This window comes from Bradyrhizobium agreste (assembly GCF_016031625.1).
GTDB lineage: Bacteria > Pseudomonadota > Alphaproteobacteria > Rhizobiales > Xanthobacteraceae > Bradyrhizobium > Bradyrhizobium agreste.
Window position 1 is genome coordinate 54,998 of record NZ_JACCHP010000025.1, and the last position, 55,209, is coordinate 110,206.

Sequence of the window (55,209 nt, forward strand, 5' to 3'; positions counted from 1 at the left end):
TGCGCGCGGAGGCGAGGGCGGAAGCCGCCAAGGTGAAGGCGCGGGCCGAGCGCAAGGCCAAGAAGGCGGGCGCGAAAAGCACGGCGAAAAAGAAGAAGCTGAACGGCAAGCATTTTGCAGGCAAGGTGGGCCGCGTGAAGGCGTAGTCCCCGCATCGGTCGTCGCGCGCGCTGCTGCCGCGCGAGCTGACAGGCTTCGCGCAAGGGCCAAAGCCGTCCACTAGGCTCGCCCTCAGCCCGAGCACGACGTTCTCGCCTCATCTTCGTCATTGCGAGCGAAAGCGACTTGTCCGCCGAAGCCTTGGCGAAGGCGGAAGCATCCAGATTCTCGCCGCGGAGGAACGCGGGGTTGCTTCCGCTTCGCTGAGACTTCGGCGCCAAATCGCAGCGCCTGCAATTGACTGTATGGCGCCGCGACGGAATTGGCTCGGCGGCGAAGGGATCAGATCTCCAGCACAAGCGGATTGGCCTTCAGCGTTTTCACCTTGAGCTTGCCGCCACTCTCGGCCTTCGCTTCTGCCAGCGCCTTCTCGACCAGCTCGAGGTGCTCGAGCGATTTCTCCAGCTTCGTGGTCGACTTGCCAGCTTTCTCCTTGGCTTCGATCTGCTTCTTGAGATATTGGCTCGAGCAATTGAGCCACACCGTAAAGGACTGGTCGGCCTCGGGATTGGGCGAGAGCTCGTGGTCCTCGCCGAGGCGGGACTTCAACAGCACCTCGATGATCCGCAGATCGGGGTTCTCGTGCTCCCCATTGGCGCAGAAAACGTAATGATCGGCGGTGATGCGCTTGACGAAATCTCGGTCCAGGTTGTGCTCCGAGCCGTGATGCTGGATCTTGAGCAGGTCCACGTGAAGTCCCTTGCCGTCTGCGAGAAGACCATGATGCTGCAGCCCGGCCAGGATGTCCTCGTGGTGACCGTCGCCGGTCATGATGGCGCGCGTGACGCCGCCGCCGGCTTTGGTTTCCTCCAGCAGCAACATGAGCGAGGCGAGATTCGGCTCCGTGACCTTCGCGCGCCGGCCGATCTCGTCATCGATTGACAGGCCGATCGTCCCGGCGGGAAGACCCGCGCGGTTAGTTTCAAGCCACTCCTTCAGGCTTCTTACCGCATTGGCGTTCTTCACGTCCTTGAGCCATGCATTCCAATAATCCCGGAGTATCTCCAAATCTTTCTCGAATGGCCCGATGACGCGGATCGACAGCTTGCTTCCAGGTTTGAGCTTAATGGCGTTCTTGCCGCGCACCATGGCTAGCAGGTGGTTGAACTCGCCGTTCAAGGGAATGTCGAGCTGATCGGCCGCAATGCGCCGCGAAACCTTGATCGCCTCCGGAATGGAGTTGGCGATGTTGCTGTAGGCGGCCGCGAGCTTGATCGCCGCGGGATTGCCCGAACTCGACAGAGTGTTGGCTCGCGCCGCCAGCATGGTGCCGATTTCGCCTGCGTTCTCCGGAACCAGCGCCTTGAAGGAATTGTGCCAGATGCGCTTGACGACCGGCGGCTCGTCAAACTTGGGCTTGGTCGAGGGCCGATTGTTCGCGACCTTGTGCTTGTGCACGCGCCACTGGACCATGTCTTCGAGGAGCTGCAGGACGCCGGCGATGTGATCCTGGTCGACATGCGAGACGTACACGAGATCGAGCTCGCCACCGGCCGCAGCGAAGCGTCCGAGAAAGGGCCGCACCTCGGCCGCGTAAGAGCCGGGCATGCCGCCATCCGCGAGGATCGCGACGTCGCCGGATTCGATCAGTAAGCAATCGCCCTTCTCCGAGGGCAGCAACGTGATCTTCATGACAAGCGCCCCTTGAAACGATCCTTCGCATCGAGCCGGGCCGTGACGTGTCCCGCCTCCCTGAGGCAGGCCTCCGGCATGATCACCCCGAAGCCGCAATCGTTCACCCATTCGAACGTGCCGCCCGGCAACGGTTGCGCGGTCGCTTTCAGGATGCCGAGGATCTGCGCCGCCGTGAGGGTCTTCTCGACTGCGAGCATCAATCCGATCACGCCCGCCACATACGGGCTCACCATGCTGGTGCCAGTCATGGGTATCCACGGCTCAGCCGGATCGCCGAAACCGTTTGCGGCGACGATGTCTGTGCCGGGTGCCACGATGTCGGGCTTGGGCCGGCCGTCGCGGGTCGGCCCCTGGCTCGATGTGATATGCGCGCTGCGGCGCGCCTCGTGGAGATTCGCCACCGAGACGATGCGCTGGCCGCAAGCAAGCGCGCTCACTGAGGAGGCATCGACGTTCGATCGCGCCGAAAAGAACGAAGGCCAGAAGTGCGCGCCGTCGCCGATATCGACCGGATCGTCGCGTTCGATCCAGGCGTGGAAGCGGCCGTCGCGGACGACAAGACCGTGGAGCTTCACGAGCCAGGTTCCTGCCTTCACGCCGACCACGACGTCGCCCATGAAGGGCGTCAAGTAGACTGCGATGTAGTTGGCGCCGTTCGCGGGATGATGCAGCTCGTTGTAAATGCTCAGCATGGTGCGGTCGGCGAGCTGGAAGTTCTCCAGAAATTCGCCCGGCGCGATCGGTCCGATCCATTGCCCATCCGGCGGACGGATGCTGATCGCGAAGCGGTCCTGCGGTTCGTACCAAAGCTCCATCTCGTTTTCGGAAGCGTCCTTGATGCGGTCTCCGACCACTTCCCATTCAAGCTCGTGATCGAGCCCCTGCGCCGCGATGCGCGAGCCGGCGTGAATGCGGCCCAGCATGTATCCGAGATCGTCCGGAGCTTCGGGTCGTTCCTGGCCCGCATTGCCGGCCGCAATGCAGATCGATCGGCCGGGTTCGGCGAGCAGGACATCGAGCCATCGATCGAGTGCGCTTGAGCCGTCATGCGCATGTCCGTTGGTTCCGAGGCTGATATTGATCGAGATCGGTCGGCCGGCGGCGAGATCAAGCAGGTAGATCACGGCATCGAGCAGCCGCGTCGAATCGTAGAATGAGGTTCTGCGCTCGAGGTCTTCGGCCGGAAGCGAAATTAGGACTGCTGCGATGTCGGCCTTGCTGCAAACGCCGCTATTGCCGGCCGCAATGCTGGCCACATGCGTCCCGTGCGAGCCGACGACCATCTGCGACTGCGGCTCGAGATCATGCGGCGACACATGCACCTGCTTGGCCTCGGTAACCGCCTGAGCCATGTCGGCAGAAGTAATGACGCGGCCGTAATCGAACCCAGCCGGTCGCGTGCCGTCTTTCGCGCCCTGATCCCAGATGCTGACGAATCTCGATTTGCCGGCCTGGTCCAGGAAATCGGGATGGGCCCAATCGAATCCCTCGACGTCGATGACCCCGATGATGACGCCGACACCGTCACCATGCTTCTTGCGTTCGTTGGCGACCACGCGAGCCGTCGGGGTACTGGTCGTCGCGCTGCCCTTGAGCGGCCGCGGCGGCTTTAAAGTCTCAGCCGGCTCTATGATGACGATATTGGCATCGCCGGCGAGGTTCTCGATCTCCTCAAGCCCGAGCCGCATTGCGGCGAGCCGGCCTTGAGCGCGATCATGCGGTCCGAGCCTTACCGGCTCGGTCGACCGGACGAAAACATTCACTTCGACATTTTCGCGCCGGTCGGCGGTATTGAGGTCTTTGACCGCGGTTTTACCTTTGGAAATCTGCCCGGGTGCAACTGCGGCTCCGAGGCTCGGAGCCTGTGCGGCGAGGGTGGAGGTCACCTTGAGACAGCCCTGTATTTCAGCTTTGGCAGCGTTCACTCGCGCATCGCTGTTTGCCAAGACACGAAGCTTCGGATGCATCCGCCGTCGCGCAAGCGACTCGTATCTGTCGGTCATGGTTGTTACCTCCCATTAACAACCATGGCACGAAAGTTTTGCAGTTTCTACCATATGGAACCAACTGCGTCCTTTTGCCGGGGGGCGTGTAAAGCTGCTCGGTACGGTCTTAGTGACGGTAGAAGCAACTGCCTCTCCGGACGAAGTTGCGACGATACCGATCATGAGATGGAGATAGCTCCCGTAAGGATTGGTATTCTGCCGCTACTCGGTTGCTTCGTCGCGGGGCTCGTCCCAATAACGGAACGGCGAGGCGTCGGGCAAAACACCCAAATCCAGTCAATCCCACCGCGCAAAAAAATATCACTTTTCCGAATTTCGGATTTGTGGCATACGACGCCCATCCCGGCCCTGCCAGAGGGGCGCTTCGCGATCGTCACGAGATGCGGGCCGGGGTGCGGTGGACGCGGTAGCGCCGGCGCGGTTTGCGTGATGACAGGGCGGGCAACCGTGAGTCGCACGCGACGCGGTACGACACGGCGCGGTCACAGCGGTTTGGTCGATGGTCTGGGGTGCGCACACTAAGCCCCGGGCGCCGAGGCCAAGCCGTCCGCGGACGGAGAAGTCGTGTGGTCCCGACGCCCGGGGTTCTGGCGTCAAGGCTCGCGGTGATGGGCGGCTCAACCGGGCGCACATCGCGGCCGCGAGGCGACGGGGGCAATAGTGCAACGCTCCCCGAGGAGAGCACGAAGGACACCGTTAAAACCATCCGCGCAGGGAAGGCCGGGCGACCGGCAACACCTGTAGTCCACCCCGTGTGCATTCCCATTGCGCACGGACTCGGGTGCCGCCGGCGCCCGGCCTTCCCTGCGCCCTCCGGCAACGAAAGGCGCAAGACGGCAGCAAAGCTCGGGCGAAATGCGCCGCGAGAACGCGAGGTCATGCATGCATCCGGGTAAGATCCGATATGACGAAGCCTTCGCGTTCCCCGGTCTGCGCCGCGGAGCTGGCACGAAGCCATCACGCCGCGACCGCGCGCTCGCTCTTCTTCAAGCCCACATATTGCAGCTCGGCGAACACGCCGGTGGCGATGGCTTGCGCGACGACCATGAGCGCGCCGGCGAGGTTCGGCGACACCGCGCCCGAGAGCAGCAGCGCGATGCTGCCGACCGTCCAGGCCGTGTTGCCGATCACGACCAGCAGGACGAGCGGCTTCGCCAGCGTGGTCCGCGAGGCGAGCCAGCCGACCAGGGCGGTGTAGGCGATCAGGAACAGGCCGGTCTCGCGCAGCAACGCTTCGGGCAGGTTGAACAGCGCTGCGAACGCGCTCGCGCCGAAGGTGAAGCCGAGCGCGGCGACGCCGCTGAAGATGGCGTCGGCGAAGAGGGCGCGGCGCAGGAAGGTGGATGCATCGATCATCTCAGGTCTCCTTGGTTGGGCTGGGTGGAACTCAACGCCGACCGCGCCACCAGGCGCGGAGCAGGCGGGCGAGACGGAACGGGCAGAGGCTCCTGCCGACGCCGTGCTCGAAGGCGATGACCTGCGCGACGACATAGTCGCCGGTCGAATGCACCAGGGGCTCCGGCAGGTTGAGGCTGCGCGCCAGCATCCGCGTTGCGAAGGCCATGGCCCAGGGCAAGACGTGGTCTGCGATGGTCCGGTAGAGCAGCAGCGCGATCATGGTCATCTCCTGTTGCGACCCAAGATGCGCGCGGTCGTCCCCCAATTCGATTACCTCGGTGGTAATGGAAGCGCCTAAATCCGCGTGCTAGTTTTCGACCATGAACGCACATGCATCCACCGCACGCACCGAACGCAGCCAGCCGGTCCATATCGGCGATCATTTGCGCGAATGGCGGCAGCGCCGCCGCATGAGCCAGCTCGATCTCGCCGGCGAAGCCGAGATCTCGGCGCGGCATTTGAGTTTCGTCGAGACCGGCCGCGCCGCGCCCTCGCGCGACATGGTGCTCAGGCTCGCCGAGCGGCTCGACGTGCCCTTGCGCGAACGCAACGTGCTGCTGGTCGCGGCCGGTTTCGCGCCGGCGTTTCCGCAGCGCCCGCTGGAGGATCCCGCCTTGAAGTCAGCCCGTCAGGCGATCGACCTCGTCTTGAAAGCGCATGAGCCCAATCCGGCGCTTGCGGTGGACCGGCACTGGAACCTGGTCTCCGCCAACCGCATGGTGGCGCCGCTGCTCGATGGCATCCCGCAGCATCTGCTCGGCCAGCCCGTCAACGTGCTCAGGCTGGCCTTCCATCCCGAGGCGCTGGCGCCGCGCACGGTCAATCTCGCCGAATGGTGCGGGCATCTCCTGGAGCGGCTGCACCGGCAGTGCGAGGCGACAGCCGATCCGGAGCTGATCAAGCTCTACAATGATCTGAAGAGCTATCCCATGCCGGCGCGCTCGGCGCCACTGTCGAGCGACAACGTCGCGATCCCCTTCAAGCTGCGGCATGGCGGAGAGATCCTCAGCTTCTTCTCCACCACCATGGTGTTCGGCACGCCGGTCGACATCACCCTGTCGGAGCTGGCGCTGGAGACGTTCTTTCCGGCGGACGAGCGCACCGCCGAGCGGTTGAAGCAGATGGCCGCCCGCCTGCGCTAGCGCCGTTTACAGGACGGAGCAGCGCTCGCATAATCGGCGGATGGACACACGCGCGTTCCGGCGATTGCGGCCGGCCAATCCCGTCGGCGATCTCCTGCGCGGCTGGCGCAGCCGCCGCGCATTGAGCCAGGCGGAGCTGGCGTTCGAGGCCGGCATCTCGGTCAAGCATCTGAGCTATGTCGAGACCGGGAAGGCGGCGGCCAGCCGGGACATCCTGCTGCAGCTCGCGTCCGCGCTCGATCTGACGTTGCGCGACCACAACGCGCTGCTCGAAGCCGGCGGCTTCGCACGGCAATATGGCGAGCGCGATCTGTCGGCGCCGGAGCTTGCCGAGGCGCGGCGCGCCGTCGATCTTCTGCTTCTCCGCCACGAGCCGTTCCCGGCGATCGTCACCGACCGGCGCTGGAACGTGATGCAGGCCAATCGCGCCGCCTCGCGCCTGATGACCATGCTGCTTGGCCCTGCGCGCATGCAGCGGCCGCTCAACCACATGCGCATGTTCCTCGCTCCCGACGAGCTCAAGCCGTTCGTCGAGAACTGGCCGATGGTTGCAGCCGCGCTGCTGGCGCGGGCACGGCATGAGGCCATGGCCGCGCCGCTTGACGAAGCCCTGCAATCGACCTGGCGCGAATTGATGCGGCTGCCGCAGCTTCCTGCGGCGACCGAGGATAATTTCGTGCCAGGGCCGCTCTGCGAGGTGCGCCTGCGCAAGGGCGATGTCGGCATTGGTCTGATCGGTGCAGTGCTGACCCTCGGCACCCCGCAGGACGTGACGCTGCAGGAGCTTCGCGTCGAGATGTTCATGCCTGTTGATGCCGCCTCCGAGGCCGCCCTGACTGCGCTTGCGGCTCAGGACGCCTGAGACTGCGCTTCGCGCCGTTCGAAGCTCATGGCCTGCATGACCTCCGCGAACGGACCGTTGCGATCACTCAGTGTCGCCGTGGTGAGGCCCGCGCCATGGGCGCCGACGCGCGTCGCGGCGCGGATCAATATCCATTCGCCCTCCGGCGGACGGAAGAAATAGAGGCTGATCTCCGGGTTGATGAAGGTCCATTGGCGCATGTCGACGATCTGCGCGACGCCGCTGGAGAAGTCGGCGGCCTGCACCGCCTGGAGCAGCGGCGTGTTCGTCTCGCCCTCGACCAGCGGCGCATCGAGCCGCATCCAGGCCGCGGCCGGGCCGGGCTTCTCCAGCGCACCCTCGATGAGACGCACCGACACATGCTGGAAATAGCGGCTCCATTTCTGCGCGAAGGCGGGCGGCGGGCTGCCGGCCTCCGGCCCCTTGTCGGGAGCCACGGGCCTCGCGAACGGATCGATGGGCGACTCGCCGCTCGGCGCCGTCAGCAGCGCCGTGCAGCGACCGATCTCGGTGTCGCCGTCCATCAGCCGCACCTGCAACGTCTTGGCCTTGCGACCGTCGCGCAGCAGCTCGCTGGCGCTTCTAAACAGGCGCAGGCCTGCCGGGCGCCAGAGATCAAAGGTCAGGCGCCGCACCGCAAAGCCGGATTTGGCGGCGAGGCGCTCGACCTCGCGGGTCATCAGCGCGGTGGTGGCGCTTCCCTGCAGCATGTCCGGCGACCACGGACCGCCGGCACGCTCGGTGGCGCGGAACAGATCACCTTCCGGCTTGAAAATGGCGCTCATCGCGGTCTCCCCTGGGGCTTGATCGTGGCCGTAAGTATCGGGGCGGGGAGAACCGGTCACAATAACCGCAGAGGTGAAGTCGTGAGCCATGCAGGACGGGTGCCTTGCGCCGCCCCCGGTTCGGCTTATGTTCGGGGCGGACCCTCGAAGTGCCCGAAGGAGGCGCCTGACATGAGCACGCTGAAACCGCTCCAGATCGACGTCGTCTCCGACGTGGTCTGCCCCTGGTGCTATATCGGCAAGCATCGCATCGAGAGCGCGCTGGCACTGGTGCCCGACGTTCCGGTCAAGCTCAATTTCCGTCCCTTCTTCCTCAATCCCTGGGTGCCGCGCGAGGGCATCAGCCGCGAGGCGTATCTGACCCAGAAGTTCGGCTCGGTCGAAGCCTATAAGGGCATTGCGGGACGCGTCGTCGCGGCCGCGAGCGAGGAGGGCCTCGTCTACAAGCCGGAGCTCGTGGCGCGCCAGCCCAACACGACCGACTGCCACCGCCTGATTCTCTGGGCAGAAGCGATCGGCAAGGCGCCCGAGATGAAGCAGCGCCTGATGGAGCTGTATTTCCGCGACGGCGGCGATCTCACCGATGTGAACGTGCTGGTGCAGGCGGCCGCCGACATCGGCCTCGACGCCGACGACGTGCGCAAGCGCCTCGCCACCGACGAGGACGTCGCGCGCGTCTCGGCGGATGCGCAGGAAGCCGCCGACAAGGGCATCTCCGGCGTGCCGACCTATGTCTTCGCGCAAAAGTACGCCGTCTCCGGCGCGCAGGATCCGAACCTGCTCGCGCGCGCCATACGCCAGGTCTCCGCCGAGATCAACGCACAGGCGGCGGAGTAGGCGCTTCGAGATAGAAATAGGCACGCAATAGCGAGGGTGCGTTTGAGGCGGTGAATTCCTGTCGCGCAGCTTGCTCCAGAAAAGCGACGAGGATCACCCCTGTTCCGAAGGCAGACTGAACTGAAACACGGCCCCCCGTGGTTCATTCGGACCAGTCCAAAGTCGTCCTCCATGCGCTTCGATGATTGATTGGCTAATCGACAGGCCCATGCCGGTCCCGTCCGGCTTGGTGGTGTAGAAGGGCTCGAACAGGCGGTCGACGATTGCCGCGTCAAGCCCGGGTCCGGTATCCCGTACGGCGACAACAACGAGATTTGAGGCATCTGCAGCCGTGCTGATCCGCAGCTCCCGTCCGCCAACGTCGAGGCAGTCCATTGCCTCGATCGCGTTGAGGATCAAATTGAGGACCACCTGTTGCAGCTGAACGCGATAGCCCTTCACGAGCGGCAAGCCCGGAGCGAGGTCGGTCTGGATCGAGACATCATGTTTGAGAAGCTCGCTACGGGCCATGGTGATCACGTCCAGGATTGCACCATTGACATCGACGCTCTCCTTCGGCGCCGGAGCTTTCTTGATCAAGGAACGGACCCAGCTGATGATCTCGCTGCCTCGCCTGGCTTCTGCGACAATGGATGCGAGCGCCTGCCGTGCCTTTTCCAGATTTGGAGATTGTGTTCCTAGCCAGTTCAGTGCGGCCTCTGCGTTGCAGAGCGTCGCGGTGATTGGTTGGCTCAATTCGTGTGTCACCGAAGCCGTGACCTGGCCCATTGCCGCCGCGCGATTCGCGTGGGTTAGTTCAGCCTGCATCTCGCGGAGCGTCTCGGCGGTTCGCTTGCGTTCGCTGATGTCGCGGCTCAGACAAATGATTCGTGACTGGCCGCTTTCGCAGAATTCCCGCATGCGGACTTCGACGGGAAACACAGTGCCATGCTTTCGGCAATAGCGCCTCTCGAGCGTAGCGATGCCGCCGGCCTTGAGGCGCTCGCGGTTGCTACGCCAGGTCACTTCATCCATCTCCAGATCGAACAAGGTCGCAGTTGCCCCAACCAGTTCGGCTCGGCTGTAGCCGAGGCTTTCGCAGGCATTCCGATTCACATCGAGAACGCGACCATCTTCATTGTGGAGCATGAACATATCGGTCGCGTGGTCCACGAAGGTACGGAAACGGGCCTCGCTCTCGATCAGCGCCTGTTCCGCGCGCTTGCGCTCGGTGATGTGGCGTCCCACACCCCGGTAACCCACGAAGTTCCCGGTCTTGTCGAAGATGGGCAGCCCAGAGACGGAAATATAGCGCTTGCCGCCGTCGGGCGTCGGCCGCGCCAGCTCGAAATCGCGAAACGGGAGGTGAGCGTCGAGTATCTCCCGGTGCTTGCGCCAGCCATCTGCGTCAGGCTCTAGATACGGGACCTCCCATCGTGTCCTGCCGATCTCGGAGACCGGCGGCTCGGGAAGTGTGTCAGCGAACTCCTGGCGGATGAAGCGATGCTGCGCGTCCGTTTCCCAGTACACATCGAAGGAGAATTGCACCAACGTGCGAAAGCGCTCCTCGCTCTCGCGCAGTGCCTCCTCGGGGCGCTTGCGCTCATTCGAATCGAGCGCGACCGAGGGCGCTTGAATCGGATGCTGCATGATCATCTCTTGCTCACGCGCGATGGATCAATCGCCAGATTTCTCGTGCCGGATTGCGGGCCCGTGTCTCTCCCCGAAGTCGCCCAAGATGGATCAGGAACAGGCCCTCTGACACTATACTCCCGTATACAGGGCTTCTCTATAGCGATCTGGCTGTGCCGAAAACAACGCGAGCTGGAATCCCGGGTTCGTCAACGCATGCGTGTGAGGCGGACCCTATTTCTTGTGTCGCGGGCACCGAACAATGTCCGTCGATAGTGGCCCACGCCCGCTTGCAAAGTAAGGTGCGGCCTCAATCGTGAGGACAAGGCCTAGACTGTTTTGCGCGTTCGGCGCATCAAATGAACCACGCTCCGCGCCGTATCGTGGGCGAAGCGAAGCGTGGTCAGCGCCGCATGGACCAGCCCCACGACCGGATCGTGCCGCCGCAGCGGGATCAGGACGTCACCGACTGCAAAACGCCCGCGCCAGATTGGGTTGATCATGGGATGGTCGGCATTTGCCGTCGAGTCCGCGCTGGCGATGGCGGGATCGGCGCAGAGATGGCGGGTGAGGTCGAGCGTGAGCTGCACGCCCGGCGAATATCTAGCATAGCGCTCGTCGATGCCGAGCTTGAAGAAGAAGGCGCGGTCCTGATGCCGCAGCACGATGCCGGCTGCGACCGGAATCGTGCCGGCGCGAAGTGTGACGATCTCGCACTGAGCAGTCTCGGCCAGCGCCGGAACTGCGCGGCGGATGAAGGTCGCGTCGCCGGCGTGCTGGACCAGTGCGGTGCCGCGCTTGCCCTTCCAGCCGCTGGCTTCGAGCTGCAGGAAGGTTTCGAGCGCACGTCCGATCTCGTCGGAGCCGCGCGCAATCTCGAACGCGACGGGGCCGTGCTCCTCGAGACGATGACGCTGGCGCCGCAGCTCCTTGAGCTTCTTGGCGCCGAGCGCCTCCCGCAACAGCGCTTCTCCATCCTGCGTCGCATCGAGGCTGGCACGGATATAGGAGCTGAGGATTCTCGGCTTCAGGCCGTCGCGCTTCAGCACCTGCTCCAGCGATGCCATGGCGGTGCCATCAAGCGCGACGTCGGTCAGCACCAGCGCATGCGCGCCGGCCTCGCGGGCCTGCTGCAACAGAAGCGCGGCCGCCTCGAGCGGAGCATCGCGGTCGAGCAGCGGGCTGCACAGCGTGCCATAGGGATGCGCGCTCATCAGGGCGGGCAGGGGAATCTTGAGGGCGCGCCAGAGTGAGATCACCGGCATCAGGCCGATCAGCCGGGCCGAAGAGCCGTCAAATGCGGGCAGCGCCGAGGCATCCGTGCGACCGCGTGCGCTTGCGCTGACGGCGAGTTCCCAGGCGGGCAGGTAATATCCGTTCGGCTCGACCGCACGCTGCGCCAGGGCGCGCCATTGACCGGGGTCGACGGCGCTAAGCGGGACAGGCGCGTCCGCCGTCGCGACATCCCTTGCCGATGCCGGATTGATCGCCGCCTGATGCGCGATGTCAACCACGTCCCGTCGTCCCCGTTCACGCGAGCTGAGCCCGTGCTACCGGCCATGCTTAGCGCAAAGATTGGAAAATACCGTTGGGACGCCGCTGCAATTCGAGCGGTAGCGTTAACACTCCATTCAGCATCTAGTCTCCCGGCACGAAATGATCGCGGGTGCTTGCGCGGCCGCCACCGGTGGTGTCGGTGATGGTGATCTCGACGTCGCGCGAGCTCTTCGGCAGGTCGCCAGGCCCGACCAGCACCGACAGCCTGACCTCGCGGGTTTGATCCTGCCCGACCTCGATGATGGGCTTGCCGCCGGGGCCGGCCTCGATGCCCGCGACGCGAATGGTCGCGCCCGGCAGACCGGAGACTTGAAGCGCAAACGATCGCTGTGCGCCCTTGTTGAGGATGCGCACGGTGTAGTCGTTGCGCACGCCGCCGTCCGCAAGCTGGACGAAGAGGGGATTACGCTCGTGCAGCACGTTGACGTCAATCGTCGCGCGGGTCGCGAGCGTGTAGAGCATGATGCTGCCGACGATGGCGATGGCGGCGGCATAGATCAGCGTGCGCGGACGGATGATGCGGTAGATCGGCGGCTTGCCTTCGCGCCGGCGCTGCATGTTGATTTCGGTGTCGTAGCCGATCAGGCCCTGGGGCCGGCCGATCTCGCGCATGACGTTGTCGCAGGCGTCGATGCACAGGCCGCACTGGATGCAGCCGAGCTGGATGCCGTGGCGGATGTCGACGCCGGTCGGGCACACATTGATGCATTGATGGCAGTCGACGCAGTCGCCGGAGGGTTCGCCGTGGGCGCGGGCAGCATTCGCCTTCTTCACCGACATGCGCGGCTCGCCGCGGTCACGCCGATAGGTGACGTTGAGCGCCCATTCGTCGGTCAGCGCCGCCTGGATCCGCGGCCACGGGCACATGTAGATGCACATCTGCTCGCGGGCATGACCGGCAAAGACATAGGTCGTGGCGGTGAGAATGCCGATCCAGAGATAGGCGATGAACGGTGCCTGGAAGGTCGCGAGCTCCTTCACCAGCGTCGGTGCGTCGGAAAAGTAGAGCACCCAGGCGCCGCCGGTCCACCAGGCGATCATGATCCAGAGAAAGTGTTTCAGCGCGACCTTCCGGATGTGGTCGAACGTCCAGTAACGCTTGTCACCCTGCATACGCTCGCGCCGGTCGCCCTCGACCCAACGCTCCACCGCGTAGAACAGGTCGGTCCACACCGTCTGCGGGCACATGTAACCGCACCACAGCCGGCCGGCGACCGCGTTCATCAGGAACAGAATCATTGCCGCGATGATGAGGAGACCAGTGAAATAATAGACCTCCTGCGGCCACAGCTCGATGAAGAAGAAGTAGAAGCGCCGGTGCGGGAAGTCGATCAGCACGGCCTGGTCGGGCAGGCCGGGTCCGCGATTCCAGCGCACGAACGGCAGCAGATAATAGGTCCCGAGCGTGACGCACAGGATCGCCCATTTGATGCGGCGGAAGGGGCCATGGACCGACTGCGGATAGACTTTCTTCCGCTTTTCGTAGAGAGGTCCCTCGATGAAGGTGTCGTCGGTCATCCCATGCTCCCCGCGTCTTGCGAAGGCGAGAGTCCTACTTGCCGGCGCAGAAGAGACGGTACAGAACCTCCAGCACTGCGTGGGCTTCCGGGCTCGCGATGCTGTAATATATCGTTTGGCCGTCCCGCCTCGGTTTGACCAGGCTCAATGCGCGCATCTTTCCGAGTGCTGGCATAGTGCGGCCACGGTATTTGCGCCCTGCGCAAGGGTGCTCGCGCTCAGGGGAGGCTCATGGTCTTGACTTCTTTTACACCGATCGCTTCGCTCGTTGGCGGCGCGATGATCGGGCTTGCCGCCGTTCTGCTGATGTGGGCAACGGGGCGGATTGCCGGCGTCAGCGGCATCGCCGCGCGGCTGTTTCCGCCCTATGAGGACCGCGAATTCGCCGGGCGCCTCGCCTTCGTCGCAGGTCTCGCCGCCGCGCCGGTGCTGGTTCGGCTCGTCGCCGGAGGTCTGCCGGAGCAGACGATCGCTGCGGGGCCGGCCGTCCTGATCGTCGGCGGATTGCTGACGGGTTTCGGTTCGGTGTGGGGCAGCGGCTGCACCTCGGGCCATGGCGTTTGCGGCTTGTCGCGGCTGTCGGTGCGCTCGCTGATCGCGACAATGACCTTCATGGCCGCCGGCATGGCCACCGTCTTCGTGATGCGGCACTGGAGCTGATTGCCATGGCAATTCTCGTTCAATTCGCGATCGGGCTGATCTTCGGCCTCGGCCTCATCGTCTCCGGCATGTCGAACCCGGCCAAGGTGCTGAACTTCCTCGACATCGGCGGCATTGCGGCGGGGACATGGGACGCAAGCCTCGCCTTCGTCATGGCGGGCGCGGTGGCGGTGACATTCGTCGGCTTCGGCCGTGTCCTGAAGCGCGCGCGTCCGTTCTTCGCCGATCGGTTCTATCTGCCGACGCGGCGCGACATCGATGCCAGGATCGTCGCTGGTCCCGCGATTTTCGGCGTCGGCTGGGGGCTGGTGGGCTTCTGTCCGGGGCCGGCGCTGACGGCGCTCGGATTTGGCTCGCTCTCCGCCGTCATCTTCGTCGTGGCGATGTGCGCCGGCATGGTGCTCGCCCGCTTCATCGCTCACCTGCCGTCATTGGCACGCTACGTCACGCCGGCCGATCCGCTCGAAACCTGAAGTCACGTCGCGAGTCGACATGGACGACCGCAAGTTCGGTCACACCAGCGGGACCGGGCGAATAGCCTCGCCCGGTCCCGACCATCAAGCTTTCATCGCTCACCAGCGGTCGTCGACACCGACGCCCACGCTGACGCCAGGCGCGCGAATGCCGACGCCGGCGCGCGGGCCGTCATCCCAATCGCGATGATAGGTCCGGCGCTCGTAATAGCGCTCGCGCGGCATGTAATTGTAGGAATCGCGCACGATCACGCGCGAACCGCCGCGCGTACGATAGCAGCGGCCGGAATCGTCGCAGACAAGTCGCACCTGCTGCACGAGATCCGGATTGGTGTATTCGCTGCTTGTATAGATATCGGAAGCCTTCGCCCCCGAGGCCGCGGCCAAGGCACCCACGCCAGCCAACAGCGCAATAGTCAACGTCCTCATCATGTCCTCCTCGAAACTGCCCTCGGCGGTAACAAGAAGGGGAGGCGGTGATCGTTCCCGGCTGATCTACAGGTTTTTCCCGGAACCTTGTGGTCAGGACGGATCGCTAGATCGGCTCGTAGGTCTCCGTCCCGCAGATGTCGTCGGCGTCGGCGCGCCGGCGGTCCACGACCTTGCCGCCGTTGATCGTCACGATGTAGGTCTGGGCGCCGAGCGACGTGCCGGTCGCCGAGGTGAGCTGCGCGCGGACGCACGCGGTCCAGCCCGGTCCTCGCACCTCACGATGCGGCGGGGCGACGTGAACCTCGCGCGGATACGACGTCGCAAGAAAGACGACGTCGATCTGCTCCCGCACCACGCGCTTGACGTCCGGCGGCGCTTCCGGCGGCGGCTGCTCGGCCTCCTTCATGCGCATGAACTCCGGCACCGGTGCGCGGCTGTCGGCAAAGCCGCAGGCATCGAGTGCAAGCGCGCCAACGAGCAGCGCCGCATGAGCAATGATCCGCAACATCCGTGAAGGTCCCCTGCGGGCCAACAGATAGGCACGATTGCGATCCGACGAAGTCTCGGCCGATCAAGATTTGCTGAAGTCCTGGAACCCGCGACATTGCTATTCCGCGATTGCAGGTTGGTTTGTACCCCACGGGCGGGGGATTGCCATAATGACGATCTTGGTCGTCGCGGCCGCCGTGCTGGCTCTGAGGGCCGCCTCGGCGCAAGCAGACGAGACCGCCCACAAGGCTGCGCTCGAGCGCATTCGATCGCGAGCCTGCGCCGGCGTCGCCGTTTCTAGCAATTCATGATCGTGTTGTGCATGCGATGCGAACCTTCGTTCACATCGCGACCGCTATTGCACGAAAGCGAGGCCCACGCGCTTGTTGCTGCGCCAAACTGTGCGACAATGCCTTACGAAATGGTCGCACGCGATCGAGAGCGTGACCGATTGCGGCAACATGACGGGAGTGTCGAGGTCGATCGCCGCGCCGCCCGCCGACATGTTTCGCACCGTGCAAGGAATGCCATTGTTTTCAAAGGTGATCTTTCCGCCCTTGAAAACACGGTGACGTTGCGATGTGCGCTTCTCAATCATCCGCGTCAGTCCTGCCGATGCGTATGAAGTAGTGCATAGAAATTACGTTGAACTAAACTCAATACTGGCGCTACTTGCACGGCGTTTCAGACTTTGTTTACGACGTTGGAGCGGCGAGCCGCTCCAACGACCGCGGCTCTCCTGGTTTCAGGGCGCGCTCACCCCGGCAGCATCGCGAACGCGCTCGACACCATCGCGGCCGGCTTGCCGTCGGCGGCCGAGAGCAGCGTAACGCGGCCAAAGCTCATGGTGCGCCCGAGCCGCACCACGCGGGCATCCGCCAGCACGTCGGACGCGGAGATCGCGCGCATGAAATGCGTGGTCTGATCGACCGTGGTCATGGGGCGGTATCCGCGATTTGCCGCGAGGATCGCGATCACCATCGCAGTATCGGCGAGCGCCATCAGGGCCTGGCCGCAGACCACGCCGCCGTTGCGGCACAGCCGCTCCGAAAACGGCATGCGCAGCAGCGCGCCGGGCTGCCAGTCCGGGACGTCCGCGGGCGGCGCATGCTCGATGCGCTCGACCGCGAGGTTGAGATCCTGGACCCAGGGCGCAAAGACCTCGCCGAGGATGCGCCTGGCGTCGGCGGGGCCGAACTCGGCTTCTGGCTGCGTTTGCATTGCTGTCGCGCTCTCCTGTGTTGCCGGATGTTTCATCGCATTGTGCGCGCATCGGCGAGGCAAAGTCATCCGGTCTCGCGCCGGCCACGTCGGCTTGAAAATGCCTGACTTGGCCCGATATGATGCCTCGCTTGGGGTAGGGGTGGATGATGTTGCGTCGCTGTGTCCTCGTCTTTTGCATGGGCCTGCTCGGTCTCGCGTTGAGCGGGTGCACCAAATGCGGCCCGATCTGGGACGATTGGCTGCATGCGCCCAAATCATGCAGATCGGATCGGCTCTAGCGGGCCCGCGGCGTCCGGGTCGTGACCGGGCTGACAAGGACGACACGGCGCGGGGCGATCAGCGCCTCATGGACGACTTAAGGAGTGAATGATGAAGCTTTTCCGTTTGGCCGCGGTGCTGGCCGTGCTGGCGGGACCTGCCTCCGCGCAAATGCCCAACATTAATTTGATGCAGGATGCCCCAAGCAAGTCCCCGGAGGAGAAGGCCGCCGAGGCCGAACGCGAGAAGGCCTACAAGGAGACGCTGAAGAAGATTCCGGATTCCAAGGCCTCCAGCGATCCCTGGGGCGGCATGCGCGCCGAACAGCCGAAGCAGCCGGCGGCGCCGAAGGCGTCGGCTGCAACCAGTGCGCCGAAGAAGACCAAGAGCGGGACGGCTGCCAACTGACCCGTTCCGGGGCGGCACAACGCTTCCTGGAAGGACTCCTCTTCATCCGGCCGGCGCCCTACATTGTGTGCAGTGTAGTTGCGTAGAGGAAGGCAAGACATGGCCGATCGTCCGCGGGATCTCGCCGAGCGGATGGCGCGCCGGAAGGCGGCCGGCAAGCCCGGCCAGTCCGCCGGCGACGGCTTTCTGCGCGAGACCTTCACGCTGCCGCGGGCGGCGGCGCGGGAGCGGGCGCAGGCCTTCTTCGCCCGCTACCCCAAGGCCGGCTATATGAGCGAGGTCGAGACCTGGCGCGAATTGCCCGGCGGCGACATCGAGTTCACCATGCGGCGGCTGCCCAGCGCGGACTGACGCCGAACTATGGCGCGCTGAGCCTCCGTGGTTCTCCGACCATGAACAAAGTTCCTGGGCTCCGGCCGAGGCTGACCGGCAGCGTGGTTCCACGCCTGGAGACCAACGGCATGTGCCTTGCTTGCCTGATCGCCGACAAGCAACCATGGGCGCCTCATGCTCGGCATTCCCCGCCGCTACTCGCATTTCGTCTTCGGCATCATCCAGTCCGGCCTGACCTCGCTGATCGCGGCGGGAGTAGCCAGCTTTCCCGCAGGCAGCCCGGTGCTCTTCGTTCGGCACTGGATGGTGTCCTGGCTGATCGCATGGGCCGCGATGCTGCCGGTGGTGCTATTGGCGGCGCCCGCGATCCGCGCCTTCTCGCTGCGCCTGACCCTGGAGGAGCGGGAGCCTCGCGCCGGCCGGCAGGCATGAAAAAGCCCCGCCTGGGCAAAGCCAGGCAGGGCTGAGAGTTGTTGGAGGCTGGGTGCTGGGCTGCAACACCAGAGCCCGGCGACCCTAGCCGGCTCAGCTTACGATAGCCTGACAGTCGGACCGCCGGCAGGTGCGCGATCGCAAGGCCGCAGACTGGCCCCGCACCGGTCCCAATTTCGACATCCGTCCGCACCACTGCGGACACACCCGTCGGCAAGATTTCATCCGTTCGGCCGCAGCCATGGGGGAAACGTGGCGCGCCGACAGCGGGGTGGCATCATGGATAACGTAGAGCGGTCATTCGCCGCCGCGACGGCGGCTGGCTTCGTGGTGCTGGTGATAGGCTTGATTCTGCTGGCGCTGCTGTAACGGGCGCTGCCGTCCACACAACGGACGTGCCGGGCCTCCCCACCGAGGGCGCCGGCGCGCCTTGTCTGTCAAAAGTCGCAAAACAACCCCATGCACCGTAGGGTGCCTGAGAATTTCCTCGACCCGTCAACGGGTTACGGGTAGTATTTAGATACCTCGTGGACCCGTTCCCGCTGCTGCGGTGGCAGGGCTAGCGATAACGATCGGGAATCCACCTAACGATGGGGGCGCGGAACGGGCCTTCGACCCGCTCCGGAAGCCGGGCCTGCGGCCTAGTGAACCTTGATTTCGTTCAGCGGAAGATGGAGCTCGGCGGCGCGCTCTTCACGATCCTTCTTGCGGAACTCATTCTCCTTGCGCTCGAACTTCACCATCTCCTCGTGCGCCGCCTCCAGCAGCGGCTTTCGCCTGATCGTATAGTGGTGCGTGTCGTTGTCCGTCATGACTGAAGGTCCCCAAAAGTTGCGGTCCCATCCCCACAGAAGGCCGGAGACCGCGAAAAGGTTCGGTGCCGCAGGATTACGGAAATATGACGGCGCGCCGGCAGCGCGTCGTTGATGCCGGTCATGTTCGCTTCGAGGAACCCGGCAGAGGCCCCGGTTATTTCGGCGGCTGCAGCCCCGGCGACTTGACCCAATCGTTCAGATGATTCGCAACGTCGGCCTGACGGGCCTTCCTGAGCAGCGCGTCCCGCTCCACCCCCGGCGGAAGCTTGGACGCCTGCTCGCGGACCTGCTTCGCCGATGCCGACAGCCGGTCTTGCAGGGTCAGTTGCTGCTTGAAACGTCGCCGCTTGAACATGACGCGCTCTTTCCGTGCGAGGAGGCGAGAGCGCAAGGTGAGCGTTCTCATCACCGATAATGGCCACGGTCAGCGCGGTGATGATGCATTAGGATCTGGAAATGGATCCGCGTCTGTTCAGTTGTGCACGCAGGCAAAGCCGGCAGCCTGACGATCGAGCATAGCCGGTCTGTCGCTGTCGACTTCATCGACCAAAGGGCCGCCGTCCAGGCGGCGTCCGGTCATCCCAGGAACTTGTCAAAAGCCACCAAGGCCCCGAACGCGGTTGCGGTGACGGCGAGGAAGGCCGCGAAATACCACAGGCGATGCATGCCCGGATAACCCGGGCGCACCGCTATGGTTCATGGGGCCGGTTCGATCGGCTCTGTTGGCTGATGGGCGAGACAATCGCAAAAGAACATATTGCGAACCTGGAACAAATAGGGTACATTGCTTTTATCGCCGAGCTGCCTCGCAACCGTTTGTCCCTCACGCGAATCCTCGCCATAAGGAGCACGACCCAATGTCCGCAACTGCCCTGCGTATCGTCGAAGGATCTTCCATGGACAAGAGTAAAGCTCTGGCCGCCGCGCTCTCCCAGATCGAGCGGCAGTTCGGCAAGGGCTCGGTGATGAAGCTCGGCAAGAACGACCGCTCCATGGACATCGAGGCGGTGTCCTCCGGCTCGCTCGGGCTCGATATCGCGCTCGGCATTGGCGGCCTGCCCAAGGGACGCATCGTCGAGATTTACGGGCCGGAATCCTCCGGCAAGACCACGCTGGCACTGCATACGGTGGCGGAAGCGCAGAAGAAGGGCGGCATCTGCGCATTCATCGACGCCGAGCACGCGCTCGATCCGGTCTATGCCCGCAAGCTCGGCGTCAACATCGACGAGCTCCTGATCTCGCAGCCCGACACCGGCGAGCAGGCGCTGGAGATCTGCGACACCCTGGTGCGCTCGGGCGCGGTGGATGTGTTGGTCGTCGATTCGGTCGCGGCCTTGGTGCCGAAGGCCGAGCTCGAAGGCGAGATGGGCGATGCGCTGCCGGGCCTTCAGGCGCGGTTGATGAGCCAGGCGCTGCGCAAGCTGACGGCCTCGATCAACAAGTCCAACACCATGGTGATCTTCATCAATCAGATCCGCATGAAGATCGGCGTGATGTATGGCTCGCCGGAAACCACCACCGGCGGCAATGCGCTGAAATTCTACGCCTCCGTCCGCCTCGACATCCGCCGCATCGGTGCGATCAAGGAGCGCGACGAGGTGGTCGGCAACACCACCCGTGTCAAGGTGGTCAAGAACAAGCTGGCGCCGCCCTTCAAGCAGGTCGAGTTCGACATCATGTACGGCGAGGGCGTCTCCAAGATGGGCGAGATCCTCGATCTCGGCGTCAAGGCCGGCATCGTCGAGAAGTCCGGTGCCTGGTTCTCCTATGACAGCCAGCGCCTCGGCCAGGGCCGCGAGAACGCCAAGGCGTTCCTGAAGGGCAACCCCGACATCACCGCCAAGATCGAGACCGCGATCCGCCAGAACTCCGGCCTGATCGCCGAGCAGATTTTGGCCGGCACGCCGGAGCGCGACGCCGACGGCGAGGAGCCGGCGGACGAGTAAGCCTTAACGCGAAGAGTTTTTCGCGAGGAGCGGGCACTGAGGACGTTGAGTTGCCGACGTCTTCGGTGCCCGTTTCGTTTTGCGTTGCAGTTGATCAGGTGGTGCGATGAAGCGGCTAATCCTGACTGGCTGGGGCGGCGGCAGTGATCTCGCTCGATCGGGGTTGGCCGAAATCGTTATCCCGTTCCATTTTCAATTTGAGTGGGGACCGCTCCCGCAGGCGGAAAAGCTCTCGGCTTACTTGGCTGCCTACACCGCAGAGCTTGGCCATGCCGAACATTGGTCGGATTGGGTCCGCTGGCCCCGAGGCGCCAAGGGGCGCAAATTGTCGCTGGCCGAATTTTGCGAGCCGTATGACGAGATCGAACTCTGGTTCGGAGCGACTGTCCGCGATCAATTGCAACTCGTCTGGCTGCTCGATCACCTGAGCAACTGTCCGGCGTTGACGCGGAAGCTCGGGCTGCGATTGCTGGATTCCGATCTGACGTTCAGTCCCGACCATGATTTTGCTGAGGCCGAGCCCCATATTCCCGTCGCGGATGTCGGCGCGGAAGAGTTCGAGATTGCCAAATTGGCCTGGTCGGCCTACCGCGCGCCGACCCCGGAGCCGTGCATCGATCTGCTTCACCAGGATCTGAGTGCCCTGCTGCTGCTTCGGCCGGCCTTGCTCGAGCTTCTGGCAGAACTCCCGTCTCCATTGACAGGGCTCGGTGCGACCGAGATGCGGTTTCTGGAGATGCTTGCCTGGTATGCGAACACGAATGCGCTGTTCCATTTGCGCTCGCTACGGGGCACTTACGTGTGGGGTGAGGTCGAACTGGGATATTTGCTCGAAGGCTTGGCCCTCGGCCCCAAGCCAGCTGTGGCGGGGCTGGGCGACGAATTGCGCACCATCGACCTTGGCAATCTCGGAGCCCGGCACAAGGTTTATCTCCGCAGCCGGCTGTCGTTGACCGAGTTCGGCAAGGCCGTCCTGGCTCATCAGGAAGATTTCAGCCGTCACAATCCGATCGATCGCTGGTGGGGCGGCACGCATCTGACCAACGATCGGCTCTGGCGCTACGGCGCTGTCCTGACGAAGCCCTGAGGTCACGGGATGACGCGGCTTATTGTGACGACAGATTCGTCCGCCGCCGGTGCGATACAGGGGGCGGGCCTTGCCGACCTCGTCATTGCGATCGAGCGCCGTCTTGTTAGGGGACCGCTGCCGTCCACTGCGGAGCTCAATGCATTCTTTGCGCCACGTACGCCCCACCCATTAGGTCTTCATTGGCTGGACGATACGCCCTCCTGGCGCCTCAAAAGTTCGGGCCTTGAGGGGCGCGGACTGATCGAGCTGTTCTCAGAGTATGACTCGGTCGAACTGTGGATGGAGCCCGAGCCAAATGCGCTATTGCTATTGCTCTTGCTCCTCGACCATTGCGGCATCGATAGAGCGGCGGCGTCCAAACTCGTGATGCGTCCCCTGGACATCGCCGTGAGCGGTCTCGGTCCCGAGGGCCTCGCGAATCTGAACCCGCCGATTGTCAAGCCCACGCAAGATCACGTTGAACTGGCTGGTCGCGCGTGGCGAGCTTACCGTGCGCCGACGCCGCAGGCTTGGTTCGGTCTGCTTGAAACGGATTTGAGCCTGCTTCCGCAGCTCGAGCGTTGCGTTGTTGATCTGCTCGAAGAGCTTCCAAACGTGACCAGTGGCCTCGGGGCCACGGAAACGCGGATCCTGGAATTGATCGCGCCGGGTGGGGTGCAGCCCTTTGACGTGTTCCCGGGATATCAGAAGTCCAACGAGCGTCGCGTTTTCGGTTACTGGGAGATAGGGGCGTTGCTTGATGGTCTTGCGCGATGCGAGAGACCAGGGGTCGCTGGACTGGACGAAGGCCCGTTTTCCCTGGAGATGCACAATGATTCAAGCCGCCTCCAGCGGTATAAGCAATCCCGCTTGTCGCTCACCGAGTTCGGCAAAGCGGTGCTTGGCGGCCATGAACACTTTTGCTGCCACAACCGAATCGATCGCTGGTGGGGCGGCACGCACCTGACCCACCACCGGCTGTGGCAGTGGGACACCGAGGCCTTCTCACTGATCGAGCCTGATTAGTGCGTACCCCTTCGTTCAGAGTGTTCTTGTATTGCGCATCATTTCGAGAGGCCATCGTGTCACATTTGATTCTGGCAACGAACGATCGTGCGGAGGATACACTTCGCCAGTCTGGCGTTGCGAACGTCGCGCTCGGGTTCTATCCGCGGTTTGTCTGGCGGAAACTGCCTTCCGATGAGCGGCTTTTGAGGGGGCTGGAGCGCCGATCGGAAAAGCACTGCAATCCGGGCGATCATTGGCTCGATGACGTTTGTAGCGATGCGCTCGACGGTTTCGGCACGCGCGATATCGGTTTCTTCGAGCTGTGCACGAAGTTCGACTCAATTGAAATATGGGTTGATCCTCGGCCCAACGATCAGCTCGTGCTCGTCTGGCTGCTGGACCTGCTCCGTCCCTACAAGGAGATCACCACGAAGCTGAGCCTTGTGTATGCGGACGACACTATTGCGAACTATGCTCCGGAGTCTGTCGCGAGATGGAAACTGCCTGCCTTCAAGGTGACCGAGAACCATTTGGTGACGGCAGGCCGCGCCTGGCGGGCCTATCGCGCTGAAACGCCGGAATCGTGTTTCGATCTGCTGATGACGGATCTAGCGATCCTGCCGAGGCTTCGATCGGCGCTGATTGCGATGCTGGAAGAGCTTCCGGACAGCGTGACAGGACTCGGTGCCACCGAAATGGATTTGCTGGATTTCGTGAACGATGGGCACACCGACCCGAGGATCGTCGAGGAAGCAAGGTGGATTCGCGACGTGTTCGACGAAAACGACGCGTGTGACGCCTTGCTCGAACTGGGCGCGTATTCGGCGCCGCCGATCCTGCTGGGCGATCCGGCGTTCGACAATGAGGATCGCTACTTCGGCAGGAGCGAGTGGAAGGTCACGCTGACTGAACTCGGGCGTTCACTTCTCGCCCGCGAAGACGACATGTGGCGGCACAATTCCATAAAACGATGGTGGGGCGGTACTGAATTGACCAACGAACGGCTGTGGCGGTGGGACCGCGAAAGCCGATTGTTGGTTGCGCCCTAGGTCAGGTTTCGTAGTGAGTAGGGTGGGCAAAGGCGCGCAAGCGCCGTGCCCACCATGTTTCAGCGCGCACAAAGGCGGTGGGCACGCTCCGTTTTGCCCACCCTACGAGACTGAGGACGTTGAGTTGCCGACGTCTTCGGTGCCTGTTTCGTTTTCTGATACAAGAGACACCGAATGATTTGTTCAGACCGGGGTCGCCGTGAGTTGGAATCAATCCGAGGTTATTGCTGCTCGCCAGATCATTGTTGAGACGGCGAAAGGCATACTTTCCGAAAGCGTGTCCCCGGTGGAGGGTGCCCGGACAATTGCAAGGCACAGGTTCAAGGCACGCCTCGAAGACGATTTCGATATCTTGCCCTTTGTCGGAATTAGTTCGGAAACCGAATCCTTGCCGCTGGGACGGGAAAGGGCGCACTGGCAGGCGCGAGCGCTCGCTGATCTGCAGGGCAAGATCGATGAATCCCAGGCGTGGGCGCTCGCAGTCGCGAGCACCCATTGCCAGAGCCTTGTGACTCGATCGGGAAGCCTGATGCGTTGGCCCGACTAGCCGAAGGCGTAATCCACCACCGTTCGGTTCAGCGGACGGAGGCGTGGTGGGTTACGCCTCGCGGACTGCGCTTCGCGCAGCCCCGAGGCTAACCCACCCTACAAATCTACTCCGCAGCTTCTGCGTAATCGCTGACCGGCGGGCAGGAGCACACCAGGTTGCGATCGCCGTAGACGTTGTCGACGCGGCCGACGGGGCACCAATACTTGTCGGTGCGCGAGACGCCGTCGGGGAAGCAACCCTCAGTGCGGGTGTAGGCGCGCTTCCAATCGTCGTCGGCGATGTCGTGCACGGTGTGCGGGGCGTGGCGCAAGGGCGAGGCCTCGATCTTGAAACGGCCGGCCTCGACCTCGGCGATCTCTTTCCGGATCGCGATCATGGCGTCGCAAAAACGATCCAGCTCGGCCTTGGATTCCGACTCGGTCGGCTCGATCATCAGCGTGCCCGGCACCGGGAAGCTCATGGTCGGGGCGTGGAACCCGTAATCGATCAGGCGCTTGGCGATGTCGTCGACGGTGACGCCGCTGGTGGTCTTCAGCGGGCGCGGATCGACGATGCATTCATGCGCGACGCGGCCCTTGGCGTTCTTGTAGAGCACCGGGAAATGCGGATCGAGACGCGCTGCGATGTAATTGGCGTTGAGGATCGCGATCTCGGTGGCGCGCTTCAAGCCTTCGCCGCCCATCATCAGGATGTAGATGTAGGAGATGGTCAGGATCGAGGCCGAGCCGAACGGCGCCGCCGAGACCGGACCGACCGGCGCGTCCGCTTGCGTCACCGGATGACCCGGCAGGAACGGGGCGAGATGCGCCTTGACGCCGATCGGGCCCATGCCGGGTCCGCCGCCGCCATGCGGAATGCAGAAGGTCTTGTGCAGATTGAGATGGCTGACGTCGGCGCCGTAATCGCCGGGCCTGGAGAGGCCGACCTGCGCATTGAGGTTGGCGCCGTCCAGATACACCTGGCCGCCATGGCCGTGCACGATGTCGCAGATCTCGCTTATGTGCTCCTCGAACACGCCGTGGGTCGAGGGATAGGTGATCATGACAGCGGCGAGATCGTTCGCATGCTTCTCCGCCTTGGCGCGGAGATCATTGACGTCGACGTCGCCGTTCTTCTCGCAAGCCACCACCACCACGTCCATGCCGACCATCGCCGCCGAAGCCGGGTTGGTGCCGTGGGCGGAGGAGGGGATCAGGCAGATCTTGCGATGGCTTTGCCCACGCGATGCATGATAGCCGCGGATCGCGAGCAGCCCGGCATATTCGCCCTGCGCGCCCGAGTTCGGCTGCAGCGAGATCGCGTCATAGCCGGTGATGTCGCACAGCCATTTTTCCAGCCGCGCGAACAGCGCGTGATAGCCTTCGGCCTGCTCGCGCGGGGCGAACGGATGCAGCGTGGCAAACTCCGGCCAAGTCAGCGGCATCATCTCGGTGGTCGCGTTCAGCTTCATGGTGCAGGATCCCAGCGGGATCATGGCGCGGTCGAGCGCGAGGTCGCGGTCCGAGAGCTTGCGCATGTAGCGCAGCATCTCGGTCTCCGAGCGATGCGCGTGGAAGACCGAATGGGTCAGGAAGGCCGTGCCGCGCTTCAATTCGTCCGGCAGCGCCTCGCGCGTCTCGGCGTCGATTTCGGCATAAGCGAGCGTGCCGCCGAAGGCGCGCCAGACCGCTTCGACCGTCGCAGGCGTCGTGGTCTCGTCGAGCGCAATGCGAAGCGCGGCATCACTGAGGCCGAGATTGATCTTTTCGGCCAGGGCGCGCTCTACGATCTCCTCGCGCTTGCCGCCGGCATCGACGCTGAGGGTATCGAAGAAGTTCTCGGCTTGAGGCGCAAAGCCGAGCTTGCGCAGGCCGGTCGCGAGCACGGCGGCGCGGCGATGCACGTTGCGCGCGATCTGTGCCAGGCCCTCGGGGCCGTGATAGACCGCGTACATCGACGCGATCACGGCGAGCAGCACCTGCGCGGTGCAGATGTTGGAGGTCGCCTTCTCGCGGCGGATGTGCTGCTCGCGGGTCTGCAGCGCGAGCCGATAGGCCGGCGCACCGCGCGAATCCACGGAAAGGCCGACGATGCGGCCGGGCAGCGAGCGCTTCAGCGCATCGCGCACCGCCATATAGGCCGCGTGCGGTCCGCCATAGCCCATCGGCACCCCGAAGCGCTGCGCCGAACCGATGGCGATGTCGGCCCCGAGCTCGCCGGGCGAGGCGAGCAGCGTCAGCGCCAGGAGGTCGGCGGCGACGATCGCGAGCGCGCCCTTGGCCTTCAGCGCCGCGATCGCGGGCCTGAGGTCGCGCAGCGCGCCGGATGAGCCCGGATATTGCAGCAGCGCGCCGAGCACGTCCGATTTGTCGAGATCGCTGAGGGGATCGCCGACGACCAGAGTCCACCCCAGCGGCTCGGCGCGGGTGCGCATCACCGCCAGCGTCTGCGGATGCACGTCCTTGTCGACGAAGAAGGCTTTTGCCTTCGCCTGCGAGTGCCGCTCGGCGAGCGCCATGGCTTCAGCCGCCGCGGTCGCCTCATCCAGCAGCGAGGCGTTGGCGACGTCGAGCCCGGTGAGATCGCAGATCATGGTCTGGAAGTTGAACAGCGCTTCGAGCCGGCCCTGGCTGATCTCCGGCTGGTAGGGCGTATAGGCCGTGTACCAGGCCGGGTTCTCCAGGATGTTGCGCTGGATCACCGCGGGCAGGATGGTGCCGGAATAGCCTTGGCCGATCAGGGAGGTGAAGACCTGGTTCTGGCCTGCGAGCTCGGCCATATGCGCGATCGCCTCGGTTTCGCTGAGCGGCTTGCCGAGATCGAGCGGGGCGGCCTGCCGGATCGAGGCCGGCAGCGTCTCCGCCATCAGTGCCTCGACGCTTTTGGCGCCGACTGTTTCGAGCATAGCGGTGACGTCGCGCGCCGACGGGCCGATGTGGCGGCGTACGAAACTGGCGGCGGTGTCGCCGTTGGATTTGCGGTGCGCGGTCATCGCTTGCTCCATCGTCCTAAGCCGTATGGGCCTTGTAGGCGGCTTCATCCATGAGGCCGCCGAGCTCGCTTTTGTCGGCCATCTTGATCTTGAAGAACCAAGCTTTGCCTTGCGCATCCGAGTTCACCAGCGCTGGCTCGGCGGCGAGCTCGGCGTTGGTCTCGAGCACTTCTCCGGAGATCGGCGCGTAGACGTCGGAGGCGGCCTTGACGGATTCGACGACGGCGGCGGCTTCGGCCTTCTTCAGCGCGCGGCCGACCTTGGGCAATTCGACGAACACGACGTCGCCGAGCTGCTGTTGCGCGTAGTCGGTGATGCCGACCGTGGCGACATCGCCGTCGATGGCGAGCCATTCATGGTCGGAAGTGTACAGCGTCGTGGTCATGTCTCGTCCTCAGCGTTTGTAGGTGTTTTTGACGAAGGGCATGGCGGCGACCTGCAGGGCGAGGATCTTCGCAGCGCCGGGGAAACCGCCGGCGCGCGCACCGCCAGTGCGTCGGCTCTTCTGCACCGACCATTCCAGCGCAGCCTCGACCGGCGTGGTCGTGGTGTCGATGTCGTGGCCGTAGAGGCACAGCCCGGCTTCCAGCCGCAGGCTGTCGCGGGCCCCGAGGCCAATCGGGAGCACGTCGGGATTCTCCAGCAGCATCTTGGCGAGGCGTTCGGCATCGCCTGATGGAACCGAGATCTCGAACCCGTCCTCGCCGGTGTAGCCGGAGCGCGAGACGAAGCACTTGATGCCGGCGACCTCATGCGGGCCGGCATCCATGAATGTCATGGCCGGCGCCTCTGCACAGAATTTCGCCAGCACAGCTTCCGCCTTCGGGCCCTGCAGCGCGATCAGCGCGCGGTCGGCAAGCTGCTCGATGATGCAGTCGCCTGAGAGGTTCGCGCGCAGATGCGCCTCGTCCGCGTCCTTGCAGGCGGCGTTGACGACCAGGAACAGGTGATCGCCGAAATTGGCCACCATGAGGTCGTCGAGAATGCCGCCATCGTCATTGGTGAACTGGGCGTAGCGCTGCCGCCCCGCGGCGATCGCTACGATGTCCTGCGGCACCAACCGCTCCAGCGCGCGGGCGGCGTCCTCGATCCTGCCCGACTTCGGCCGAAGCGCGAGCTGGCCCATGTGGGAGACGTCGAACAGGCCCGCTTTGGTGCGGGTATGGAGGTGCTCCTTCAGCACGCCCGCGGGGTACTGCACGGGCATGTCGTAGCCCGCGAACGGCACCATCTTGCCCCCCAGGGATACATGGAGGTCGTAAAGGGGGGTACGTTTCAGGGAGTGTTGGTCGTGCGCTAGCATCTTAGGGGGCCCTCGGCGGTTCCCCGGGGAGGATTCCCCGATGGACACCAGTCGAAGCCCCATCTGTCGCTGTGCCTGAGAGTATTATCCCGTCGGCGGACGCAGTCCGGGCCTCAGGCCCGTCGGCGCCTCTTTCCAGATGCTGTCAAAGCCACGCGGTCCTTTTGCCTGAGAGTTTCCGGGGCGGTTGCTCCTTCGGCGCCGGCTACCAATAGCCGGTCTCTCCCGACGTGGCCGTACGATACAGATGGGTAGAGACCACAGGGAAGCCAAGCCTGTCAACGCGTCCGCGCGTCCTATCCAACGGGATTGCGCGGCTGCGGCAACCCTCTGATCTCTCTGCACAGTTTCTGGACAGCGAAGCTGGCCTTGTCTAAAAGCGCTTTGGCCCGCAGATATCAGCCTTAATCTTTCGGTTTGGACGGCGAGAAGCGGGCCCAAGCCTACCCGATTGGATGAACATGAGCGGCGTCAACGAGATCAGGTCGACCTTTCTGAACTTCTTTGCCGAGAACGGCCACGAGATCGTGCCGTCCTCGCCGCTCGTGCCGCGCAACGACCCGACGTTGATGTTCACCAATGCCGGCATGGTGCAGTTCAAGAACGTCTTCACCGGCGTCGAGAAGCGGCCCTATCAGCGCGCCACCACCTCGCAGAAATGCGTGCGCGCCGGCGGCAAGCACAACGATCTCGACAATGTCGGCTACACCGCGCGCCATCTCACCTTCTTCGAGATGCTCGGCAATTTCTCGTTCGGCGATTACTTCAAGGAGCGGGCGATCGAGCTCGCCTGGAAGCTGATCACGACCGAGTTCGGGCTGAAGAAGGACAAGCTGCTCGTCACCGTCTACCACACCGACGACGAGGCGGCGGGGCTGTGGAAGAAGATCGCCGGCTTCTCCGACGACCGCATCATCCGCATCCCGACCTCGGACAATTTCTGGGCGATGGGCGACACCGGGCCGTGCGGCCCGTGCTCGGAGATCTTCATCGACCGCGGCGAACACATCTGGGGCGGTCCTCCCGGCTCGCCGGACGAGGACGGCGACCGCTTCCTCGAATTCTGGAATCTCGTGTTCATGCAATACGAGCAGGTGACGAAGGAGGAGCGCGTCGGTCTGCCGCGTCCCTCGATCGACACCGGCATGGGCCTGGAGCGCATGGCCTGCATCCTCCAGGGCGTCGAGAGCGTGTTCGAGACCGACCTGTTCAAGAACCTGATCGACGCCACCGCGTCCGCGCTCGGCAGCGGCCCGACCGAGCAGAATGCGGCCTCGTTCCGCGTCATCGCCGACCACTTACGCTCCTCGGCGTTCCTCGTCTCCGACGGCGTGCTGCCCTCGAATGAGGGCCGCGGCTATGTGCTGCGCCGGATCATGCGCCGCGCGATGCGCCATGCGCAGCTGCTGGGTGCCAAGGAGCCGTTGATGCATCGGCTGGTCTGGGCGCTGGTGCGCGAGATGGGCCAGGCCTATCCGGAATTGATGCGCGCGGAAAAGCTGATCGAGGAGACGCTGCGGCTGGAAGAGACCCGCTTCCGCAAGACTCTCTCGCGCGGCCTTGCCATCCTCGACGAGAAGAGCGCCGGTCTGAAGAAGGGCGACATGTTCGACGGCGACGTCGCCTTCACGCTGTACGACACCTACGGCTTCCCGCTCGACCTGACGCAGGACGCGCTGAAGTCGCGCGGCATCGGCGTCGATCAGGCTTCATTCAACGACGCGATGGAGCGCCAGAAGGCCAAGGCACGCGAATCCTGGAAGGGCTCGGGTGAGGCGGCCGCCGAGGCGATCTGGTTCCCGCTGCGCGAGAAGCTAGGGGCCACCGAATTCCTGGGCTACGAGACCGAGAGCGCAGAGGGCGTGGTCGCGGCGCTGGTCAAGGACGGCGCCGAGGTCACGAGCCTGAAGGCCGGCGAGACCGGCGCGCTTCTGCTGAACCAGACGCCGTTCTACGCGGAGTCGGGCGGTCAGGTCGGCGACACCGGCGTGCTCTCGGGCGAGGGCGGCATCAAGGTCCGCGTCACCGATACGCAGAAGAAGCTCGGCGATCTCTTCGTCCATATCGGCACGGTCGAGAGCGGCGAAGTGAAGCTCGGGACGGCGCTGCAGCTCGAGGTGGATCACGCACGCCGCTCGACCATCCGCGCCCATCACTCCGCGACCCACATCATCCACGAAGCGCTGCGCCAGGTGCTCGGCGATCACATTGCCCAGCGCGGCTCGATGGTTGCGCCGGATCGGCTGCGCTTTGACTTCGTGCATCCGAAGCCGATCACGGCCGAGGAGCTCTCCCGGGTCGAGGACATCGCCAACGACGTGGTGCTGGAGAACGACGAGGTCACCACGCGTATCATGGGCGTGGATGAAGCCCGCGAGGCCGGGGCGCGCGCGCTGTTCGGCGAGAAATATGGCGACGAGGTCCGCGTCGTCTCGATGGGCAGGACCGCGCGCGAGCGCGGCGCCAACGCGCTCGGCTGGTCGGTCGAGCTCTGCGGCGGCACTCATGTCAAGCGCACCGGCGATATCGGCCTGATCACGGTCACGAGCGAGAGCGCGGTCGCCTCCGGCGTGCGCCGTATCGAGGCGCTGACCGGCAACTACGCGCGCAGGCACGCCAACGACACCATGGCGCTGGCGAAGATTGCGGCGAACGAGCTGCGCACCTCGCTCGACGACGTGCCGGCGCGCATCGCTGCCCTGATGGAGGAGCGCAAGAAGCTCGAGCGCGAGCTCTCCGATGCCCGCAAGAAGCTGGCGATGGGCGGCGGTGCCTCTGCCGGCAACGGCGCAGCCTCTAGCGTGCGCGAGGCCGGCGGCGTCAAGCTGATGGCGCGTGCGGTCGAAGGCATCGAGATGAAGGATCTCAAGAGCCTCGCCGACGACGGCAAGAAGCAGATCGGCTCGGGCGTCGTCGCCATCGTCGGCGTCACCGAGGACGGCAAGGCCGCAATCGTGGTCGGCGTCACGCAGGACCTCACCGCGCGCTTCAACGCCGTCAACCTGGTGCGCATCGCCTCCGAGGCGCTCGGCGGCAAGGGCGGCGGCGGCCGGCCCGACATGGCCCAGGCCGGCGGCCCCGACGGCGCCAAGGCCTCCGAGGCCCTGAGCGCGATCGAAAAAGCGATGGCGGGCGCGTAGCCGCCATGCGCCCCGCTCCGCGAGGACGTGGGCTTCGCGATCCGGACTTGCGGGATCGCCTCTACGACTTGCTGGAGCACGACCCCCTGGCCTATTCGGTCGGGTCGCGCTTCATCCAGGTCATCATCGCCGTCATCGTGCTCAACGTCGCTGCGATGGTCCTCGCCTCGGTGCCGGAGCTCGACGCGCGGTTCGGCACGCTGTTCTCCGCCATCGCCGCCCTGTGCGTGATCGTGTTCGCGCTGGAATATGCGGCGCGGCTGTGGACGGTGGCGGGGCACACCCAGCGCAAGGGAACGGCGCTGTCCGACCGGCTGGGCTATGCCTTCTCGGCGCTCGGCATCATCGATCTCATGGCCTTCCTGCCAGCCGCAATCGTGCTCGCGACCGGCCGGCACGCGACGCTGGCCGCGCTCGGCGTGCTGCCGTTCTTCAAGCTGATCCGCTATTCGCCGGCGATGCGCTCGCTGCTCGCGGCCGTGCACGCCGAGCGGCGCGCGCTGATCGGCTGCATCGTCATCCTGATCGGCGCGGTGCTGACCTTCGCCTCGCTGCTCTACGCCATCGAGCGCGACGTGCAGCCAGACAAGCTCGGCACCATCCCGCAGGCGATGTGGTGGGCGATCGTGACGCTCGGCACCGTCGGCTATGGCGACGTCGTGCCGGTGACGCCGCTCGGCAAGTTCGTCTCGACTTTCGCGATCATCTCAGGCTTTGCCATGATCGCGCTGCCGGTCGCGATCATCTCGAGCGCCTTCGCCGAGGAGGTGAAGCGGCGCGATTTCGTCGTCACCTGGGGCATGCTGGCGCGGGTGCCGCTGTTCTCGCACCTCTCTGCCGCGGAGATCGCCGACATCATGCGCCTGCTCCGCGCGCGCACCATCGAGCAGGGTGAGATCCTGGTGCGGCGGGGCGATGTCGCCTCGTCGATGTATTTCATCACCGCCGGCGAGGTCGAGATCGCGCTGCCGAACCAGCATGTGCGCCTTGCCGACGGCACCTTCTTCGGCGAGATCGCGCTCTTGCACAAGACCAAGCGCAGCGGCACGGTGACGGCGACGCGCAAGACGCGGCTGCTCGTGCTCGACGCCCAGGATTTTCACGCTTTGATCGCGCGCATGCCGACGCTGGCCGCCCATGTCCACGAAACCGCGAAGGCGCGTCTCGCCGACAGCGGCGACCTCGCCGCGGCGGAGCTGGCGCAGGCGGAGAAGGAAGGCACCGACCGCTGAGCGGTCGACGTCCTCCGAAGGCGGGGCCTCGTCATTGCGAGGAGCCCTTGCGACGAAGCAATCCAGATTTTACCCGCGGAGGGATTCTGGATTGCTTCGCTGCGCTCGCAATGACGCGTGGCTGGCCGGCTTACGCCGCCAGCTCTTTCGTCAGGTTCTCGGCGACCTTATCGAGGAAGCCGGTGGTGGAAAGCCAGCGCTGGTCGGCGCCGACCAGCAGCGCGAGGTCCTTGGTCATGTAGCCGGCCTCGACGGTGTCGACGCAAACCTTCTCCAGCGTGCTGGCGAACTTGGCGAGCTCGGGGTTGTTGTCGAGCTTGGCGCGGTGGGCGAGGCCACGCGTCCAGGCGAAGATCGACGCGATCGAGTTGGTCGAGGTCTCCTTGCCCTTCTGGTGCTCGCGGTAGTGGCGGGTCACCGTGCCGTGGGCGGCTTCGGCCTCGACGGTCTTGCCGTCGGGGGTGAGCAGCACCGAGGTCATCAGGCCGAGCGAGCCGTAGCCCTGCGCGACCGTGTCGGACTGCACGTCGCCGTCGTAGTTCTTGCAGGCCCAGACATAGCCGCCGGACCATTTCAGCGCCGAGGCCACCATGTCGTCGATCAGGCGGTGCTCGTAGGTCAGGCCCTTGGCGTCGAACTCCTTCTTGAACTCGCGGTCGAAGATGTCCTGGAAGATGTCCTTGAAGCGCCCGTCATAGACCTTGAGGATCGTGTTCTTGGTCGACAGGTACACCGGGTAATTACGGAGCAGGCCGTAATTGAAGGAGGCGCGGGCGAAGTCGATGATGGAATCGTCGAGATTGTACATCTCCATCGCGACGCCGGCGCCGGGCGCCTTGAACACTTCCTTCTCGATCACGGTGCCGTCCTCGCCGACGAACTTCAGCGAGAGGGTGCCCTTGCCGGGGAACTTGATGTCGGTGGCGCGGTACTGGTCGCCATAGGCGTGGCGGCCGATGATGATCGGCTTGGTCCAGCCCGGAACCAGGCGCGGCACGTTCTTGCAGATGATCGGCTCGCGGAAGATCACGCCGCCGAGAATGTTGCGGATGGTGCCGTTCGGCGACTTCCACATCTGCTTGAGGTTGAACTCCTTCACCCGGGCTTCATCGGGGGTGATGGTGGCGCACTTGACGCCGACGCCGACCTTCTTGATCGCCTCGGCGGCATCGATGGTGACCTGATCGTTGGTGTGGTCGCGGTATTCCATGCCCAGGTCGAAATAGAGCAGCTCGACATCCAGGAACGGGTTGATCAGCTTGTCCTTGATGTACTGCCAGATGATCCGGGTCATCTCGTCGCCATCGAGCTCGACGACGGGATTGGATACCTTGATTTTTGCCATGATCGGGGAAGCCTCTTGGGAACGGCGCATTGGGCGCGCCAGCTGGAATATCCGCCGCCTCTTAGCACCCAGACGCGGCGGGCGAAAGCCAAGGGATTATGCACTTTTAGCTCATCCAGCTTGCGCAGGCGGGGAGCGGGGAGCCATTCCGCCGCAGGGCCGGATCTGAGGACTCGGAAGAGAGTTAAAAGTCGAATCCAAGCCGTTATTTCCCTTGAGAATTTTGTCAGGACAGGCAAACGACAGACCGCGAGGGCGGGCCCGGTCCGGACGGCCGCTTGACTCAATTCCTGAATCGGCCTTGCCAAGGCCTTGAAGACGAAGAGTGAAAGCGAAGCGAGATGTCGGGGACTGACAAGAGCAAGGCCGGCCTTTCCCTCGACGGTCCCATCGTGATCCTGGTCGAGCCACAGCTCGGCGAGAACATCGGCATGGCCGCGCGCGCCATGGGCAACTTCGCCCTTGACCGATTGCGCATCGTCAATCCCAGGGACGGCTGGCCCAACATCGCCGCCCAGCGGGCGGCGGCCGGCGCCGACCATATCCTGGGCAAGGTCGAATTGTTCGGCACGGTGGAAGAGGCGGTCGCCGACCTCGACCTCTTGTTCGCCACCACCGCACGCCCCCACGACCAGGCCAAGCCCGTGGTCGGGCCGGAGGCCGCCGTGGCCGAGATCGCAGATCACGTCGCGACCGGCGGCATGGCCGGCATCCTGTTCGGCCGCGAGCGCTGGGGCCTGACCAACGAGGAGGTCGGGCTCTCCAACCGCATCATCACCTTCCCGGTCAATCCGGGCTTTGCCTCGCTCAACCTCGCCCAGGCCGTGCTGCTGATCGGCTATGAATGGTTCAAGCGGGCCACTTCAGGCGAATTGCCGCACGCAATGCCGGAGCGCTCCGAGCGCGCCTCGCAGCACCAGATGCAGGCCTTCTTCGACAACCTCGTGCGCGAGCTCGACAAGGTCGAGTTCCTGCGCCCGGCCGAGAAGCGCGACACCATGCTGGTGAACCTGCGCAACATCTTCACCCGGATGGAGCCGACCAAGCAGGACATGCACACCCTGCACGGCGTGATCATGGCGATCGCGGAAGGCCGCAAGGGTCCGGCCAAGGGCGGCGTGCTCGACGGCGAGCAGGCCACGCGCCTGCGTGCGCTGCTGGCCGAGCATGGGCAGGGCGGCGGCGTTCCCGACAGCGGCTCGACCGTGCGGGGCCTTGCCCGCCTGCTTCGCCGCAACCCCACCGACGCCGAGCGGTTGCTCTGGCAGGCGCTCACCCGCGACCGCCGCTTCGCAGGCCAGTTCAAGCGCCAGACCCCGGTGGGGCGCCACATCCCGGACTTCGTCTCCTTCCCGCACCGGATCGCGATCGAGCTGGTGAACCCGGGCGAGGGCGAGGCCATCGCCGCCGACCGCGCGGGACGGCGGAGCTGGCTCGAGGCGCGGGATTATCGCGTGCTCGACATTCGGGCAGTGGATGTGGAGCGGGATCTTGAGGCGGAGCTGGTGCGGCTGCAGGGGATGATGGCGGAATCGGCATAGCGCTGGCGGGACCGTTGTTGCGCACGCCGCAACCGAGGGCTGTGCAATGGCGCTGCTAGTTGCTATGCAGTTCCTAGCAATGAAGCTGGGGACGGCATGTTTGGAATGACAGGCCGCGCGTTGATCGGCGCGGCAGCAGGCGTGAGTGCGTTCGTGCTGACGGTCTTGCTCGGTATATCGGGTGCTCGCGCGGAAATGCCTTTGACGGCCAAGTGCAACGCCGTCGGAAGTTTCAGCGTTGATGACCGCATTGCGGGCTGCACCGCCATTATCCAGTCGACAAATGGCATCCAGCACGGAGCGATCATGGCACGCTTCCGCCGCGCCATGTTCTACCGCCAGAAGGAAGAGATCGACCTGGCCATCACGGACTACGGCCAGATTATCGAGCGCGATCCGGGCAATCTGAACGCCCGTATCGCGCGGGCTTCGGCATTCCTCCAAAAGCGAGAGCCTGAGGCTGCGCTGTCAGATTACGCCAAGGTGATCGAGCTCGATCCGAAGAATACCTATGCATACATAGGACGTGCTCACGTCTATTCGGCGCGACGCGACTTCGTCCAAGCTATCGCCGACTATGATCAGGTCCTCCTGATCCATCCTGACAATGTGATAGCCTATGTCGAACGAGGCCTCACTCATGTCCGCAAGGGGGATCCGGCTCGAGCCATGGTCGATTGTGATCGGGCGGCCGAGATCAGTCCCCACACCGGCGGCGGCCAATTGTGTCGCGCACGGGTTTACTTTGCTAAGGGCAACCGAGAGCTTGCATTGGCCGAACTCGATCGAACGATGCAGATCAGGCCAAGGCAAGAGAACTTCTACTTCTTCCGAGCCGAATCTTTTGCTCAGCTCGGTGAACTCGACCGCGCCATCGCCGACTATGATCGAATCATCGAATTGAATCCCCAAAGCCGATCTGCCTATGGCTGCCGGGGTTTCACCTACGCTCGAAAAGGCGATTATGATCACGCCATTGCCGACTACAACCAGGTGATGCAGCTGGCACATCAGGGTCAACGAGATGCCGGCGATCGGCAGACTCCCGGTCAGAACGCCGAGCCGATTTCCGCGTCGGTCATCGGTGAATCAATTGTACTCGGTTCCGGGGATGGCCCTGTGCTCCGCGCCAGGGGAGTGGCTTACCAGTGGAAGGGGGATCTTGATCTTGCCCTGGCGGACTATGACGAGGCGATCCGCCTCAACCCCAAGGACAAGGATGCATTCGGGCTCCGCGCCAACGCGTACAAGGCCAAGGGAGATTTCGACCGTTCGCTTGCGGATTACGATCAACTCGTGCAACTCGATCCCAAGGATGCGCGCGCCTATTTCCACCGTGCAAGGCTCTTTTGGCAGATCGGTTCATTCGCCAAATCGTTGATAGACCTCGACCAGGCGATCCAGCTCGATCCAAAGAATGCTTACCCGGTCTTATGGCGCGAAATTGTTGCAAGGCGCAGTGACCAACCGAGCCAGCTGAGCGAGGCTGCAAAAGAGCTCGATGCGGCGAAATGGCCCGCGCCGGTCGTCAATCTCTTCCTCGGCACGATGACGCCGGAACAAGTGCGCAGCGCTGCGGACGATGCGGACCCGGTGAAGAGGAAGGGGCAGGTCTGCGAGGCGAATTTCTATATTGGCGAGCGCGCCTTGCAGCGTGGCGCCAAGACAGAGGCGTTGAAGCTGTTCGAGCAGGCTGCAGCCGATTGCCCAAAGAGCTTTATCGAGAAGCCGGCCGCTGACTTCGAGCTTGGCGCGCTGCGAGCGAGCCGCTGATCGAACGGGCGGGATCTCGTAGGACGGGCAAGGCGGCCTCTCCGCCGAAGCTCGAAGAGCGAAGGCGGCAGCGTGCCCACGATGTCGATCACTGGATAGGAAGGCACGGCGCTTTGCGCCTTTGCCCAATCTACGAGATCGCGGCGAGATCACACCGCTTCCAACTGCTCTGCCGCGCGCTTCTTCTTCGCCTTGGCCTGGCCGAGCAGGGCGCCTGCGGTGAGGGCCGCGGTATCGGCCACGCCCGGGTCGCGCGAGATCATCGCGGCGACGATGGCGCCGTCGATGATGAGGCCGAGCTGGTGCGCCAGCACTGCGGGCTCGGCTGAGCCGAGCTCGCCGGCGAGCTTCTCGATGTGGCCGAGCACGATCTTCTTGTGCTTCAGCGCGATGTTGCGAAATTGTTTCGCATCCTTGTCGTGCTCGCCGACGGCGTTGATGAAGGGGCAACCGTAGAAGCGCTCTTCGGCGAACCAGCTCTTCAGCGCGGGGAAGATGCGCGTTAGTTTCGCTTGTGCGTCGCCGCCGCCTTGCTCCATGGCGCCGATGAACCATTCGCGCCATTGCTTGCCTTCGCTCTCCAGCACGGCGTTGACGAGGTTGGTCTTGGAGCCGAACAATTTGTAGAGCGTGGTCTTGGCGGTGCCGGCCTCCTCGATGATCGCGTCGATGCCGGTGGCGTTGATGCCGTTCTTGCAGAACAGATGCGTCGCCGCGCTCAAGAGGCGACCGCGTGCGGATTCGTCGTCGCCGGCAGCGGCGTGGGGCGAATTCTTCTTCGATGACGTCTTTGCCATAGCTGCAACTTAATCGCAGCTCCATCGCATCAGCAAGCCGCATCTGTCCGGCGCTGAAAAGATTCGCATCCGCTCACGCATCTGCTCCGCCTTTGAGCAAGGAGCGGCTGATCAATCCGCAGGCAGGAAGGCTTAAGCGGCTCCAAAGCTTCGCGTTTTGTTTTTCGCGGGCTCTGGCACGCTCCATGCAAGGAAACAGACCGTTCGGTATCCTGCCGATTTCCACTTCTGCCAGGGAGAAGACTGATGACTGCCGTCGTTCAGAAGACAGTGCTGACGGGGTGCCTCGCGCCCATCGACAAGAACGGGCTCGAGCAACTGATTGCCAACGGCAAGGCAAATCCGAAGGTCATCAAGACCTTGAAGTGCAAGACGGTCGCGGAGGGCAAGTTCCGCCACGCCAACTACATCCGCAACCTGCCGCCCTACATCGTCGACGAGCCGCCGGTTCTCTTGGGCGACGACACCGCGCCCAACCCGTCCGAAGCCTCGCTCGCCGCGCTCGGCTCCTGCCTCGCCGTCGGCCTGCATGCCAACGCCGTGCATCGCGGCTGGATCGTCAACAAGCTCGAGCTCGAGCTCGAAGGCGATCTCAACATCACCGCGGTCTGGGGCACCGGCGACACCTCCGACAAGCCGGTCGGCTTCACCGATGTCCGCGTCAAGGTCGACATGGAATGCGAGGGCATCTCGCCGGACGAGATCAACGCGCTGGTCGCCCATGTGAAGAAGTGGTCGCCGGTGGCCAACACCTTCACCCGGCCGGTCAATCTCGAGGTCGGCATCTAGCAGACGGCAATCAGGACAGGGTGCGGGAGACGATCATGGGTTCACTGGCTTTATCGCAGGCCGACGTTCTGGATCAGCCCGCACCGTCCATTGCGGGCGAGGTGGCGCGGATCGCGCGCCAAGAGCTCGCGCCGTTGGCCGCCGGCATCGACGACGGTTCGGTCTATCCGGCCGAGGTGCTGCGCAAGTTCGGCGCGGTCGGGGCGTGGGGCAGCCACGTGCCGCACGAAGGCCCCGCCGATCTGCGCTGCGCGATCCAGGCGATGGCGGCGATCGGCGAGGTCTGCGGGGCGACGGCCTTCATGGCCTGGTGCCAGAACACGCTGGTCTGGTACGCGGCGAATTCCACCAATGTGAAGCTCGCAAAGCGCTTCGGCGATGCGTTCTCGACCGGCCGCGTGCTCGGCGGCACCGGGCTCTCCAATCCCATGAAGAGCTTCTTCGGCATCGAGAAGCTCAAGCTGAAGGGGCGCAAGGTCGAGGGCGGCTATATCGTGCGCGGCGCGCTGCCCTGGGTGTCCAATCTCGGTCCCGACCATTTCTTCGGTACGATTTTCGAGCGCGAGGACGAGCCGGGCATCGCAAGTGGCGAGCCCGCCACTGTGATGTTCCTGGCCGATTGCTCCGACCCCGCGATCACGCTGACGCCCTGCAAGCCGTTCCTCGCGATGGACGGCACCGGCACTTATGGCGTGCAGTTCCGCGATGTGTTCGTGCCGGACGAGCTGATCCTGGCCGATCCCGCCGGGCCCTTCGTCAAGAAGATCCGTGCCGGCTTCATCCTGCTTCAGGCCGGCCTGGCGCTCGGGGTGATCAAGGATTGCATCAACATCATGGACGAGGTCGACAATCCCCTCGGCCATATCAACCGCTATTTGCCGCAGCAGCCGGTGCACTTTCGCGATCTCGCCGCCGAGCTCGAGGCCGAGACCATGGCGCTGGCGCGCGATCCCTACAACGAGGAGGAGACCTACTGGCGCAAGGTGATCGCGCTGCGGCTTCGCGCCGGCGAGGCCAGCGTCGCGGCGGCGCATGCGGCGATGCTGCATTGTGGCGCCCGCGGCTATCTTAGGAGTCACCGCGCGCAGCGACGCCTGCGCGAGGCCTATTTCGTCGCGATCGTCACGCCGGCCACCAAGCAGCTGCGCAAGATGCTCGCCGATTTCTGAGTTCCAAGTTCTTGAGTTCACGAGTCCACCCGAAGACCCACCAACCTCAACGGAGAGGCTGCCATGACTGACGTTCTGATCACTGCCGTCGAACTCGCCGACCTCTTGAAGCTAGAGCCGTGTGTCGTGATCGACACCCGCAATCCCGATGCTTACGCGGCCGGGCACCTGCCGGGCGCCGTGAACGTGCACGAGATCTTTACGTTCCTGGCAACCTCGACGCCGGAAGGCATGGCCGAGCTCAAGACCAAATTCGCCGATGCGTTTGGCGCTGCCGGCGTTTCGGGCAAGGAGACCGCGGTGGTCTACGAGCAATCGATGAATTCCGGCTTCGGCCAGTCCTGCCGCGGCTATTACCTGCTCACCATGCTCGGCTATCCCAAGGTGAAGGTGCTGCATGGCGGCTTCGACGCCTGGTCGGCCGCGGGCTTGCCGGTGACCCAGGACGTGCCGACCCCGGCTGCAGCTTCGTTCCCGATCGTGCCGGAAGCGGGCGAAATCCTGATCGATGCCAAGACCATGCTCGCCGCCGTCGGCAAGCCCGGCATCGCGATCCTCGACGTCCGCGACGTCGACGAGTGGATCGGCGACAGCTCGTCCCCGTACGGCAAGGATTTCTGCCCGCGCAAGGGCCGCATTCCGGGCGCCGTGTGGTTGGAATGGTATCGGATGATGAAGCCGACCGCCGAAGGCCCGCGCTTCAAGTCCAAGGACGAGATTCTGGCCGAATGCGCCACCGTCGGCATCTCGCAGACGACGCCGGTCTATCTCTACTGCTTCAAGGGCGCGCGCGCTTCGAACACGTTCCTGGCTCTGAAGAACGCCGGCGTAAAGGACGTGCGGATGTACTTCGGCTCCTGGAACGAATGGTCGCGCGATCCGTCGCTGCCGATCGAGCAGGGCCTGCCGGTTGCGACGGGCGTCACAACAAAGGCGGCGTGAGCGCGCGCCGTGGCCGCAGAACTCGGTCCACCTCTCCCGCAGGGAGAGGTCGGATCGCATCGAAGATGCGATCCGGGTGAGGGGTTACGGACTCACCGAGTGCTGCGGCCCCTCATCCGGATTGCGCTGGACGATGCTTCGCATCGCCAGATGCAATCCGACCTCTCCCCGCCGGGGAGAGGTGGAGCACCCGGAATCCCGACCGCATCCGATCCTAGCCGTTCACGCCCACTCGCCGACGAGGGGCAATTCCCAGCGCCTTGATCCGCGAGGCCAGCGTGGTCGGCTTGATGTCGAGCATCTCGGCGGCGCCGCCGGGGCCGAAGACTTTTCCGGCGCAGGCCTCGAGCGCGGCGAGGATGTTGGCGCGCTCATGGTCGCGCATTTCGGATGACGTCATGATCGCAGGCCGCGCGTCGGCCTTCTGACGGGCGGCGCCGCCAGGCGCTTGTGCGCCTGAAGTATCCGGCAGATCGATGCGCAGGCGGCCGTTCTGCGACAGGATCGCAGCGCGCTCGATCACGTTCTGTAGTTCGCGGACATTGCCGGGCCAGTCGTAGCGGGTCAGCCGCCGCGCATCGCCCTCCGACAGGCGCAAATTCGATTTCAGCGCCTTGCTCTCGCGCGTCAGGAAATGCTGGGCCAGCAGGGGAATGTCCTCGCGCCGCTCGCGCAAGGGAACGGTCTCGATCGGAAACACGTTGAGGCGGAAATAGAGGTCCTCGCGAAAGCGACCGCGCTGGACCTCCTGCTTGAGATCGCGATTGGTCGCGGCGATGACGCGAACGTCGACCGCCCGGGTGCGCGCTTCACCGACACGCTCGAAATGGCCTTCTTGCAACACGCGCAGCAGCTTGCCTTGCAGCTCGAGCGGGATCTCGCCGACTTCGTCGAGGAACAGCGTGCCGCCATCGGCGAGCTCGAAGCGGCCGATGCGGTCGCGCGTTGCGCCGGTGAAGGCGCCGCGGACATGGCCGAAGAACTCGCTCTCGAACAATTCGCGCGGGATCGCGGCGCAGTTGACGCGGATCAGCGGCCGGTCGCTGCGGGTGGAATCCTCGTGGATGGCGCGCGCGATCAGCTCCTTGCCGGTGCCGGATTCGCCGGTGATCATCACCGCCGCGGTGGTCGGCGCCACCAGCTTGACCTGGCGCAGCGTCTTCTGGATCGCCTCGCTTCCGCCGATGATGCCGCGCGGATTGGTCTCGATGCGGATTTCCTCCTGGAGATAGGCGTTCTCCAGCTCGAGCCGCTCGCGCAGGCGGTCGACCTCGGCAAGAGCCGCGTGCAGCTTCTCGTCGGCCTCGCGGCGCTGGCTGACGTCGCGAAACACCACGACGGCGCCGACCACGACGCCGCGGTCGCGGATCGGCGTCGAGGTGTACTCGACCCAGGCGGGCGAGCCGTCCTTGCGCCAAAACACCTCGCCGTCGACCTGGTGCACGGCGCCGTCGCGGAACGCCGCATAGATCGGGCAGTCGTGGTTGTGATAGTGGCGGCCGTCGTGGTGGGTGTGGTGGACGATCGGGTGGATCTCCTTGCCGACCAGCTCCTCGGCGGTCCAGCCCAGCATGCGCTCGGCCGCGGGATTGACGAAGGTGGTCTTGCCTTCGGCGTTGACGCCATAGATGCCTTCGCCGGCGGCGCGCAGGATCAACTGGTTCTCGCGCTCGATGTCCTGGAACACGCGCTCGACCCGCTGCCAGGTGGAGATGCCGCCGCGCATATGGTCTTCGGCGGCGGCATCGACATTGCGCCGGCGGCGGGCTTCGAGATCGGTCAGCGTCAGCAGCAGCAGCGTACGGCCGTCATGCGGCAGCAGGCAGCCGGCATATTCGAGCTTGAGGTCTTGCCCGGTCGCGTGGCGGGGGGTGAGCGCCGTGGTCCAGTAGGCGCCCTTGTGCAGCACGGCCTGGGTGAAGACGGTGAGGGCGGCAAGCTCGCCGGCGTGGAGCGTGCTGGCCCTGGTCTGCCGCAGCAGGGCTCGGTCGTAGCCGAGCAGGGTGCAGGCGGCGGGATTGGCATCGACGATCTGGTCGGCATAGGGATCGACCACCAGCATCGCCTCGACCGAGGATTCGAAGGCCGCGATGCGTGGGTCGATGACGGGGGCCACATCGTCGTGGACGGGCATTGGCGCCGTTGCCATTGCGAAATCTCGTAATTGAACTACGAGATCTCGTTTATCACGAGTTTTCGTAGCGGCCAAGCGCCGGTGAAAGTGCTGCGTCATCAAGGCAATGTGCGCTCAACAGTCGGTGGCATGCTCCTTGCGTAATTGCTCCTCGCAATGACGCGCAGGAGGGCCGATGTCCACGTTCGACAATCCGTTTGATCCCGACCGCAAGCTTCGAGCCGGCTGTGTTTGCGGCCAGCATCGTTCCGCAGCGGAGCACGAGCAGGCGACGGCGCTGCATTGCGAGCCGGTCGCAAGCGAAGAGACGCGTTACGAGGGCGTGGTCGCCTCCGCCGTGATGCGGGCGATGTTTCCGCAGGACGTGGCGCGGCGTGCCTTCCTGAAGTCGGTCGGCGCATCGACCGCGCTTGCCGCGCTGTCGCAATTCTTCCCGCTGAAGACGGCGACCGAGGTGTTCGCGCAAGCCGGCACGCCCGAGAAGAAGGACCTCAAGGTCGGCTTCATCCCGATCACCTGCGCGACGCCCATCATCATGGCAGCGCCGATGGGCTTCTACGCCAAGCACGGCCTCAACGTCGAAGTGGTGAAGACCGCTGGTTGGGCCGTGATCCGCGACAAGACCATCAACAAGGAATACGACGCCGCGCACATGCTGGCGCCGATGCCGATCGCGATCTCGCTCGGCCTTGGCGCCAACGCCATTCCCTTCGCGGTGCCCGCGATCGAGAACATCAACGGGCAAGGCATAGTGCTGGCGACCAAGCACAAGGACAAGCGCGACCCGAAGGACTGGAAGGGTCTGAAATTCGCCATTCCCTTCGACTATTCCATGCACAATTATCTCTTGCGCTATTACCTCGCGGAAGCCGGTCTCGATCCCGACACCGACGTGCAGCTGCGCTCGGTGCCGCCGCCGGAGATGGTCGCGAATCTGCGCGCCGACAACATCGACGGCTTCCTCGCGCCCGACAACATCTGCCAGCGCGCGATCTATGACGGCGTCGGCTTCATGCACCTGCTCTCCAAGGAGATCTGGGACGGCCATCCCTGCTGCAGCTTTGCTGCGAGCCGCGAGTTCATCACATCGGCGCCGAACAGTTTTGCGGCGCTGACGCGGGCGATCGTCGATGCCACCGCCTATGCCTCCAAGGCCGAGAACCGCAAGCAGATCGCCGAAGCCATCGCGCCGGCGAACTACATCAACGCGCCTGTTACCGTGCTGGAGCAGGTCCTCACCGGCACCTATGCCAACGGCCTCGGCGGGGTGAAGACCGATCCCAAGCGCGTCGATTTCGATCCGTTCCCCTGGCAGTCTTTCGCGGTGTGGATGCTGACGCAGATGAAGCGCTGGGGTCAGATCAAGGGCGACGTCGATTACAAGGCGGTGGCCGAGCAGGTGTATCTGGCGACAGATACCAAGAAGCTGATGACCGAGATGGGACTCACCCCGCCGGCGAGTGCGTACAAGTCGTTCGCGGTGATGGGCAAGAATTTCGATCCGGCCAAGCCGGAGGATTATCTGGCGAGCTTCAAGATCAGGAAGGCGTCGTGATGGGCGCTGCCGCCGCTTTCGTGTCCCGGACGCGATGCAGCACGCAGTGCTGCTTCGCTGAGCCGGGACCCAGTCAGGCCCCATGGGTCCCGGTTCTGCGGCGCATCACTTCGTGCTGCGCCGCGCCCGGGACACGAGAGGGGGCAATATGACATCCTCCCTCCGCCTTCGCGCCGGCCTCGTCTCCATCGTGCTGCTCGCTGCGTTTCTCGGTATCTGGCATCTCGCCACGCGCTCCACCGCGCCGGTGACGACGATGAGCCCGGAATACGCCAAGCTGATGGGCCTCACGGCGACGCAGGGCAAATCGGCGATGCCTGGGCCGCTCGATGTCGGCGCAAAACTCTGGGAGCATCTGAAGCGGCCGTTCTACGACAACGGGCCGAACGACAAGGGGCTCGGCATCCAGCTCGGCTATTCCATCGCGCGTGTCGGCACCGGCTATCTGCTCGCCGTGCTGGTCGCGATCCCGCTCGGCTTCCTGATCGGGATGTCGCCGCTGCTGAGCAAGGCACTCGATCCGTTCATCCAGGTCTTGAAGCCGATCTCGCCGCTGGCCTGGATGCCGCTCGCGCTCTACACCATCAAGGATTCCTCGGTCTCGGCCATCTTCGTCATCTTCATCTGCTCGATCTGGCCGATGCTGCTCAACACGGTGTTCGGCGTCGCGACCGTGCGCAAGGAATGGATCAACGTGGCGCGGACGCTGGAAGTCGGCACTATCAGGCGCGCCTTCACCGTGATCCTGCCGGCGGCAGCGCCGACGATTTTGACCGGCATGCGCATCTCGATCGGCATCGCCTGGCTCGTCATCGTCGCAGCGGAGATGCTCGTCGGCGGCACCGGCATCGGCTATTTCGTCTGGAACGAGTGGAATAATCTGTCGATCACCAACGTCATCATCGCGATCCTCCTGATCGGCATCGTCGGCATGCTGCTCGACCAGATCCTCGCGCGCTTCACGCGCATGGTCACGTTTCCGGAGTAGAGGCGATGACCGACAAGTTCATCTCGATCGAAGGCATCGCCAAGCGCTATCCTGGCGCGGGAGGCGTCACGACCACCATCTTCGAGAACCTCTGGCTGTCGATGGCGCGCGGCGAGTTCGCTTGCGTGATCGGCCATTCCGGCTGCGGCAAGACCACGGTGCTCAACATCCTCGCCGGGCTCGATGCGCCGAGCGAGGGCGCCGTGATCGTCGACGGGCAGGCGATCTCGGGCACCAGCCTCGACCGCGCCGTGATCTTCCAGAGCCACGCGCTGCTGCCCTGGCGCACGGTGCTCGGCAACGTCGCCTATGCCGTGAGCTCGAAATGGCGCAGCTGGGACCGCGCCAAGATCAAGGCGCATGCGCAACAATTCATCGATCTGGTCGGCCTGTCCGGCTCCGAGCACAAGCGCCCGTCGGAGCTGTCGGGCGGCATGAAGCAGCGCGTCGGCATCGCGCGGGCGCTGTCGATCACGCCGAAGATGATGCTGATGGACGAGCCGTTCTCGGCGCTGGACGCGCTGACGCGCGGCACGCTGCAGGACGAGGTGCGGCGGATTTGCCTGGAGACCGGGCAGACCGCGTTCATGATCACCCACGACGTCGACGAGGCGATCTATCTCGCCGACAAGATCTTTCTGATGACCAACGGTCCCGGCGCGGTGCTGGCGGAGGTGGTCGAGAACCCGCTGCCGCGCGATCGCGGCCGCACCGATCTGCACCGCCATCCGCTGTACTACGCGCTGCGCAACCACATCATCGATTTCCTGGTGACGCGCAGCAAGACCTTCGTCGCGGAAACGCCGGATCACGATCCGCGCAACGTGCCGGTGGTGCAGATCGGCAAGCCCGGGCTGACAATCGCGTCGACCGGCGAAGAGCCACGACAGACCTGGATGCCGGGGACAAGTCCCGGACTGAGTGCCTAACAAGGAGACGCCAACATGAAGCGCGAAGACCTCACCGAAAAACTGCTCGACATCAAGCGCGAGAAAGGCTGGAGCTGGAAACACATCTGCGAGCAGATCGGCGGCTATTCCGAAGTGCTGATCGTCGGCGCGATCCTCGGCCAGATGAAACTGACCAAGCCGCAGGCCGCGAACGCCGGCGAGCTGTTCGGCCTGTCGAAGGCGGAAGTGGCCATGCTCAACGAGGTGCCGATGCGCGGCACCGGCACGCCGATGCCGCCGACCGACCCGCTGATCTACCGCTTCTACGAGATGGTGATGGTGAACGGCCCGGCCTGGAAGGCGCTGATCGAGGAGGAGTTCGGCGACGGCATCATGTCGGCGATCGATTTCGACATGGCGCTCGAACGTGTCGCCAATCCGAAGGGCGACCGCGTCAAGATCACGATGAGCGGCAAGTTCCTGCCGTACAAATATTACGGCGCCAGTGGCAACGTGCCGGAGTATGGCTTCAAGGAGGGGTGATCTAGACCTCTGTCATTCCGGGGCGATGCAAAGCATCGAACCCGGAATCTCGAGATTCCGGGTTCGGTCCTACGGACCGCCCCGGAATGACACTTCGTGTCACTTCCCCGCCTTCACCTCGGCGGCGGCCACCGCCAGCAACTCGCTCATCTTGGCGCGAATCGCCTGCTCGGTGACGTTAACGTTCTTGGCGGCGAAATCGGCCGACAGCTTGCGCAGGACGTCGGCATCGCCGGCCTCCTCGAAATCGGCCGCGACCACCTCCTTGGCATAGGCCGTGGCGGCGTCGCCGGTGATGCCGAGCTTTTCGGCTGCCCACAGGCCGAGCAGCCGGTTGCGGCGGGCCTCCGCCTTGAATTTCTGCTCCTCGTCGAGGGCGAATTTCTTCTCGAAGCCTTCCTCGCGCTTGTCGAACTCGCTCATGCCTTTTCCAATTCCCTGCTGACTGGACCCGGCTTCCCTCGTTGCGGGAGCCCCGGCGCATGCCTAGATAGATAGCACGAATCGGCAAAACAACGGGCCGTTAAGCCGCAGGCAAGACGGTATAAGTTGGTGCCGGACGGCCGGATCGATTGTGCTCGGACAGCCAATCGGATAGGTTGCCTAAGGCTTGGTTCCCGTTCTGTTTCCAAAGGGTTATGGATCGGTTCCTGGCCGTTCACGGCAGCTCCGCTGTGGGTCGTAATCCTAGTCAACCGGAGCACACCAAATTCATGGATTTCAACAAAACACGGTACATCCCCATGAGCCGTCGGCGTCGCATTTATGAAGGCAAGGCAAAGGTTCTTTACGAAGGCCCCGAGCCCGGTACCCTGATCCAGCACTTCAAGGATGACGCCACCGCGTTCAATGCGAAAAAGCATCAGGTGATCGAGGGCAAGGGTGTCCTCAACAACCGGATCTCGGAGTACCTGTTTCAGCACCTCAACGACATCGGGGTGCCGACTCATTTCATCCGCCGCCTCAATATGCGCGAGCAGTTGATTCGCGAGGTCGAGATCGTGCCGCTGGAGGTGGTGGTGCGGAACGTCGCCGCCGGCTCGCTGTCGCAGCGTCTCGGCATCGAGGAGGGCACGCAGCTGCCGCGCTCGATCATCGAGTTCTACTACAAGAACGACCAGCTCAACGACCCCATGGTGTCGGAAGAGCACATCACCGCCTTCGGCTGGGCGACGCCGCAGGAGATCGACGACATCATGGCGCTCGCCATCCGCGTCAACGACTTCCTCACCGGCCTCTTCCTCGGCATCGGCATCCGCCTCGTCGACTTCAAGATGGAGTGCGGGCGCCTGTTCGAGAACGAGATGATGCGCATCATTGTCGCCGACGAGATCTCGCCCGACAGCTGCCGGCTGTGGGACATCAAGTCGAACGAGAAGCTCGACAAGGATCGTTTCCGCAGGGATCTCGGCGGCCTGCTGGAGGCCTATACCGAAGTCGCAAAGCGCCTCGGCATCCTCATGGAGAACGAGCGTCCCCAGGGCACCGGCCCGGTGCTGGTGAAGAGCTGAAGAGGATCATCGACGTGAAGGCACGTGTCACCGTTACCCTGAAGACGGGCATCCTCGATCCGCAAGGCAAGGCCATCGAAGGCGCGCTGAAGTCGCTCGGCGTCGATGGCGTCGCCAGCGTGCGCCAGGGCAAGGTGTTCGATATCGAGCTCGCCGGCGCCGACAAGGCCAAGGCGGAAGCAGCGCTGAAGGAAGCCGCCGACAAGCTGCTGGCGAACACCGTGATCGAGAATTATCGGGTCGAGCTGCTCAGCTAGACCTGCCCTTGTAGCCCGGATGGAGCGAAGCGAAATCCGGGTCTAACCGCGGTGCACTGTCCCGGATTGCGCTTCGCTCCATCCGGGCTACAAGACAACATACTCACAGCCACCCGACACGCCGAAAGCGCCAGTACAGCGCGCCGCAGGCCGTCAGCATCACGCCGAGCAGCATGAAATAGCCGTACTCCCATTCCAGCTCCGGCATGTGCTTGAAGTTCATGCCGTAGATGCCCGCGAGCGCGGTCGGGATGGCGATGATGGCGAGCCAGGACGCGAGCTTCTTGGACACCGCCGTCTCCTGGGCCTGGCCGACCAAAAGGCTCGCCTCGAAAGCGAAGGCCAGCACCTCGCGCATGGAATCGATGCGCTCCTGGATGTTGCGGACGTGGTCGGTGACGTCGCGGAACAACGGCTGCATGGTCTTGCGCACCATCGACAGCTCGTCATGCTCCAGCCGGCGGCAGACCTCCACCAGCGGGCCGATCGCAGTCCTGAGCCGCAACAGGTCGCGGCGCAGCATGTAGAGCCGCTCGATCTGCGCCTTGCTGATCGGCTTGGAGAGCACGTCGTCCTCGATAGCCTCGACCTCTTCGTGGATGCTCTCCAGCACCGGCGAATAATTGTCGACGATGAAATCGAGGATGGCATAGAGGATGTAGTCCTCGCCGCGCGCGAGCGCCCGCGGGCAGCTCTCGCAGCGTTCGCGCACCGGCGTGTAGGAAGTCGAAGCGCCGTGGCGCACCGAGACCAGATAGCCTTCGCCGATGAAGATGTGGGTCTCGCCGAAGGCGATGCGGCCCTCGATCAATTGCGCGGTGCGTGCGACGATGAACAGGGCCTCGCCATATTGCTCGATCTTCGGCCGCTGATGGGCGTGGTTGGCGTCCTCGATCGCGAGGTCGTGCAGGTCGAACTGCTTCTGCACCGCGCCGAGCAGCGCCATGTCGGGCTCGTGCAGCCCGATCCACACGACATGGCCGGGCTTGGCTCGCCAGCTCGAGGCCTCGCTGATGGCGATATTGGCAACCCTGCGGCCGTCGACATAAGCGCCGGCAGCGACGACGCCCTCGGCTGATACCGGTTCGGAGCGGGATGCGGGCAGCGACGGGACGTTCATGGCTTCAATCCCGGGCGAATCGAGCGACCTAAAATCGCGAGGCTATGGCCTGTGCACAAAGGCGCTCCGCCACGCTAGCACTGGTAAAATCCCCGTCAAATGGTTATGTCTGTTCGCGAATTGGCCCGTCGGCCAGCCTCGATTCCCAGCCGCGTCGGAACCCTGCCATGAAAGCCGCCATCCTCGTCTTTCCCGGAATCAACCGTGAGCGCGACATGGCGCGCGCGTTGAGGCTGATCTCCGGCAGCGAGCCTGCGATGGTCTGGCACGCCGAGACCTCGCTGCCTGCGGGCACCGATCTCGTGGTCGTGCCCGGTGGCTTCTCCTATGGCGATTATCTGCGCTGTGGCGCGATTGCGGCGCGCGCACCTGTCATGGACGCGGTGCGCGACTATGCGGCCAAGGGCGGCCTCGTGCTCGGCGTCTGCAACGGTTTTCAGATCCTCTGCGAGTCCGGCCTCTTGCCGGGCGTGCTGATGCGCAATGCGCGGCTGAAATTCATCTGCCGCGACGTGCATCTGCGTGTCGAGCGTTCCGACACGCCGTTCACGCGCGGCTACAATGCCGGCCAGGTGATCCGGGTGCCGGTCGCCCATGGCGAGGGCAATTACGAGGCGGACGAAGAGACCATCAAGCGGCTCGAAGGTGAGGGGCGGGTGCTCTATCGCTACTGCTCCGCAGAAGGGGTGGTCGACGAGGCAGCCAACATCAACGGTGCGGCGCATTCGATCGCCGGCATCGTCAACGACAGAGGCAACGTGCTCGGCATGATGCCGCATCCGGAAAACCACGTCGAAGACATCATGGGCTGCACCGATGGCCGCGGCCTGTTCGCAGGTCTCGCCCAGCATCTGGAGCAAGCCGCGTGATCTCGTTCGTGGTAAAACGTGCTCTCGCCGCGGTCGCGGCGCTGGCGTTCGCGACATTTTCGGTCGCGACTTGCGCATTCGCGCAGGATTATCCCAAGCGTCCCATCACCATGATCGTGCCGTTCGCGGCCGGCGGCACTTCGGACGTGATCGCTCGCGCGGTGGCCGAGCAGATGGGGATTGCGCTCGGCCAGACCATCGTGATCGAGAACGTTGCCGGCGCCGGCGGCTCGACTGCGCTGGCGCGCGCCTCCCGCGCCGAGCCCGATGGCTATACGATTGCGATCGGCAATGCCGGCACCAATGCCGCTACCTACACTATCTATCCGAAATTGCCGTTCACGCCTGATTCCTTCGTGCCGATCGCCATGGTGGCGAAGACGTTCGGCATCATCGCGCTGCGCAAGGATTTTCCGGCGAAGGACCTGAAAGAGTTCATCGCCTATGCCAAGGCCAATCCGGGCAAGATCAATCTCGGCCATGCCGGCGTCGGCTCCTCCAACTACCTGATCTGCAAGAGCTTCGTCACCGCCGCCGGCGTCGACGCGACGCTGGTCGGCTATCGCGGCGCCGCGCCGGCACTGACTGACGCGGTCGGCAGCCAGATCGACGGCGTCTGCGATGCGGCCGCCTCGGTTTCGCAAGCGATCAACGAGAAGCTGGTGAAGGGCCTCGTGGTCGGCTCGACCGTGCGGCTCGCCACGTTGCCCGACCTGCCCACCTCGGCGGAAGCGGGCCTGCCCGAGTTCGAGGCGCAGGGCTGGAACGGCCTGTTCGCGCCCAAGGGCACGCCGCCGGCCGTCATCGCCAAGCTGAATGCAGCGGCGCGCACGGCCGTGGAGACCGAGGCGGTGAAGAAGCGCTTCGCCGACCTGTCGACCGTCGCGCCCGATGGCGACGAGCACGCGCCCGAAGTGCTGCAAAAGCTCGTGACGCGCGACGTCGAGAAGTACCGCAAGATGCTGGCAGACCATGCCAACAAGTAGCCAGGCCGAGTTGCCTGCTGGCGGCTGGCGTATGGCTGCCCAGACGGCTTAGTGAAGCGCGGGAATGCGGGCGATGACCTTGATCTCGAAGTCGAAGCCCGCAAGCCAATTGACGCCAACGGCCGTCCAGTTCGGATAGGGCGGCCCGCCGATCTCCTCGGTACGAACGGCCATCACCGTCTCGATCTGGCTCGCCGGATCGGTGTGGAACGTGGTGACGTCGACGACATCGTCCAATGTGCATCCGGCCGCTGCGAGCACGGCACGCAAATTGGCGAACGCACGCCGGACTTGGTCCTCGAACACCGGCTCGGGTGAGCCATCCTCGCGGCTGCCGACCTGTCCCGACACGAACAGCAAGTCACCGGAGCGGATCGCCGCGGAATAGCGATGCACTTGATAAAGCGCGTGGCGGTTCGCGGGGAAGACTGCCTCTCGCTGGGACATGGCAGGAGCCTTTCAATCGGTGGACGGGTGGGAGAAACGTGGGCGCTTCACGGGTGGCGCTTCACCGCAAGTTCAGATACGCTTCGTATGTGAGATGTAATTCACATACGAGGCGTATGTCAAGAGGATCAGGCATGGCAAAGGGAAAGCGCGCTACGGCCATGGCGGAAAATCGGGCCAAGCTCATCCGCGCCGCGCGCAAGGCATTTGCCACGCAGGGCTATGCAGACGCGTCGATGGACGAGCTCACAGCCGCCGTCGGTCTGACGCGGGGCGCGCTGTATCACAACTTCGAAGACAAGAAGGGGCTGCTCTGGGCCGTCGTCGAGCAGATCGACGGCGAAATGGCGGAGCGGCTCCGCATCGCCCGAGAGCAGGCGCCCAGCCTGTGGCTGGGCCTGCTCGCGGAGGGAAGCGCCTATATCGAAATGGCGCTCGATCCCGAGATCCAGCGCATCATGCTCCTGGATGGACCTGCCGTGCTCGGCGATCCCTCCAAATGGCCCGGCGAGAACGCCTGTCTCGAGATCACCATGCGAACGATCCGCGCGCTGATCGAGCAGGGAATCGTGAAGCCGGTCGACGTCGAAGCGGCGGGGCGCTTGCTGAACGGTGCTGCGCTCAGCGCCGCGTTGTGGGTCGCGGCCGCCGACGATCCCAAGAGTGTGCTGAACAAGGCCGTCGACGCGTTTCGAGAGCTGGCGAGTGGATTGCTGCGCGACGCTCGTGAACCTGCATAGCGTTTGAGGCGACTGACTCCTCGTCGCCATCACGGCGCGGATTCCGGTTCGCTGATTTCTGCCGGCTGAAGCAACTCAAAGTTGTTTCATTGCATCGGTTGCGATATCAGGAAGCGGCGCTGTCGTTGTGCTTTCCGGATGTCACATGCCCGTCGCTTTGGTTGTCCTGCTGCTCGATATCACGCTGATCTATCACGCCTCGCGAACCGGACGGTTGCGGCCCTGGGCCTTCATCATCCTGCTGGTGCCGATGATGGGCGCGATCGCCTATATCGCGGTCGAGCTCATTCCCGAATGGTTTTCCAGCCCCGGCGCGCGGCAGGCGCGCCAGCGCGTCGCCAATCGCCTCGATCCCGAGAAGCGCTATCGCGAGCTGTCCGACCGGCTGGCCGGCACCGACACCATCGCCAACCGCGAAAGAGTGCGCGAATGTCGGCCGGTTCGCCGAAGCGGAAGCGCACTACGATCACGTTCTGAAATTGCCGATGGGCCACGACCCTGCCTATGCGCTGCGCAAGGCGCAGGCGCAATTTGCCGCGAGCCGCCCGGCCGATGCGCTCGCGACGCTCGACGATCTGCAGAAGCAATGGCCGGATTTCGATTCCGCCGACGCGCATCTGCTCTATGCCCGCGCGCTCGCCGAGGTCGGACGTCTAGACGAGGCGCTCGAGGAATATCACGCGCTCGCCGGTTATTTCCCTGGCGCCGAGGCGCGGGTGCGCTACGGCATGCTGCTGCAAATGGTCGGCCGCACCACTGAAGCACGCATGGTCTTCAACGAGCTGCTGATCCAGATGCGCCGCGCGCCGAAATACCTGCGCAAGGCGCAGGCGGAATGGCTGTCGATTGCGGAGAAGCAGTTGTCGGCGTCGCGCTGATTGCCGCTTCAACGCCAAACGCCAGAGAAGGCGATCAGGTCAACCAGGTAATGCACGAGCACGACCGGCCAAAGCGCGCCTGAGCGCCGGTACATCGCCATCAAAAGGATGCCGGTTGTTGTGGCAAGCAGGATGTTTCCGATCCCGCTCCACCAATGATAGGCGCCGAAGATCAGAGACGTCATGAGAATGGCAAAGACCCCATCGCCCAGGTAAGGCTGTGACGCATTCCGAAGCAATCGCCTGAAAATGATCTCTTCGCTGGCCGCGACCAGTGCCAGGCCAAAAACGAGATCGAAGACGTCGAGCCAGCCGGTCGGCTGCGGATACTTGCCAATGACGGCCGCCGGAAATGTCGCATTGAAGAGACGTCGCGGCCACTCACCCAAGCGGTCCAGCAGCACAATTCCTGCGATCCAGACGCCGATTTCAAGAAAGGAAATCCGACGTTTCTCCGTGCGATAGGCAAGAGTTCGTGCTGCCGGAATCGCCGCAAGGATCGCCAGGGCAGCTATCCGGCCGGCATAGTCCCAGACGAGCCAATCCGCTGCAGTGTTCTGATGCAGTCGCATGAGTTGGGATGCAACGTGCGGAACAAGCGCGAGGGCGAACCACCAAATGCCGGGCACGCGA

Annotated in this window: 53 protein-coding genes, 3 pseudogenes and 1 riboswitch (2 of these 57 only partly in view); of the genes and pseudogenes, 31 read left to right on the top strand and 25 right to left on the bottom strand. The window is 64.2% G+C overall.

The window, feature by feature from the left end; translation table 11 throughout:
- Positions 1-146, top strand: the 3' end of a protein-coding gene (locus tag HZZ13_RS29775; protein ID WP_197963072.1) for an SET domain-containing protein. 415 nt of this gene lie to the left of the window's left edge; only the last 146 of its 561 coding nucleotides appear in the window; the start codon falls outside the window, past its left edge; it ends in the stop codon at positions 144-146.
- A 295-nt stretch (positions 147-441) separates the two neighbouring features.
- Here the strand turns inward: HZZ13_RS29775 and HZZ13_RS29780 are convergent, their stop codons facing one another.
- The 4 genes from HZZ13_RS29780 to HZZ13_RS29795 form a co-directional block, all read right to left on the bottom strand.
- Positions 442-1,791: an MBL fold metallo-hydrolase gene (locus tag HZZ13_RS29780; protein WP_197963073.1), complete on the bottom strand. Its 1,350-nt coding sequence runs from the start codon at positions 1,789-1,791 to the stop codon at positions 442-444.
- A complete protein-coding gene (locus HZZ13_RS29785; RefSeq protein ID WP_311972764.1) occupies positions 1,788-3,557 on the bottom strand; it encodes a S8 family serine peptidase in 1,770 nt (589 codons plus the stop codon). The genes HZZ13_RS29780 and HZZ13_RS29785 overlap by 4 nt, the downstream gene beginning before the upstream one ends.
- 1,200 nt (positions 3,558-4,757) lie before the next feature.
- Positions 4,758-5,156, bottom strand: a complete 399-nt coding sequence (locus HZZ13_RS29790; RefSeq protein ID WP_197963075.1) for a hypothetical protein — start codon at positions 5,154-5,156, stop codon at positions 4,758-4,760.
- Positions 5,157-5,187: 31 nt separating this feature from the next.
- Positions 5,188-5,418, bottom strand: coding sequence for a hypothetical protein (locus HZZ13_RS29795; protein ID WP_197963076.1), 231 nt, complete (start codon positions 5,416-5,418; stop codon positions 5,188-5,190).
- Between the two features lie 100 nt (positions 5,419-5,518).
- Here HZZ13_RS29795 and HZZ13_RS29800 point away from each other — a divergent pair, with 100 nt between their 5' ends.
- On the top strand, positions 5,519-6,340 hold the full coding sequence (locus HZZ13_RS29800; protein ID WP_197963077.1) for a helix-turn-helix domain-containing protein: 822 nt from the start codon (positions 5,519-5,521) through the stop codon (positions 6,338-6,340).
- 40 nt (positions 6,341-6,380) lie between these two features.
- Complete coding sequence (locus HZZ13_RS29805; protein ID WP_197963078.1) at positions 6,381-7,202, top strand: helix-turn-helix domain-containing protein; 822 nt, start codon at positions 6,381-6,383, stop codon at positions 7,200-7,202.
- Here HZZ13_RS29805 and HZZ13_RS29810 read toward each other — a convergent pair.
- Positions 7,190-7,987 (bottom strand): thioesterase family protein, encoded by a 798-nt coding sequence (locus HZZ13_RS29810; RefSeq protein WP_197963079.1) that lies wholly within the window; start codon positions 7,985-7,987, stop codon positions 7,190-7,192. The genes HZZ13_RS29805 and HZZ13_RS29810 overlap by 13 nt on opposite strands.
- A gap of 171 nt (positions 7,988-8,158) precedes the next feature.
- On the opposite strand from HZZ13_RS29810, the gene HZZ13_RS29815 reads away from it, so the two are divergent.
- Positions 8,159-8,824 (top strand): DsbA family oxidoreductase, encoded by a 666-nt coding sequence (locus HZZ13_RS29815; RefSeq protein WP_197963080.1) that lies wholly within the window; start codon positions 8,159-8,161, stop codon positions 8,822-8,824.
- 93 nt (positions 8,825-8,917) lie between these two features.
- Here HZZ13_RS29815 and HZZ13_RS29820 read toward each other — a convergent pair whose 3' ends face one another.
- From HZZ13_RS29820 to HZZ13_RS37000, 4 genes and pseudogenes are all read right to left on the bottom strand, one after another.
- Positions 8,918-10,453 (bottom strand): PAS domain-containing sensor histidine kinase, encoded by a 1,536-nt coding sequence (locus HZZ13_RS29820; RefSeq protein WP_197963081.1) that lies wholly within the window; start codon positions 10,451-10,453, stop codon positions 8,918-8,920.
- A 311-nt stretch (positions 10,454-10,764) separates the two neighbouring features.
- A complete protein-coding gene (locus HZZ13_RS29825; protein WP_197963082.1) occupies positions 10,765-11,949 on the bottom strand; it encodes a GNAT family N-acetyltransferase in 1,185 nt (394 codons plus the stop codon).
- Between the two features lie 124 nt (positions 11,950-12,073).
- Positions 12,074-13,510, bottom strand: a complete 1,437-nt coding sequence (gene ccoG, locus HZZ13_RS29830; RefSeq protein WP_197963083.1) for a cytochrome c oxidase accessory protein CcoG — start codon at positions 13,508-13,510, stop codon at positions 12,074-12,076.
- A 34-nt stretch (positions 13,511-13,544) separates the two neighbouring features.
- Positions 13,545-13,676: pseudogene (locus HZZ13_RS37000) on the bottom strand (transcriptional regulator); the annotation flags it as partial.
- A 65-nt stretch (positions 13,677-13,741) separates the two neighbouring features.
- On the opposite strand from HZZ13_RS37000, the gene HZZ13_RS29835 reads away from it, so the two are divergent.
- Together HZZ13_RS29835 and HZZ13_RS29840 are read left to right on the top strand one after the other, a co-directional pair.
- Complete coding sequence (locus HZZ13_RS29835; protein ID WP_197963084.1) at positions 13,742-14,170, top strand: YeeE/YedE family protein; 429 nt, start codon at positions 13,742-13,744, stop codon at positions 14,168-14,170.
- A gap of 5 nt (positions 14,171-14,175) precedes the next feature.
- A complete protein-coding gene (locus HZZ13_RS29840) occupies positions 14,176-14,643 on the top strand; it encodes a DUF6691 family protein (protein WP_197963085.1) in 468 nt (155 codons plus the stop codon).
- Between the two features lie 99 nt (positions 14,644-14,742).
- Here HZZ13_RS29840 and HZZ13_RS29845 read toward each other — a convergent pair whose 3' ends face one another.
- The 4 genes from HZZ13_RS29845 to HZZ13_RS29860 all read right to left on the bottom strand — a co-directional run bounded on the left by HZZ13_RS29845 (position 14,743) and on the right by HZZ13_RS29860 (position 16,785).
- Complete coding sequence (locus tag HZZ13_RS29845; protein WP_197951402.1) at positions 14,743-15,075, bottom strand: hypothetical protein; 333 nt, start codon at positions 15,073-15,075, stop codon at positions 14,743-14,745.
- Between the two features lie 103 nt (positions 15,076-15,178).
- Complete coding sequence (locus HZZ13_RS29850) at positions 15,179-15,583, bottom strand: hypothetical protein (RefSeq protein ID WP_197963086.1); 405 nt, start codon at positions 15,581-15,583, stop codon at positions 15,179-15,181.
- 336 nt (positions 15,584-15,919) lie between these two features.
- Entirely contained in the window at positions 15,920-16,162 is a 243-nt protein-coding gene (locus HZZ13_RS29855) for a PilZ domain-containing protein (protein ID WP_197963087.1), read from the bottom strand.
- 158 nt (positions 16,163-16,320) lie between these two features.
- Positions 16,321-16,785, bottom strand: coding sequence for a PaaI family thioesterase (locus tag HZZ13_RS29860; protein ID WP_197963088.1), 465 nt, complete (start codon positions 16,783-16,785; stop codon positions 16,321-16,323).
- Positions 16,786-17,157: 372 nt separating this feature from the next.
- Between HZZ13_RS29860 and HZZ13_RS29865 the strand changes: the two genes are divergently transcribed.
- The 3 genes from HZZ13_RS29865 (at position 17,158) to HZZ13_RS29875 (ending at position 18,219) form a co-directional block, all read left to right on the top strand.
- Complete coding sequence (locus HZZ13_RS29865) at positions 17,158-17,454, top strand: hypothetical protein (protein WP_197963089.1); 297 nt, start codon at positions 17,158-17,160, stop codon at positions 17,452-17,454.
- Positions 17,455-17,553: 99 nt separating this feature from the next.
- On the top strand, positions 17,554-17,805 hold the full coding sequence (locus HZZ13_RS29870; protein ID WP_197963090.1) for a hypothetical protein: 252 nt from the start codon (positions 17,554-17,556) through the stop codon (positions 17,803-17,805).
- Positions 17,806-17,961: 156 nt separating this feature from the next.
- Positions 17,962-18,219: a DUF2798 domain-containing protein gene (locus HZZ13_RS29875; RefSeq protein WP_197963091.1), complete on the top strand. Its 258-nt coding sequence runs from the start codon at positions 17,962-17,964 to the stop codon at positions 18,217-18,219.
- A 641-nt stretch (positions 18,220-18,860) separates the two neighbouring features.
- Here the strand turns inward: HZZ13_RS29875 and HZZ13_RS29880 are convergent.
- Together HZZ13_RS29880 and HZZ13_RS29885 are read right to left on the bottom strand one after the other, a co-directional pair.
- Positions 18,861-19,031, bottom strand: a complete 171-nt coding sequence (locus HZZ13_RS29880) for a hypothetical protein (RefSeq protein ID WP_197963092.1) — start codon at positions 19,029-19,031, stop codon at positions 18,861-18,863.
- Between the two features lie 157 nt (positions 19,032-19,188).
- Positions 19,189-19,389: a hypothetical protein gene (locus tag HZZ13_RS29885; RefSeq protein WP_197963093.1), complete on the bottom strand. Its 201-nt coding sequence runs from the start codon at positions 19,387-19,389 to the stop codon at positions 19,189-19,191.
- 502 nt (positions 19,390-19,891) lie between these two features.
- Here HZZ13_RS29885 and recA point away from each other — a divergent pair.
- The 5 genes from recA to HZZ13_RS29910 all read left to right on the top strand — a co-directional run bounded on the left by recA (position 19,892) and on the right by HZZ13_RS29910 (position 24,653).
- Positions 19,892-20,980 (top strand): recombinase RecA, encoded by a 1,089-nt coding sequence (gene recA / locus HZZ13_RS29890; RefSeq protein ID WP_027577058.1) that lies wholly within the window; start codon positions 19,892-19,894, stop codon positions 20,978-20,980.
- Between the two features lie 106 nt (positions 20,981-21,086).
- The gene (locus HZZ13_RS29895) at positions 21,087-22,067 is read left to right on the top strand and encodes a hypothetical protein (RefSeq protein WP_197963094.1); all 981 of its coding nucleotides are present in this window, start codon (positions 21,087-21,089) and stop codon (positions 22,065-22,067) included.
- Positions 22,068-22,076: 9 nt separating this feature from the next.
- The gene (locus HZZ13_RS29900) at positions 22,077-23,075 is read left to right on the top strand and encodes a hypothetical protein (protein WP_197963095.1); all 999 of its coding nucleotides are present in this window, start codon (positions 22,077-22,079) and stop codon (positions 23,073-23,075) included.
- Between the two features lie 56 nt (positions 23,076-23,131).
- Positions 23,132-24,106, top strand: coding sequence for a hypothetical protein (locus HZZ13_RS29905; RefSeq protein WP_311972765.1), 975 nt, complete (start codon positions 23,132-23,134; stop codon positions 24,104-24,106).
- 199 nt (positions 24,107-24,305) lie between these two features.
- Positions 24,306-24,653, top strand: coding sequence for a hypothetical protein (locus tag HZZ13_RS29910; protein ID WP_197963096.1), 348 nt, complete (start codon positions 24,306-24,308; stop codon positions 24,651-24,653).
- A 106-nt stretch (positions 24,654-24,759) separates the two neighbouring features.
- Here the strand turns inward: HZZ13_RS29910 and gcvP are convergent, their stop codons facing one another.
- From gcvP to gcvT, 3 genes and pseudogenes are all read right to left on the bottom strand, one after another.
- Complete coding sequence (gene gcvP, locus HZZ13_RS29915) at positions 24,760-27,627, bottom strand: aminomethyl-transferring glycine dehydrogenase (RefSeq protein ID WP_197963097.1); 2,868 nt, start codon at positions 27,625-27,627, stop codon at positions 24,760-24,762.
- Positions 27,628-27,643: 16 nt separating this feature from the next.
- Complete coding sequence (gene gcvH / locus HZZ13_RS29920) at positions 27,644-28,012, bottom strand: glycine cleavage system protein GcvH (protein WP_197963098.1); 369 nt, start codon at positions 28,010-28,012, stop codon at positions 27,644-27,646.
- A 57-nt stretch (positions 28,013-28,069) separates the two neighbouring features.
- Positions 28,070-28,930 (bottom strand): annotated as a pseudogene (gcvT, locus tag HZZ13_RS29925) (glycine cleavage system aminomethyltransferase GcvT); the annotation flags it as partial.
- 147 nt (positions 28,931-29,077) lie between these two features.
- Positions 29,078-29,168: riboswitch (glycine riboswitch) on the bottom strand.
- Positions 29,169-29,391: 223 nt separating this feature from the next.
- Between gcvT and alaS the strand changes: the two are divergent.
- Both alaS and HZZ13_RS29935 read left to right on the top strand, forming a co-directional pair.
- A complete protein-coding gene (gene alaS, locus HZZ13_RS29930; RefSeq protein WP_197963100.1) occupies positions 29,392-32,070 on the top strand; it encodes an alanine--tRNA ligase in 2,679 nt (892 codons plus the stop codon).
- 5 nt (positions 32,071-32,075) lie between these two features.
- Complete coding sequence (locus HZZ13_RS29935) at positions 32,076-33,302, top strand: cyclic nucleotide-gated ion channel (protein ID WP_197963101.1); 1,227 nt, start codon at positions 32,076-32,078, stop codon at positions 33,300-33,302.
- Positions 33,303-33,432: 130 nt separating this feature from the next.
- Here the strand turns inward: HZZ13_RS29935 and HZZ13_RS29940 are convergent, their stop codons facing one another.
- Positions 33,433-34,647, bottom strand: a complete 1,215-nt coding sequence (locus HZZ13_RS29940; protein WP_197951429.1) for an NADP-dependent isocitrate dehydrogenase — start codon at positions 34,645-34,647, stop codon at positions 33,433-33,435.
- A 341-nt stretch (positions 34,648-34,988) separates the two neighbouring features.
- Between HZZ13_RS29940 and HZZ13_RS29945 the strand changes: the two genes are divergently transcribed.
- Positions 34,989-36,188 (top strand): TrmJ/YjtD family RNA methyltransferase, encoded by a 1,200-nt coding sequence (locus HZZ13_RS29945; protein ID WP_197963102.1) that lies wholly within the window; start codon positions 34,989-34,991, stop codon positions 36,186-36,188.
- 96 nt (positions 36,189-36,284) lie between these two features.
- Complete coding sequence (locus HZZ13_RS29950; protein ID WP_246504605.1) at positions 36,285-37,961, top strand: tetratricopeptide repeat protein; 1,677 nt, start codon at positions 36,285-36,287, stop codon at positions 37,959-37,961.
- Between the two features lie 149 nt (positions 37,962-38,110).
- On the opposite strand, the gene HZZ13_RS29955 is transcribed toward HZZ13_RS29950, so the two are convergent.
- On the bottom strand, positions 38,111-38,758 hold the full coding sequence (locus HZZ13_RS29955; protein WP_197963103.1) for a TetR/AcrR family transcriptional regulator: 648 nt from the start codon (positions 38,756-38,758) through the stop codon (positions 38,111-38,113).
- A 246-nt stretch (positions 38,759-39,004) separates the two neighbouring features.
- Here HZZ13_RS29955 and HZZ13_RS29960 point away from each other — a divergent pair, with 246 nt between their 5' ends.
- The 3 genes from HZZ13_RS29960 (at position 39,005) to HZZ13_RS29970 (ending at position 41,658) form a co-directional block, all read left to right on the top strand.
- Positions 39,005-39,547, top strand: a complete 543-nt coding sequence (locus HZZ13_RS29960; protein WP_197963104.1) for an OsmC family protein — start codon at positions 39,005-39,007, stop codon at positions 39,545-39,547.
- A 35-nt stretch (positions 39,548-39,582) separates the two neighbouring features.
- Entirely contained in the window at positions 39,583-40,716 is a 1,134-nt protein-coding gene (locus tag HZZ13_RS29965) for an acyl-CoA dehydrogenase family protein (RefSeq protein WP_197963105.1), read from the top strand.
- Between the two features lie 63 nt (positions 40,717-40,779).
- Positions 40,780-41,658, top strand: coding sequence for a sulfurtransferase (locus tag HZZ13_RS29970; RefSeq protein ID WP_197963106.1), 879 nt, complete (start codon positions 40,780-40,782; stop codon positions 41,656-41,658).
- A gap of 214 nt (positions 41,659-41,872) precedes the next feature.
- Here HZZ13_RS29970 and HZZ13_RS29975 read toward each other — a convergent pair whose 3' ends face one another.
- Positions 41,873-43,807, bottom strand: coding sequence for a sigma 54-interacting transcriptional regulator (locus HZZ13_RS29975; protein ID WP_197963107.1), 1,935 nt, complete (start codon positions 43,805-43,807; stop codon positions 41,873-41,875).
- A 160-nt stretch (positions 43,808-43,967) separates the two neighbouring features.
- On the opposite strand from HZZ13_RS29975, the gene HZZ13_RS29980 reads away from it, so the two are divergent.
- The 4 genes from HZZ13_RS29980 (at position 43,968) to cynS (ending at position 47,768) form a co-directional block, all read left to right on the top strand.
- On the top strand, positions 43,968-45,347 hold the full coding sequence (locus HZZ13_RS29980; protein WP_197963108.1) for a CmpA/NrtA family ABC transporter substrate-binding protein: 1,380 nt from the start codon (positions 43,968-43,970) through the stop codon (positions 45,345-45,347).
- Between the two features lie 148 nt (positions 45,348-45,495).
- Positions 45,496-46,335, top strand: coding sequence for a nitrate ABC transporter permease (gene ntrB / locus HZZ13_RS29985; RefSeq protein WP_197963109.1), 840 nt, complete (start codon positions 45,496-45,498; stop codon positions 46,333-46,335).
- Between the two features lie 5 nt (positions 46,336-46,340).
- On the top strand, positions 46,341-47,264 hold the full coding sequence (locus HZZ13_RS29990; RefSeq protein WP_197963110.1) for an ABC transporter ATP-binding protein: 924 nt from the start codon (positions 46,341-46,343) through the stop codon (positions 47,262-47,264).
- Positions 47,265-47,279: 15 nt separating this feature from the next.
- Positions 47,280-47,768: a cyanase gene (cynS, locus tag HZZ13_RS29995; protein ID WP_197963111.1), complete on the top strand. Its 489-nt coding sequence runs from the start codon at positions 47,280-47,282 to the stop codon at positions 47,766-47,768.
- 99 nt (positions 47,769-47,867) lie between these two features.
- Here the strand turns inward: cynS and HZZ13_RS30000 are convergent, their stop codons facing one another.
- The gene (locus tag HZZ13_RS30000) at positions 47,868-48,191 is read right to left on the bottom strand and encodes a DUF1476 domain-containing protein (protein ID WP_197963112.1); all 324 of its coding nucleotides are present in this window, start codon (positions 48,189-48,191) and stop codon (positions 47,868-47,870) included.
- 320 nt (positions 48,192-48,511) lie between these two features.
- On the opposite strand from HZZ13_RS30000, the gene purC reads away from it, so the two are divergent.
- Together purC and purS are read left to right on the top strand one after the other, a co-directional pair.
- Entirely contained in the window at positions 48,512-49,279 is a 768-nt protein-coding gene (gene purC / locus HZZ13_RS30005; protein WP_172782948.1) for a phosphoribosylaminoimidazolesuccinocarboxamide synthase, read from the top strand.
- Positions 49,280-49,293: 14 nt separating this feature from the next.
- Positions 49,294-49,536 carry a phosphoribosylformylglycinamidine synthase subunit PurS gene (purS, locus tag HZZ13_RS30010; protein WP_028137374.1) on the top strand — a complete coding sequence of 81 codons (243 nt, stop codon included), beginning with the start codon at positions 49,294-49,296 and terminating at the stop codon, positions 49,534-49,536.
- 103 nt (positions 49,537-49,639) lie between these two features.
- On the opposite strand, the gene HZZ13_RS30015 is transcribed toward purS, so the two are convergent.
- On the bottom strand, positions 49,640-50,656 hold the full coding sequence (locus tag HZZ13_RS30015; protein WP_197963113.1) for a magnesium and cobalt transport protein CorA: 1,017 nt from the start codon (positions 50,654-50,656) through the stop codon (positions 49,640-49,642).
- Between the two features lie 167 nt (positions 50,657-50,823).
- Between HZZ13_RS30015 and purQ the strand changes: the two genes are divergently transcribed.
- Together purQ and HZZ13_RS30025 are read left to right on the top strand one after the other, a co-directional pair.
- A complete protein-coding gene (gene purQ / locus HZZ13_RS30020; RefSeq protein WP_197963114.1) occupies positions 50,824-51,525 on the top strand; it encodes a phosphoribosylformylglycinamidine synthase subunit PurQ in 702 nt (233 codons plus the stop codon).
- Complete coding sequence (locus HZZ13_RS30025) at positions 51,522-52,511, top strand: tripartite tricarboxylate transporter substrate binding protein BugD (protein WP_197963115.1); 990 nt, start codon at positions 51,522-51,524, stop codon at positions 52,509-52,511. The genes purQ and HZZ13_RS30025 overlap by 4 nt, the downstream gene beginning before the upstream one ends.
- 48 nt (positions 52,512-52,559) lie before the next feature.
- On the opposite strand, the gene HZZ13_RS30030 is transcribed toward HZZ13_RS30025, so the two are convergent.
- The gene (locus HZZ13_RS30030; protein WP_197963116.1) at positions 52,560-52,958 is read right to left on the bottom strand and encodes a RidA family protein; all 399 of its coding nucleotides are present in this window, start codon (positions 52,956-52,958) and stop codon (positions 52,560-52,562) included.
- Between the two features lie 134 nt (positions 52,959-53,092).
- On the opposite strand from HZZ13_RS30030, the gene HZZ13_RS30035 reads away from it, so the two are divergent.
- Both HZZ13_RS30035 and HZZ13_RS37440 read left to right on the top strand, forming a co-directional pair.
- Complete coding sequence (locus tag HZZ13_RS30035; protein WP_197963117.1) at positions 53,093-53,698, top strand: TetR/AcrR family transcriptional regulator; 606 nt, start codon at positions 53,093-53,095, stop codon at positions 53,696-53,698.
- A 145-nt stretch (positions 53,699-53,843) separates the two neighbouring features.
- Positions 53,844-54,576: pseudogene (locus tag HZZ13_RS37440) on the top strand (tetratricopeptide repeat protein).
- Between the two features lie 8 nt (positions 54,577-54,584).
- Here the strand turns inward: HZZ13_RS37440 and HZZ13_RS30045 are convergent.
- Positions 54,585-55,209, bottom strand: partial view of a CPBP family intramembrane glutamic endopeptidase gene (locus HZZ13_RS30045; RefSeq protein WP_197963118.1) — the 3' portion only. The gene runs 44 nt beyond the window's last position; only the last 625 of its 669 coding nucleotides appear in the window; the start codon falls outside the window, past its right edge; its stop codon occupies positions 54,585-54,587.

Bases quoted from the DNA above. Each gene is read 5' to 3' on its own strand.
- HZZ13_RS29780 (WP_197963073.1), bottom strand. From the start codon at position 1,791: ATGAAGATCACGTTGCTGCCCTCGGAGAAGGGCGATTGCTTACTGATC.
- HZZ13_RS29885 (WP_197963093.1), bottom strand. From the start codon at position 19,389: ATGTTCAAGCGGCGACGTTTCAAGCAGCAACTGACCCTGCAAGACCGG.
- HZZ13_RS29945 (WP_197963102.1), top strand. From the start codon at position 34,989: ATGTCGGGGACTGACAAGAGCAAGGCCGGCCTTTCCCTCGACGGTCCC.
- HZZ13_RS29790 (WP_197963075.1), bottom strand. From the start codon at position 5,156: ATGATCGATGCATCCACCTTCCTGCGCCGCGCCCTCTTCGCCGACGCC.
- HZZ13_RS29855 (WP_197963087.1), bottom strand. From the start codon at position 16,162: ATGATTGAGAAGCGCACATCGCAACGTCACCGTGTTTTCAAGGGCGGA.
- HZZ13_RS29840 (WP_197963085.1), top strand. From the start codon at position 14,176: ATGGCAATTCTCGTTCAATTCGCGATCGGGCTGATCTTCGGCCTCGGC.
- HZZ13_RS29875 (WP_197963091.1), top strand. From the start codon at position 17,962: ATGCTCGGCATTCCCCGCCGCTACTCGCATTTCGTCTTCGGCATCATC.
- HZZ13_RS29805 (WP_197963078.1), top strand. From the start codon at position 6,381: ATGGACACACGCGCGTTCCGGCGATTGCGGCCGGCCAATCCCGTCGGC.
- HZZ13_RS29980 (WP_197963108.1), top strand. From the start codon at position 43,968: ATGTCCACGTTCGACAATCCGTTTGATCCCGACCGCAAGCTTCGAGCC.
- gcvP (WP_197963097.1), bottom strand. From the start codon at position 27,627: ATGACCGCGCACCGCAAATCCAACGGCGACACCGCCGCCAGTTTCGTA.
- HZZ13_RS29845 (WP_197951402.1), bottom strand. From the start codon at position 15,075: ATGATGAGGACGTTGACTATTGCGCTGTTGGCTGGCGTGGGTGCCTTG.
- ccoG (WP_197963083.1), bottom strand. From the start codon at position 13,510: ATGACCGACGACACCTTCATCGAGGGACCTCTCTACGAAAAGCGGAAG.
- HZZ13_RS29900 (WP_197963095.1), top strand. From the start codon at position 22,077: ATGACGCGGCTTATTGTGACGACAGATTCGTCCGCCGCCGGTGCGATA.
- HZZ13_RS29860 (WP_197963088.1), bottom strand. From the start codon at position 16,785: ATGCAAACGCAGCCAGAAGCCGAGTTCGGCCCCGCCGACGCCAGGCGC.
- HZZ13_RS29815 (WP_197963080.1), top strand. From the start codon at position 8,159: ATGAGCACGCTGAAACCGCTCCAGATCGACGTCGTCTCCGACGTGGTC.
- HZZ13_RS29955 (WP_197963103.1), bottom strand. From the start codon at position 38,758: ATGGCAAAGACGTCATCGAAGAAGAATTCGCCCCACGCCGCTGCCGGC.
- HZZ13_RS29880 (WP_197963092.1), bottom strand. From the start codon at position 19,031: ATGACGGACAACGACACGCACCACTATACGATCAGGCGAAAGCCGCTG.
- HZZ13_RS29950 (WP_246504605.1), top strand. From the start codon at position 36,285: ATGTTTGGAATGACAGGCCGCGCGTTGATCGGCGCGGCAGCAGGCGTG.
- HZZ13_RS29865 (WP_197963089.1), top strand. From the start codon at position 17,158: ATGAAGCTTTTCCGTTTGGCCGCGGTGCTGGCCGTGCTGGCGGGACCT.
- HZZ13_RS29935 (WP_197963101.1), top strand. From the start codon at position 32,076: ATGCGCCCCGCTCCGCGAGGACGTGGGCTTCGCGATCCGGACTTGCGG.
- cynS (WP_197963111.1), top strand. From the start codon at position 47,280: ATGAAGCGCGAAGACCTCACCGAAAAACTGCTCGACATCAAGCGCGAG.
- gcvH (WP_197963098.1), bottom strand. From the start codon at position 28,012: ATGACCACGACGCTGTACACTTCCGACCATGAATGGCTCGCCATCGAC.
- alaS (WP_197963100.1), top strand. From the start codon at position 29,392: ATGAGCGGCGTCAACGAGATCAGGTCGACCTTTCTGAACTTCTTTGCC.
- HZZ13_RS29795 (WP_197963076.1), bottom strand. From the start codon at position 5,418: ATGATCGCGCTGCTGCTCTACCGGACCATCGCAGACCACGTCTTGCCC.
- HZZ13_RS30000 (WP_197963112.1), bottom strand. From the start codon at position 48,191: ATGAGCGAGTTCGACAAGCGCGAGGAAGGCTTCGAGAAGAAATTCGCC.
- HZZ13_RS29870 (WP_197963090.1), top strand. From the start codon at position 17,554: ATGGCCGATCGTCCGCGGGATCTCGCCGAGCGGATGGCGCGCCGGAAG.
- HZZ13_RS29975 (WP_197963107.1), bottom strand. From the start codon at position 43,807: ATGGCAACGGCGCCAATGCCCGTCCACGACGATGTGGCCCCCGTCATC.
- ntrB (WP_197963109.1), top strand. From the start codon at position 45,496: ATGACATCCTCCCTCCGCCTTCGCGCCGGCCTCGTCTCCATCGTGCTG.
- recA (WP_027577058.1), top strand. From the start codon at position 19,892: ATGTCCGCAACTGCCCTGCGTATCGTCGAAGGATCTTCCATGGACAAG.
- HZZ13_RS29850 (WP_197963086.1), bottom strand. From the start codon at position 15,583: ATGTTGCGGATCATTGCTCATGCGGCGCTGCTCGTTGGCGCGCTTGCA.
- HZZ13_RS29820 (WP_197963081.1), bottom strand. From the start codon at position 10,453: ATGCAGCATCCGATTCAAGCGCCCTCGGTCGCGCTCGATTCGAATGAG.
- HZZ13_RS29960 (WP_197963104.1), top strand. From the start codon at position 39,005: ATGACTGCCGTCGTTCAGAAGACAGTGCTGACGGGGTGCCTCGCGCCC.
- HZZ13_RS29895 (WP_197963094.1), top strand. From the start codon at position 21,087: ATGAAGCGGCTAATCCTGACTGGCTGGGGCGGCGGCAGTGATCTCGCT.
- purC (WP_172782948.1), top strand. From the start codon at position 48,512: ATGAGCCGTCGGCGTCGCATTTATGAAGGCAAGGCAAAGGTTCTTTAC.
- HZZ13_RS29965 (WP_197963105.1), top strand. From the start codon at position 39,583: ATGGGTTCACTGGCTTTATCGCAGGCCGACGTTCTGGATCAGCCCGCA.
- purQ (WP_197963114.1), top strand. From the start codon at position 50,824: ATGAAAGCCGCCATCCTCGTCTTTCCCGGAATCAACCGTGAGCGCGAC.
- HZZ13_RS29810 (WP_197963079.1), bottom strand. From the start codon at position 7,987: ATGAGCGCCATTTTCAAGCCGGAAGGTGATCTGTTCCGCGCCACCGAG.
- HZZ13_RS30035 (WP_197963117.1), top strand. From the start codon at position 53,093: ATGGCAAAGGGAAAGCGCGCTACGGCCATGGCGGAAAATCGGGCCAAG.
- HZZ13_RS29970 (WP_197963106.1), top strand. From the start codon at position 40,780: ATGACTGACGTTCTGATCACTGCCGTCGAACTCGCCGACCTCTTGAAG.
- HZZ13_RS30030 (WP_197963116.1), bottom strand. From the start codon at position 52,958: ATGTCCCAGCGAGAGGCAGTCTTCCCCGCGAACCGCCACGCGCTTTAT.
- HZZ13_RS29990 (WP_197963110.1), top strand. From the start codon at position 46,341: ATGACCGACAAGTTCATCTCGATCGAAGGCATCGCCAAGCGCTATCCT.
- HZZ13_RS30015 (WP_197963113.1), bottom strand. From the start codon at position 50,656: ATGAACGTCCCGTCGCTGCCCGCATCCCGCTCCGAACCGGTATCAGCC.
- HZZ13_RS29800 (WP_197963077.1), top strand. From the start codon at position 5,519: ATGAACGCACATGCATCCACCGCACGCACCGAACGCAGCCAGCCGGTC.
- HZZ13_RS29940 (WP_197951429.1), bottom strand. From the start codon at position 34,647: ATGGCAAAAATCAAGGTATCCAATCCCGTCGTCGAGCTCGATGGCGAC.
- HZZ13_RS29835 (WP_197963084.1), top strand. From the start codon at position 13,742: ATGGTCTTGACTTCTTTTACACCGATCGCTTCGCTCGTTGGCGGCGCG.